Raw genomic sequence first — 57,671 nt, 5'->3', positions numbered from 1 at the left:
ACTTTAGTCAACCCCAAGCGCTTGAGCAGATTTTTACTGCTGATTCCAGCCATTTTGAGGTTGGGAGGGGGAACATAGGACTAAAATTTTTGCTTGGCGATCGCTCTTTTATGTTAGCGGATGGCGATCGCCACCAGCGCCAGCGGTAACTCTTAGCCCCTCCCTTTCATGGCGAAAGGATGCGGGCTTACGGCGAAGATATCTGTAAAATAACCCGACAGGTGAGTAGTGAATGGCAAATTGACAAGCCTTTCAAGATTCGTGAGTCGATGCAAGAAATTACTTTGCGTGTTATCCTACGAGTTGTATTTGGAATGGAAGAAGGAAAGCTCTTTGAAGAACTGAGGCGATCGCTAACTGACTTACTAGACTTCATCGGTTCACCTGTAATGTCCAGCGCCTTCTTTTTCCGGTTTATGCAAAAAGATTTCGGTGCGTGGAGTCCGTGGGGTTGGATTCTGCAACAACGGCAAAAAATTGATAGGGTGTAAATACACCAGCGCTAGTCTAACTGACTACCTTTAAAAAAGGAAGTTTGTAGTAAGCACTTTAGTCCTTATTTTCTAAGTATTGTAGGGTGTGTTAGAACGAAGTTCGTAACGCACCATTGTCGAGGTTTGGTGCGTTACGCTGTCGCTAACGCACCCTACGTATCTGTTCAGAAATCAAACCGGATTCCTGTAGCTTGACAAAATAATACTTAGCTACTGTCCGCACGGCATAATAATTACGAATTACGTTAGCATAGCGGGGCGTAGCCCATTACGAATTATCCTGACTCTCTTGTTTATTAGCGAGTTGTTCATAATGTTCTTTATCGCGGTATTTAATTGTTCTCATAGGTTGATTTCCAACAATTGCTAAAGGGTCAATATTGGCACTTACAACCGTACCAGCTGCCACAATCGCACCATCTCCAATGGAAACTCCGGGAATAATTAGGACATTTCCGCCAATCCAAACATTGCGGCCAATGACAACAGGTTTATGAATGTAGACATTATGCTCATAAGGCAAATCATTACTTTGGTAGTCGTGATTTGCAGAGAGAATAACAACATTAAATCCAAGCGTGGTGTTGTCGCCAATTGTGATTCCACCACGTCCATCTAATAAGACATCCGGGCCGATATAGACTTTATTACCCAAAGAGACATTTTGCGGATGGTCAATTCTAATATCTTGCTTAAATCGTAAACCAGAACCACAAAATTTTAATTTACTCTTCAGTTCTTGATGCTTGTAGCGCCTAATTTTGGTTTCTAGGTATTCTCCCCACCGCACCAAACGAGGGATTAACCATTGTTCCAATAGTCGCTCTAATTTATTTGTAATTTTATCTTTGATTTGTTTCATAAAACCTCATGGAAGTCTGGGAACTCTCTGGTTTTCAACCAAGGAGGGAAAATGACGCGGGTAGTTTAGCACCCTTCGCATTTATTAGGTTTCCCTGATTAGAGTATTTTCTCCCGTGTAAATACCGTTTTTGTAAAAGTTGGTTGTGCAATACACACAAGAACTTCGCAATTTGCTAATATTCTCTAGTATCCGACCAAAAAATATTCCCATGAAAAAATACCCTCCATTACAACAAATAGCCGCTATTAGGGATTGAAACAATCAGGAATCTGGCAAAATGACCCCTGGAATACCTATTACTCAAAGGTATATTGAATTACTCAAATCTTTTCCTCCTCGTCCCATCACTTATGAGGAAGAATTACTGGCTACGCAAAAAGTAATTGATTCCTTAATTGATAAAGGTGAATTAACACCAGATGAACAAGACTATCTCAATGTATTAGGTAGTTTAGTTCACGAGTATGAAGAAAAACACAATACCATACGAGATATTTATGGTGTAGACTTGCTTCAAGCGTTAATAGCCGAATTTGATTTGCGACAAAAAGACTTAATTCCTATCTTTAAAACCGAGTCTATTGTCTCGCAGGTATTGAGTGGACAGCGCAAGTTGACAGTTAGGCATATCGCTGACCTGGCGGAGTTTTTTCATATTTCGCCTGCTGCTTTTTTTGAGTCATAAGACGGAAAACTTTACAGATAGTCATTGCGTGTAGACTTGACAAAAAGCAAACTGATGTAGCAAGATCCATTTAAGTCCCTTTCGTCCCACATCTCGAAGTGGGTAGGAGGCAATGCATGATTGGCAGTATTTCTTTAACCACGATCGCAGCAATTTAAATCAAGCCACTTACCGCATCTTTGAGCCGGAGTGGAAAGCAGAGATTCTCCACTGGTTCAGCCAGGAAGATGTAGATAAGAGGCAGAAAGAAGATTTTATCCAAGCTTTAATCGGTTTTGATGACAGTTGCAGCGATTTTTATCGGTATCGCGCCTATTTTTTGGCGGCTGAGGCTTTATCTCAGTTCCCAGAATGTAGTTTGGGTGATGCAATTGTAGAACAACTGCTGAAATGGAGTTATGCCTATTTTCGGCAGGATAAGCGAGATTGGCAGATACTACCAAAACCATTGGTGAAGACAGCCAGAAAAATCCTGGAATTAACCGACAGGAAACGGGTTATCGCCGCTTTTGTGCATTTGGTTCATACTACTGAAAGTCGTTCAATTCTCCAAGTTGCAGCCGAGAAATTAGGAACACTCGATCCGGGTAATAAAAGTGCGATCGCAGCTTTAATGCTGCTAATTCAGCAAAATAACTCTCATCTTGGGACTGCAATTCGTAGCTTAGAGAAAATTGGCTATGGCAATGAAACTGTAATTACTACTTTAATCCAATTCATCAAAATAACGCCTTGGGCTGTAATTCATAGCTTAGGGCAAATTGGCTGCGGTAACGAAACTGCGATCGCTGCTTTAATCAAATTTATCAAAATGAAGCCTGATGAGATCACAAATGAGTGGTTGATGTTAGAAGACATATATGAGGGTGCGATTAAAGCTTTAGGAAACATAGCTTATGGCAATCAAATTGCGATCGCTACCCTGATTGATTTCATTCAAAGATACAAAGATGATCTGATTTGTTCAGATGCAGCTAAGGCTTTGTGGGATATCGATCCAGGTAATGCAATAGCGTTAAATATTTTAGTCCAGATTCTCGAAACTACCGAGAATACATCTTTGCTCGATATGTCCGTTAGATATCTGATGGTAATTGACCCAGGTAACAAAGCTGTAATTACTATTTTAACTGAGAGAATTAAAACCACTGAGAATGAATTTTTCCGTTGTAAGGCTGCTTTATGTCTAGGAAAATTCGATTCAGGTAATAGAGTAGCAATTACCACTTTATCCAAAATACTTGAAACTGCTGAGGAGGAATGGGTGTATTTTCATGCAGCAGATATACTAGCACCAACTAATGACTATCAGCAGCAAATAATTAAAGCCATGTGGAAAATGGTTAATTTAAAAGATGAGCGTACATCTCTAGATGCGCTCTTTATCTTGCTGGAAATAGACTCCAATAATCAACAGGCGTTTAATACTCTAATTCGGCTCTTGAACACTACAAAGCATGAATCAATTTTGACAAGTGCTGCTTATCATTTACAACAATTTAACCTAAGCATAAAATTAGAAACCAAAAAACTAAATGAATTAATCGCCGTCTTTATTAGATTAATTCAAACCTATCAGGATCTTGCGGTTAAAGAAAATGAAAATGGAGATTTATTTCCTTCAGAGTGGCTATCCTATGAATCCGGTCTTTTAGATATAGCTGATAATTTTACAAGCGTCATCCAAAAAGAACATTTACCACAAGTAGTCATAACCCTAAAAGACTATCTGAGTGAACAGTTCTACAAGAACAATTCATATCGCTACGAAGCTGTGTTTAAAATTATCTGGCATTGTGCCGAAAATCTAACTTACCCAGATTTCTACAAGGCTTGGCACAATTAATTGACTGAAGAATAAGCACAGAGTTGTTATCAAAAATTGTAGAGACGCGAATTGTAAAAGCATCTCTACAAAATTTTTTATTGGGCTACTAATCAAAATCCCTGTGCGAATGGCAGACGAGCTACGGTTCTGAGAAGGTCGCCAGCTAAGTTGAGTGCTAAGAAAGCTAAAATCGGAGAAAAATCCATACCGCCCAATGGGGGAATAATTGAGCGAAATAAATTCAGATAAGGGTCGGTTATCTGGGCTAAAGCGGCAAATGGCTGTTTATACCAGTCAATTGTCGGGAACCAAGTCAACAAAACCCGGATAATTAGCAAATAGCTATAAAAGGTGACAAAGGTAACTAGTGTTGTAATCAGTAAACTCATGGATGGCTTTGTTTCCTACTAAGTGTCAAACGCGGTCTTATCTTTACTAATTTTAATTTAGTCCAAGGTCAAAAGTGTTTGCAGATTTGGCACTTACCACACCAGACATTTTCACCACGCCTGAACAAAAATCAGGAGTCTTTAGTCAGAGAGCGGTCATTGCTGGCTTGGGGTGAACCGCTATTCACATTACCCAGTTGCTTCCGCACATCATCAATTGTGGCATTTAGCTGGGCAATTTTATCTTCTAGCGATCGCCGGGCCGTTTCTATACCAATGCTCTCACTTTCTGAAGCTTTCATCTGACGGCGCTTTGCCGCTATTTTTTTCGCTTCGACTTGGCTATCTGTCAGTTCTGTTTCCTCCTCTGGTAGCAATTGAGGATCGCGTCGAGAAGCAATCAGTGCCCCGATAACACCGCCAAATACACCACCAACAAAGGCCCCTGCTAAAAAACCACTGCCAAAACCATCTCGCTGACTCATATCTTTACCGCCTTCAACAAACCTTGCAACTTTTACAGTAGTTATGCTATTGTCTCCTGCCCTAGCTGCATACTAGCTTAAGTCCCAAATGTGCGATCGCCTGCATCTCCTAATCCCGGTACAATATACCCCTTATTGTTAAGTTTTTCATCAATAGTAGCGGTGTAAACTATTAAACCTGGATAAGCTTCACTCAGTTTTTGCAAAGCTGGTGGAGCCGCCACTACGCAAACAATCCGGGTTAGGGAAGGATCGGCACCCCGTTGTGTCAATTCTGCCATTGTAGCCATAATCGACCCCCCGGTTGCCAACATTGGATCGGTAATTAGCACTCGTGTTTGGGGGTCAAATTTTTCTGGCAACTTGTTTAGATAACAATGAGGTTGCAGTGTTTCTTCATCTCGCGCCAAGCCAAGATGGTAAATCGATGCCAAAGGTAATAAAGTCTGCGCTCCCTCAAGTAATCCTAGTCCAGCCCGCAGAATCGGTACTACTGCTACTGGTATCTGCGGATCGATCACCGTTGCTGGACAGGTATCCAAAGGAGTCTGTACGGCTGTTTCTTGGGTTGGCAACCAGTCTCGCGCAGCTTCATAAGTCAGCCATCTTCCCAACTCAGTCATAGCGCTGCGAAATAAAACTGAAGGTGTGCCTGCATCACGGGCGACTGCGAGCCAGTGTTTGATCAGGGGATGGGGTGGAACATAAACGCGCAATTGTAGCGTCATAGCCAGAAATAGGCGACTCTTTATTGTACAAGAACTGAAACACCATAATACTCTTTCCTGCATCCGGCTGACAGCTAAAATTAATCCTCTCAATTTTATTGATAAAGTTTTTCATTAATAGTTGACATCTATTCTCAATCAAGGCTATATTATTATCCAGTGTTCTCCTCTCTTTTAAGGATCGGCAGACGGGATTAGCCAGCAGTAGCAGGTTCGTCCCTCTTTTTTTTGATTAGTCATTGGTCATTTGTTCTTTGTCATTAGTCATTAGTCATTGGTCATTAGTTAAATTAAATATTGATTGACTCTAGACAAAGGACAAATACTTCTCTACAAGAGGCTAAACGTTAGCGGAGCTTTGGCTTTAGCGATACGCTCAGTACAAATGACAAAGGACAAATGACTAATGACAAATGATGCGATCGTGATTGGGTCTGGTATTGGTGGGTTGGTAACTGCGACTCAGTTAGCGGCGAAGGGAGCGAAAGTGCTGGTACTGGAACGTTATTTGATTCCAGGTGGTAGCGCTGGTTATTTTGAACGCCAAGGCTATCGATTCGATGTTGGTGCATCAATGATTTTTGGACTGGGACAGAACGGTACAACTAACTTACTCACCCGCGCTTTGTCAGCCGTGAATGTCAGCCAAGAAGCGATCGCAGATCCGGTACAGATTCACTATCATTTACCCCAAGGTTTAGACCTGAAGGTTGACCGGGTTTATGAAAAATTTTTGCAAAATCTTATTGCTCATTTTCGCCATGAAGAACCAGGGATTCGTCGCTTTTATGACGAATGCCAAAAAGTATTCAAGTGCCTTAACAGCATGGATTTGCTGTCGTTGGAAGAACCTCGGTATTTACTGCGGGTATTTTTCCAGCATCCTTTGGCGTGTCTCGGTTTAGTTAAGTATCTGCCCCAAAATGCCGGGGATTTTGCCAGACGCTACATTAAAGACCCACAATTATTGAAATTTATCGATATGGAATGTTATTGCTGGTCGGTGGTTCCAGCAGACATGACACCAATGATCAATGCTGGGATGGTCTTTTCTGACAGGCATTATGGCGGAGTTAACTATCCCAAAGGCGGGGTGGGACAAATTGCCCAAAAACTGGTAGAAGGTCTAGAAAAGGCTGGGGGTAAGATTCAGTACCAAGCTAGAGTCACGAAAATTCTTACAGAACAGGGAAAAGCGGTAGGTGTGCAACTGGCAAATGGTAAAGTATATCTGGGTAAACGCATAGTTTCTAATGCCACACGCTGGGATACTTTTGAGCAATTACTACCAGCAGAAGCAATGCCACATAATAAGAAAAATTGGCAACAGAATTATCAAAAATCTCCAAGCTTCTTGAGTTTACATATCGGGGTAAAAGAGTCAGTTTTACCTGCGGGGACAGAATGCCACCATATTTTGCTAGAAGATTGGGAAAATATGACAGCAGTGGAAGGAACAATTTTTGTTTCGATTCCTACATTGCTTGACCCAAATTTAGCACCAAGTGGATATCATATCATTCATGCCTTTACACCTCACTGGATTGATGATTGGCAAGAACTTTCTCCAAGTGAATACGAAGCGAAAAAAGAAGAGGCGGCTGGGCGAATTATTGACCGCCTAGAGAAGATTTTTCCAGGTTTAGATGCTGGATTGGATTATCTGGAGGTAGGCACACCCCGCACTCATCGCCGCTTTTTGGGTCGTCAAGATGGCACTTATGGGCCAATTCCTCGGCGCAAGTTGCGGGGGTTATTGAAGATGCCTTTTAATCGCACAGCTATTCCAGGACTTTATTGTGTCGGGGATAGTACCTTTCCTGGTCAGGGATTGAATGCAGTAGCTTTTTCTGGGTTTGCCTGCGCTCACCGCATCGCTGTAGATTTAGGATTTTAGTGTGTATTCTGTCGCCAATCAGGGACTTCCAAATAAAAAATATCCCAAAACTGACGCAAAAATCCTTTCTCTTTCTCCTCTCTCTGTGTTCTCTGCGCCTCTGTGGTAGCCTGCGGCAAGCCGCTCCGCGTCTACGTTTATTTGGATAATTTATTTCTTGGAAATCCCCAAAGTGAATCAATTAACCTATGAAGATATTTCCAACTGTCGCCGTGATTGGTTTTGGAAGTTAGCACACGACTCGATCGATTGTACAACCGCTAATAGTGAAACTGATGCTACAGACTAGCATACAAAATTTCCATAAATTTTATTTATTAATATTGTAAATTTTCATAGGTGTACTTAATTTCTACCACATACTATGAAACTTTATTTACCATCATTCGGCTAATCCAGTATGGAAATAATTCAAAATGTAGCTGGGTGTAAATTTACTCTTTTCCCCGAATTACTTGGAGTTTACCGAAATAACACTTAGTCAAGCTAGGTGTTGCATAATACTATGTGTCAAAAAGTACTAGTTAAATTAAACACTTGTAACCGATGTTTTTTCATATAAGTCAATAATTTACGAAGTTTTTGATATGTGTGCTTTAATGGTGGACGGCTTTTGTTCGTTCATGAATCTTCATCACACACAACGCTCACTCATGCTCCTCACACACAAAGAAAATATTTTAAAACTTAGCTGGCTTTTACCCAGCTTCTTCAGCTTGTTCCTATTTGGCTCCAGTGTCAAAGCTGCTGCGATCGCTAATTGGCATTTTGATAGCAATCGTAATCATCTGGATTTCACCACAGATGAGAATGTTCAACCCAAAGTACAATTACTTACCAATCCTACCCGTCTGGTAATTGATTTACCTGGAGTTAAACTAGGATATCCACAGACTAGTCAAAGAGTAGGGTTAGTAATTAAAGACATTAGCATCCGGCAGTTTAACGCAGATACTACCCGTATGGTAGTTACCTTAGCACCCAATTACACCTTCGATCTAGCACAGGTGAAACTGCAAGAGGAATCCCTGAATCATTGGTCTGTGCAGTTACCCAAGCCTATACAATTGACTGCAACCCAGCCAAACATTTTAGAAATAACACCGACTCAACCGAGTATTTCTCCAACAGTGAGTGATAATAGCACTCTGTTTGCTGGCGTGGTTCCCATGCATTCACCGATGAAAGCGCTGGAACCACAGATTAAAGCCTTGATGAATCGCTACAACTTCCTGAAAACAGGAATGTTTTTCTTGGATTTGGATACTGGGGATTATCTGGATGTTGGAGGCGATCGCGTTTTCCCCGCAGCTAGTACGATTAAATTGCCAATTCTCATTGCTTTTTTCCAAGATTTAGATGCTGGTAAAGTCACCCTTCAAGAAAACCTGACTATGCGGGGTGACTTAGTAACCAATGGTTCTGGAACTATGCAGTATGAGCGAGTTGGCAAGAAGTATACAGCTTTGGAAACCATCACTAAGATGATTACCATCAGTGACAATACCGCCACCAACATGATTATCGATCGCTTAGGTGGAGTGGCGAAACTAAATCAGCGCTTCCGTAACTGGGGACTGAAAGACACCGTAATTCGGCATCTTTTGGCTGACTTAAGAGGAACCAACACCACAAGTTCTCAAGATATGGCGCGGGTGCTGGCTTTGGTTGTGAATAACAAGCTAGTTTCTTCACAGAGTCGGGAGCAAGCTTTAGATATTCTGCGTCACACCACAATTCACACACTGCTACCCGCCGGTTTGGGGAAAGGTGCAGTCATCGCCAACAAAACCGGAGATATCGGCTTTCTCATTGGCGATGCGGGATTTGTGACTATGCCAAATGGCAAGCGTTACCTGGCGGCTATCTTCGTCACCCGTCCCTATAAGGACACTAGGGGAAGAGACTTTATCCGTCAAGTTTCCCAGCTTGTTTACAATTACCTGAACCAAGTGAACCCGGTTGCTGCGGTTGATTCGCCTAATAGTGCTACGAGATAACAGTTCAAAATAGATATTGGTAGGGACGCACAACTGTGTGCCCCTACGGTAACTAGATAATTTTAATTTTACTTGCGGCTCTAGTAGCTTTTTCCCTAGCTTCTTGGACATTCACACCCTTAGCCAAAGCTACACCCATTCGCCGATATGGATGAGCATTAGGTTTACCAAATAATCTAATATCTACATCTTTTTCTGACAAAGCATCAGCTACACCTGTAAAACCAATAGAATCAGATTTTTCTGAGGCTAAAATTACCGCACTAGCTGATGCTCCTAACTGTTCTATATGAGGAATTGGCAAATCTAAAATTGCTCTTAAATGTAGTTCAAATTCATTGAGATTTTGTGAGATTAATGTCACCATTCCCGTATCGTGGGGTCTGGGAGAAAGTTCGGAAAAAATCACTTCATCCTTGGTAATGAAAAATTCAACACCAAAAATTCCGGCTCCTCCTAAAGCATCAGTGACTTTTATAGCTATTTCTTGAGCTTTTAATATCTTTTCTTCAGAAATTAATGCGGGTTGCCATGATTCTTGATAATCTCCTCTTTCTTGGCGATGACCAATAGGAGGACAGAAAATTGTCGGCGCATTCCACTGTTTAATTGTCAATAAAGTTATTTCAATTTCAAAGTTAATAAATTCTTCTACGATTGCCTTTTGACTGTCACCTCTAGAATTAGCGATCGCATAATTCCAAGCTTTCTCAACCTCACTCTTATTCTGGACTACAGACTGACCTTTTCCAGAGGATGACATCACAGGTTTAACAACATTAGGAAAGCCAATTTCATCAGAAACTGCAATCAATTCTTCTAGAGTTGTTGCATAACCATAAGTAGCCGTTCTGATGCCCAATTGTTGATGCGCTAGTTCCCGAATTCTGTCGCGGTTCATTGTATAGTTAGTAGCAGCCGCAGTTGGTATAACTATAATCCCTCGCTGTTCAAATTCGATCAGTTTTTCTGTTCTGATTGCTTCAATTTCTGGTATAATTATATTTGGCTGATGTTTTGTCACTACGGCTTCTAAATCATCACCACTGAGCATAGAAATAACTTCATAAGCATCAGCAACCTGCATCGCTGGAGCATTGGCGTAGCGGTCAACGGCAATTACATAATTACCAAGACGTTGAGCCGCGATCGCAAATTCTTTGCCTAGTTCTCCTGAACCCAGCAGCATCAATTTTTGGGGCAACTTAATACTCATTAGCTTATCCAGTTCAATCTTAATCCAATAATCTTATAATTTTTTGTGTTTTAATTACTGTCTTCTCAAGAATTAAATCTAGCTCCGCGCAGTTGTAAATCTTGGCGTTGTAGCTGAGTTAAACCAGTACCTACGCCAAAGTGACACTTATCTACTAGAGTCTCCAACCAAATAGTCTCATTCAAAGTTGCACCTCGTAAATCTGCATTTCTCAAATCAGCTTTCATCAAATTTGCGAATAATAGGTCTGCATTAACTAAACTACTACCTTGGAGATTTGCTCCTGATAAATTTCCTCGAATAAAGTTTATTCCATCTAAAATTAAACCAGATAAATCTGCTCCTATTAGATTTGGAAATTTTAGCTGACTTGGATATTTAAAAAACCGCATCATACAGATTATATTTGCTTCATTTAGGCGGATTTTAGTTAAAAAATCATAACGAGCGATGCCCAGTTGCTTAAGAATTTGTAGACGCTGTGGGGAACCTTGTTCTAAAAACTCGATGGCTGTATGGCGTAGGTCTTGAGTTGGATTTAGCATGATTGTCAGATTGTTGCTATCATTATGCTAATTAAAAGTTTAACCTTAATACAAGAACCCCGACTTCTCAAAGAAATCGGGGTTCTAATGGATAATTTATTACCTAGCGTCCTGCTAACAATGCTTTCGTAGCAGATTCGCCTACTAATCTTACCTGCCTTGTTAACTTGAAATTCAACAACGCTAAAACACTCAACTGAGCGAGGAATGCCATAAAAATTGTTGTTGCACTAGCGTATTCTATAGCTACCCAAGGAAAAGTTGAAAATAACCAGACAGTAGGATATGCCGATGAGGAGATACCGAGAAGTCCTAGAATCAGCGATGGTAGAAACATCGCTGTACCTAAAGTTCCAATTGCCCAGAAAGAACGTTTAGGAGTTTTTAGCAAAAGTATCAATTGGGCGATGGTAGCATAAATCAACATTAAGCTAACAGATAAAGCCAGGGCTAAAAGTAATTTAAACTTGTCAAAATTGTCACCAGCCCAGTGACTATGGACTGTATCAAGAACAGATGTGAGTGAAATCCAGACTAGCCAAGGGATACTAACAATTGCCAGATTAATAGCGATCGCCACGATTGCAGGGCTTTTTTCAGCCAAAATTAGATCCTGCCAAACACTCTTGCGACTAGAAAATTCCTGATGTCGATATCTTGCCCAATCTTGTACGGCTTGACGGTGAGGGGAAAGAATCGCAATAAAACTAAAAAGCGATATGAAATTGTATACTCCCACCAAGGTCAAACCTTGCTCAATTTGTTGATCGACATTGGTAATTTGTTCCCAATTTTGCAACAGAAATCCCCACATCATCATCTGGGAAAAAGCTATAAATAAATAACTTTGTCCCTTGTTAATCATTGAGGCTTGAGGATTACGGAAGCAACGTTTAAGAGCTTGAAAAATCCCGTAACTACACAATCCAAAATTCAATAGATGGAAGCCAATAAGACTAACAAAACTTCTCCCTATTGGTAAATAGAAAAACTCCAAGTTTTTCAGGGGAGAACCATTAGTTATATGAAAAAAGTTAGGAAAGAGATAATTTGTTGTCTCCACAGGGTTAAACAGTGTAAACCAAGCAACTGAATTGTTTGAATTGTAGCTATAAGATGGTGCCATTAAGATTGGCATCATTAAAAAAATGAACACAGCACCACTACCTATCCAAGGCTGAAAACCGCTAAACTTATTACTAACCAAACCAAAAAGCAGTGCAGCACTGGAGAAGAAAACACAGCTTGCAGCAAGAATAGCGTAGTAACTCAAAATGGAAGTAAAAGCAATTTGGGCAGAATAACCAGCCCATAAATGTAAAGGAACTGAAACTAGGATTACGAGATAAATTAAACTCGGAACTCCTAGCAATTTGCCAGTCAATATATTTGTTTCTGATTGGGGACTGAGACGGATAAAATTCAGCGTGCCGCGAGTTTCTTCTTTGGCTAAATCATTGATTATTAAATAAGTTCCTGCAACTAATAGTGTAAATACAAAAATTACACTAAACGCCAGGAATATATATTCCCAGTGATCTCGCCACCACAACTGCCAATCGATTTCGTTTTGCGGACAAATATTATTTAAGATTAAATTATTGTACTCAGCAATTCTAGATTGGTTTGATTGCTGGAAAGCCTGGTTTTGTTGTTGATATGCTTGACTCAAACGACAGTATGTGTTTGTTAGCGAGTATTTATCGTCAGGAAACTCGCGGAACTGATATAAAAAAACTACCAGTTGTAGTAATAAGGATGCTGCAACTGCGATCGCAATATTAAAAAATTTCAGCCGTCCTTTGAGTTCGCGCAATAGTTGCGGATTCCAATCGCCGATTTTGTCTATTAAATTGGGCATCATAGAAAAAAATCTCCAAAAATGGGGAGTGATATTTATTGACGTATTAAGATGCTTGTTTGTGACCTAATTTTAAGAAAATAGTTTCTAAGTCTTCTTGAGTGCAGTGAAAATCAGTCAAGGGAATCCCTGCTTTGATGAGCGATCGCAACAACTCAGCACTATCTTCTTCTTTACCGGAAAAATTCACCCGCACGCTGTTTTTTCCTGATATCACCTCCCACTCTTCTACTAAATGATGATGTTTCAGTTCCCTTAAAAGTACCTCTAGGTTCCCCAGAGTTGATATCACAATTTGCTGGTGGGAAAGACGTTGATAAAGGTGTTGTAACGAGGTACTTTCTACCAAGAAGCCAAGTTCCATAATTCCTACAGATGTACATAGTTCAGCTAAATCGCTGAGAACATGGGAGGAAATAATTACAGTCATCCCAGCTTCTTGCAAAGCCTTGATGACTTCACGGAAGTGCATCCTAGCGATGGGGTCAAGCCCAGAAACCGGCTCATCTAGTAGTAGTAAAATTGGTTCGTGGATAATGGTTCGCGCTAAACTTAAGCGCTGTTTCATCCCCCGCGACAGAGTAGAAATCTGACTGTGGCGTTTATTGCCAAGTTGGATTAGTTCTAAAACCTCATGTAAGCGTTGAGTGCGGCGTGGTTCTCGTAAATGATACAGACGCGCAAAATAATCTAGGTAATCCCAGACTGTTAAATCCTCATATAGCGGGTAGTCATCAGGTAAGTAGCCTAGACGACCCTTAAGTTTGGGGTTACTCTTGTCACGGAGGAGGCGATCGCCATTAATATAAATCTCACCCGTAGTTGGTTCCTCAGCAGTTGCCAACATACGGATGAGAGTTGTTTTACCCGCGCCATTGGGCCCAATCAGTCCATATACTTCCCCCGCCTGAATTTCTAAATCAACATCATTGACAGCAACGTGCCGGTCAAATTGCTTAGTGAGTCCACGGGTGCAAATTGCTAATTCTTTTACCATCGCTGCTGGGGTGCGGCTAGTGATTAACACTTAACGTAACCTCTTTCTATAGCTTTTGTCAGGCTTGTTTCAGAAATTGAAACTGACTCTCAGGAAATTGGCTACATAAAAAAGTAGGTAAGACATACGCCCTATCTACTTATTAATTCTTATTCTGTTATTTAGGAAATCTTTGCAAATAAAGCCTTGACTTTTTGCTCTAGTGTCAAGTTATTTCTGATAGTGGTGGGATGACATTATTAATTGCATGAGCAGATGAACCGCTAACTGCATAACGGTATTCGGGAATTGGATATCCAGCTTCGTTAAAGGTTTCACGGATAGCTTTATTTGTGTCGAAGTAAACCTGCCAGTAATGGTCATTATTGCAATAAGGACGGACTGCTAGTACAGGCCCTGCAAAGTTGAAATCCTGAATTTCTACATCCGGTGCTGGATTTTGGAGGACATTAGGAATTTGACTAATTTTCGCTTTTAAAAGTGCGATCGCTTCGTTATGTTTCACTTCATGATGAAGTTGAGCTACCAGATCGACTCGACGGTAAGGATTGGCAGAATAATTCTGGATATTGTCAGCAAAGATTTTATTATTGGCAACAATCGTCAATACGTTATCAGGTGTATTAATACTAGTTGTGAACAGCCCAAGTTCTGTAACAGTGCCTGTGACACCTGCTGTCGTGATGAAATCACCAACTTTGAATGGTCGAAAAACGATTAAAAATGCTCCGGCTGCAAAGTTTGCCAATAGTCCCCCCCAGGCTGCACCAATTGCAATGCCTGCTCCTGCTAGCAATGCAGCAAAGGAAGTTGTTTCAACCCCAAAGAAGCCGAGAATTGCTACAACTAGAATAATTCTCAGCGTAACGCCAATGATATTCAGAAGATAGTTAATCAGTGTCGGATCGACGTGTTGGCTTCGGAAAGCACGTCGCACTAGCTTCAATGCAAAATCAATCAAGCGTTGAGCAATTAGCCACAGAGCGATCGCACCTAAAATTTTCAGCCCAAACAGAGTTAGAAGTTGACTAGCAACCAAACTAATTTGTTTTAAATCCATAATTTTTTATGTCTGTGAATTATTAAACACAATAAACATACAATAAATTAAATAAAAATTTCCTATAAATAGTTTTTTTTAATTTTTGGGGTGCTGTGCAGCAAGTAGCAAAGTGTTCTTGGAGGATGTCTCAACAATTTTGGGCGAATATAAATGTTTTATTGTGGCGTAGATATCTTGCCAGCCCTAGAACTTCAAGGAACACAAGACGAACAGAATCATGCTGCAAATATCCACTTTTCGCCTTGCTGCTGCTATTTTTTTCGCTCCTCAATTAGAGCAAATATTTCATTAGATACTGAGATTTACCAAAATTTGATCTTGTCTGGTGTAGAGTCTCCACTCCCGATCTCAAATCGCTGTATAAATCGCGCCATACCAGCAGTCCAAATTCTTTATTCAAGGCTTCTATAGACCTTCCTATGCTGGTGAAGTATAGCTAGACTTTATAATATAAACCCTTTCAACCTTGAGGATGTGCCTCATTTGATCGAGAACCGCTATATTCCCAACCGCTTAATCTCAGCTTGATTATATGCGTGCTGGTCAACGACTATAAGACTATCTATTCCTAAAGAGGTTACAGGTGTCAAGCAAAAAAATCGGTTTTTGGTCTGTGTGGGCGTTGGGTGTAGGAGGCATTGTCGGTGGACTTTTCCCAGCGCTGGGAGTTGTAATTCAAATAGCTCATACAGGCGCACCACTAGCATTTGCGATCGCAGGGACAATAGCTTTGATAACTACTTATGCTTATGCAAAACTTTCAGTAGCTCATCCATGTCGAGGCGGGACAGTAACCTTCTTAAACCAGGCTTTTGGTCTAGGGCTGTTTAGTGGAACACTGAATCTTCTACTATGGTTTAGCTATGTAGTCATGCTTTCCTTTTACTTGAATGCTTTTGGTAGTTATGGAGTTAGCCTGTTTACATCTACTCAACCGATGTGGAAGCATTTACTGATTAGCTTGGCAATTTTAGGGACAACTGGACTAAATCTACTAACTGCGAATTACATTGGTAAATCTCAAATTTGGATTGTTAGCTTCAAACTGGGGATTTTGATCCTGTTCGTTACTATGGGGAGCAGTCATATAGATATTTCCCGTATAGAACCAGTCTCAGTGTCGTCGCTACAGTCAATTTTCGCAGGAGCAATAATCATCTTCTTGTCTTATGAAGGCTTTGAGCTAATCGCCAATACAGCAGAGGATCTTGTCAATCCCAAATACACTTTGCCACGAGTTTATTACTCTGTAATTGGGTTCGTTATTTTGCTTTACGTTTTAATAGCACTGGTTACATTGGGAACAGAACCAATAGAAAAGATTTTGGCAGCAAGAGACTATGCTTTGGCTGAAGTTGCCAAACCAATTATGGGGCAATTGGGATCTGTTTTGATTACGATTGCTGCTCTTTTATCAACTATCTCGGCGAGTAACGCAACACTCTACGGTTCAGCTCGTTTTAGCTCTATTATTGCTAAATCTAGGGGGTTTGACTCTGACAGCCAAATAAATGGCATAGATCAATCTTCAATTGGCTTATTTATTACTAGTGGTATTACTCTAATAATTGCCAATTTTTTTGATATAAGTCGGATCTCTACAATGGGTAGTGCCGGGTTTCTCCTAATATTTGCGGCGGTTAATTTAGCTAATGCTCGTATGTATCGTTATACAAAAAGCAAGCAGTGGATTTCACTTTTAGGTGCTGGAATATGTTTAGTAGCACTAGGAATGTTAATTTGGTTTGCTTTGCAAACAGATCCACAAACCGTCTGGGTTTTAGTGCTTATGGTAGGAGTGGCTATAGGCATCGAAGTAATTTACTATCTGTCAAACAAGCGACAGCTACACCTTTGAAGAAACTTTGCTCAATAGAATGTATTTGTAATACGTTTGCATTAATTTAACTTGAATTGGCTAACAGTGCCTTATTTGGCGAGTCGCGACACATCTGTTAAAGGTGATTTAGGAATGGCTGATGAGCGGTAATTTTATCGAAACAGAATTCAGGAGTCAGGAGTCAGAATGGGCTAAACCTTAGCTATCCGCTAACAGAATGAATTTTGTCCGAGTGGTGGATAGCGACGCGAAAAGCGAGTCATCGAGCGTCTGAATTCTGACTTCTGAATTCTTCTTCAACTTGAACGTCGAGCCTTTACCCTCATTACTCATCACATGGATGTGACCGCCATGAGCCTGGACAATTTGTTGAGCGATCGCCAATCCTAACCCAAATCCGCCGCTTTCTCTTGCACGTTCTGTGTCAACCCGGTAAAAGCGATCGAAAATATAAGGTAAATCTGCCTCTGGAATTCCAATTCCAGTATCAATGACTTGAATTACAATAATGCATTGAAGTAATTTGATTTTTGAAAAAGATTACGAGATAATACTGATAAGATTAAAAGTATAAGAGCAGACAATTATAAAACAGCATCTACAAATGGTAACACGACCTAAAGGAGTGACAACTGCGATCGCTGAGTTACAGCTTCTTTAAAACTGCATTTGTTAATGTGCATTGTCAAGTAAGTTCTAAAGCTGTGAAAGATTCTCGCCAAAATGCGACAGTCTACACATGGAAGTGAATTTAGGAGAAATGTTTCTCCTACGCCCTTTTGGTTGTAAAACAATTTCCCATTTGCCGACAGCATCAGAAGATAAGCAATAATCGAGTAAAATTCAGATTCAGGAGTTGCGGCATGAGGCACAACACAGACGATACAGCCAACAAAAACTTCAGTTCAGGTGCTAACGAACTCAAAGAGAAAGCTTCTCGAAATCAAGTGATAACGGCTCCATTACCAGACCCGATTGCAAAAAGTATTGAAGCGATTATTTCACTTCATACCCAGGAAGTTCGAGATATTCCCGCCCATCAACGCATACTAGAAGCGATCGCTACATTCTTTGGGCGATCGATATTTCTGTATAGTTTGCTAGTCATACTGGCTATCTGGATTTTTAGCAGTTTTTTTGATCGCTTTTTGCCATTCAATCTACCCGCGTTTAGCTGGTCAAATCAAGGCTTAGACGCAGCTGCATTGGTGATCTCAACTGGAGTATTGGTGCGACAAACTCGCCAAGAAAACTTTGCCGAACAACGGGCGCAACTGATGCTACAGCTTAACCTGCTCTCCGAGCAAAAAATTGCCAAGATTATTGCTCTATTAGAAGAACTCCGTACCGATTTGCCTGATGTGATAAATCGGCATGATTCGGAAGCGAAATTGATGCAGGAACCGGCTGACCCAATCGCGGTATTAGAAGCACTCCAGAAAAACTTAGCTGAAGAACTGTCATCTACAGAAGAAAACAATATGAGTTGATCGCAGTTTTTTAGTAGATTTTTGTTTCTATTTAGAAAATAAAACAAAACTTCAAGTATAGTCTTTGTGTCAAAAATCAAAATTAATCGTATATTTAACCAGAGGGATAGATATGGCTCAACTGAATGGTGTAATGATGCAGTACTTCCATTGGTATATCCCTCCAGATGGAAATCTTTGGAATGAATTTAAAGATAAAGTCAAAGAGTTAGCTGATGCAGGTGTTACATCTGTTTGGCTACCCCCAGCATACAAAGGAACAGGGGGTGGCTACGATGTCGGCTATGGAGTCTACGATATGTACGATCTAGGCGAGTTTGACCAGAAAGGCTCGGTTCGGACAAAGTACGGCACAAAAGACGAGTATATCGCTGCTGTCAAGGCGGCAAAAGCTGCTGGCATTCGAGTATATGCTGATGTTGTCCTCAACCACAAGTTAGGTGCAGACCAAGAAGAAGAGGTGGAAGCAACGCCCTATAGTCCAGACGATCGCAACCACGCCATCGGTGAGATGCAAAAGATTAAAGTCTGGACTCACTTTACCTTCCCAGGTCGCCAAGGCAAATACTCTGATATGGAATGGCACTGGTGGCACTTCGACGCAGTTGATTACAACGTTTACAACGAAGGTGAGAACGCAGTTTATCTGTTTAAAGATAAAAAATTTGATGACAACGTTGACCTAGAAAAAGGCGCTTTCGACTATCTCATGGGATGCGATTTGGATATGGAGAGTCCAGAAGTTCGCGAGGAGTTGAATCGCTGGGGTGAGTGGTTTGTAGAAACCACTGATATAGATGGCTTTCGTTTTGATGCGGTTAAACACGTTAGAGCTAACTTTTTCCCAGAATGGCTGGATCACTGTCGCCAAAAGGCAGGTCGCGATCTTTTTGCTGTCGGTGAGTATTGGTCTTATGAAATTGAAGCGCTGCACCATTTCATTAGTGTCACCGGTGGCGATGTAATGTTGTTTGATGCGCCATTGCACTATAACTTTAGCGCTGCCAGCACACAAGGCAATGACTATGACATGCGGCAGATATTTGATAACACCTTGGTGCAACAGCAACCCGCTTTAGCCGTCACCTTAGTTGACAATCATGATTCTCAACCTTTGCAGTCATTGGAGTCTGTAGTAGAAAGCTGGTTTAAACCGTTGGCTTATGCGTTGATCCTACTGCGAAGTGATGGTTATCCCTGTATCTTCTATGCTGATTACTATGGTGCTCATTACAAAGATAAGGGCCCAGATGGCAATGAGTATGAGATTTGGCTCGATAGTCATCAATGGATAATTGATAAATTTTTGCACGCCCGTCAAACCTATGCCTATGGCGACCAATACGATTATTTCGATCACGCTAATACAATCGGCTGGACACGCTTAGGAGACGAAGAACATCCTGGCGGGATGGCGATTGTTTTGAGTAATGGGGAAGAGGGGACTAAGTGGATGGAAGTTGGGCAACCCAACAGCACTTACATTGACATCACTGAACATTTCAGCGAACCCGTCACAACAAATGATGAGGGCTGGGCTGATTTTCGATGCAATGCTGGTTCTGTTTCTGTGTGGGTTCCACAGTCATAGTCTGGGTTTTAGTAGCATTCATGCAGAAAGTTAGGCGCTTGACAAACTTTGCCTAAAAGAGAACTTAGGTAGTACCAAGCGCACTAGCTTTTATCGGGTGGGTTACTCCAGCGCATCTTAGCGATTTCCGTCTTCAATTGGCTAGTAATTTTTGGGGTATTTCAATGGATACTTCAAACTACAGGCAATCAAGCCTTAGCTCGCACGATGGCGATTAATGGGTTGGTGGCAGCAGAGGTCTTTTAACTGTTAAGCATTATCCAGCTTTTACCATCTCTAGTTGCCAGAATCCAAGGTAAACACACACCCATAGCCTATGCACCTGCGATCGTAATTGTGGCTGTAGGGATTTTACAATGTCTGTTCAGCCAGTGGAACATGATGAATCAAGTATTTAACACCACACCTTTGACATTTATCCAAGCTCTCATTTGTATGGGTGTAGGTTTGCCAGTAGTGTTCATCGCTCTCATCTTGCAGCGTTTCCATCCGCTTAACTAGGGATAGTACTAGAGAAGCTAGGAAGATTTAGATAAAGTCAAACAACCATCACTCTTTCTAGTGTGGTAGGACAACTAGCTTGAGTAACAATTTTCACCAAAGAAAAAGCAGTTTCAGACAACGCCAGATGATTCCGTTGAAGCCATACCCTAATAGATTAAAAATTCCATCGGTACATTTTGCTAGGTATGATATTTAATCTGTAAGCATTTACCCAGTAAAACTAGCTATGACCCAGAACTACCGCATTACTCTACTCCCCGGCGATGGCATTGGCCCTGAAATTATGGCAGTGGCGGTAGATGTGCTGAAAGTCGTAGGGAAGCAATTCGATCTGAAGTTTGAATTTCAAGAAGCCCTTATCGGTGGTGCAGCAATTGACGCTACAGGGGAACCCTTACCATCTGCCACTCTAGAGGCTTGCCGTAACAGTGATGCTGTGTTGCTTGCTGCGATTGGTGGTTACAAGTGGGATTCCCTGCCATCTAATTTACGCCCAGAAGCAGGTTTGTTAGGGCTACGCGCAGGTTTGGGATTATTTGCCAATTTGCGTCCAGCGAAAATTTTGCCCCAGTTAATTGATGCCTCGACTTTGAAACGCGAAGTTGTCGAAGGCGTAGATATTATGGTAGTGCGCGAACTCACTGGTGGGATTTACTTCGGTAAACCTAAAGGGATTTTTGCTACAGAAACCGGTGAAAAACGCGGTGTAAATACAATGGTTTACACCGAATCGGAAATTGAACGCATTGGGCGGGTGGCTTTTGAAGCGGCAAAAAAACGCGGTGGTAAACTTTGTTCGGTGGATAAAGCGAACGTATTAGAAGTATCTCAGTTGTGGCGCGATCGCATCACCCAACTTAGTACGGAATATCCAGATATCGAACTCTCTCATTTATATGTAGATAATGCTGCTATGCAGTTAGTACGCGCTCCCAAGCAGTTCGATACTATTGTTACAGGCAATTTGTTTGGCGATATTCTCTCTGATGCTGCTGCCATGCTCACAGGTAGTATTGGGATGTTACCCTCAGCTAGTTTGGGCGCTTCTGGGCCTGGTGTGTTTGAACCAGTTCACGGTTCCGCCCCAGATATCGCTGGACAGGATAAGGCAAATCCTTTAGCGGAGGTTTTGAGTGCGGCGATGATGCTACGCTACGGTTTAGACCAGCCAAAAGCGGCAGATCGCATCGAACAAGCCGTATTGCAAGTTTTAGAACAAGGCGATCGCACAGGGGATATAATTTCTCCAGGAAAAAACCTCTTGGGTTGCCGCGCTATGGGAGACTCACTCATTAAAGCTATTGAACAAAAATAATTTTTTAGAGCAAACTGGGCAATTTGGCAACCTTTGCTATAAGTTTCGGGTAGACTAAAGTGAAATCTAGCAATCAAATAACAGTCGATAGTGTACGCATTACGACAAGGACAAGTAAATTTTACCGCCCCAAAGAACCAATCGCCTTTGATTGATCCTGCTGTAATCAGAGCTGCTGGGCAGATATACTATACTCACTGTGAAGTCCACCCCGAAATCGCGGGACAACCTTCCGGTGTAGCAATTAATCGTGTGACTCATCGAGGTAAGGTTATTTTTACTAACCAACCAGTTCTTTTACCTCAAGAGTGTTTTGTACCCTTAAATCAAATTGAATCGCACATGTATTAGTCATTGGTCATTAGTCATTAGTCATTAGTCATTGGTCATTGGTCATTAGTCATTAGTCATTGGTTATTGGTTATTAGTTCTCGACAAAGGACAAAGGACAAATGACTAATGACAAAAGACAAAAGATAAACGACAAATGACACAGGACTAATGACAAAGGACAAATGACTGTATGGACATTTTGTTCGCTATTCCAGCGAGTGTAATGGTCTTTGCTTTGGGTGCATCTATTGGTAGTTTTCTCAACGTTATTGTTTATCGGCTACCTGCTGGGTTGTCAATTCTTTGGCCACCTTCTCGTTGTCCTAAATGCTTAAACCAGCTAAAAGCTTACGACAATGTACCAGTATTCGGCTGGATTTCATTAAGAGGGCGGTGTCGATATTGCAAAAGCAAAATTTCTGTCCGTTATCCCGTGGTAGAAGGGGTGACGGGCATAATTTTTTTGCTGGTTTTTTTAGTATTTCAAGTTTCTACTTTAACAATAGGCTATTGGGCTTTTTGTAGTTGGTTATTAGCACTATCGCTTATCGACCTAGATACAATGACCTTACCTAATCCACTTACTCAGTCGGGTTTAATGGTAGGAATTTTATTCCAAATGGTGGTTGGTTATCTACCAGAGGGTAGTTTTGTGGCATTGGTAAATCATCTTATGATGGGGATACTGGGTGCAGTCTTAGGTTTATGGTTATTTGATGCGATCGCCCTATTGGGTTCAGTTGCCTTTGGTAAAACTGCAATGGGTGCGGGTGATGCCAAGTTAGCAGCCATGATGGGAGCGTGGTTAGGCTGGAAATATTTGCTCTTAGCTAGTTTTATTGCCTGTGCGCTGGGGGCCTTAATTGGGAGTGGTGTTATTATGCATAAACACAAAGCCGTGAGTCAAGAGACATCGAGACAAAGGTTAGGAAAAAAAATACCTTTTGGCCCTTTTCTGGCTTTAGGATCTGCGATCGCCATATTTAGCGGTGAAGCTATTTTGTCTAGCTACCTGCGGTTATTTTTTCCAGCATCTTGAATTGGAGTTGGGGATGATGGAGATGGGGGTGTAAGCAATGCCCCATACCCAATAACCTTTCATAAGAAATATTTATAATTCGTGACTGTAACCAACATTACCCCATCTGCCCTTCATATTTTGATAATATTCTGCTTGTGACTTGTATTACCCTCTTAACAACGATTAACCGTTGGCAAGCACAACTAGTACAACAAATGCTGCTTATTCAGAACACTAGCGATGCGAATCATTGATTTGAGTGGGAGAGGGAGAGCATCTTATTTGGAGGTTGGTATTCTCATAGCTTTGTCAGTACGTCCATATAATTAAGTCTGCTGAAAAAAAGAGCAAGAGACTTGTATTGGCATAAGTATTTTCGTTAAGCTGGCAACCAAAGATGATAATTAAGGTCTGAATTGCTTAAAAGCGTAGTTTGACGATGTAGTAATTAGTCATTAGTAAAGACAAATGACTTATGACTAAGGACAACCCAATACGGTTTGACATGTTTTCAACCTCATACCCACTTAAAATAAAATAAAAAATGGCTAACAACGAAGAATCACGTGGTTTAAAGTCTCTATTTGATTGGTTTGCAAATCGACGGAAATCAGGATCTACCAGCCTCGAACGCCAAGAACGTGAAATTGCTGATGGTTTGTGGCATAAATGTTCTAAGTGTGGTGTTTTGGCATACACAAAAGACCTGAAAGCCAATCAGATGGTTTGTATCGAATGTGGTCATCACAATCGGGTAGATAGCGATGAACGCATTCGTCAATTGATAGATAACAATACCTGGAAACCCCTAGACGAGCATTTGCGTCCAACCGATCCGCTAGAATTTCGCGATCGCAAACTCTACAGCGATCGCCTGCGGGAAACACAAGATAAAATTGGCTTAATAGACGCAGTTCACACTGGTTTAGGTCAAATCAATGGTTTACCCATTGCCCTTGGGGTTATGGACTTCCGCTTCATGGGTGGTAGTATGGGTTCAGTTGTGGGAGAAAAACTCACCCGGATGATTGAGCAAGCCACTCAACGGCGATATCCTGTTGTTATCGTCTGCACCTCCGGGGGCGCAAGAATGCAAGAAGGAATGCTCTCTTTGATGCAGATGGCGAAAATTTCCGCAGCCCTACAGCGCCATAAAGACGCGCGACTATTATATATTCCCGTTTTGACCAATCCCACAACGGGCGGCGTTACCGCTAGTTTTGCGATGTTGGGCGATATCATTTTGGCAGAACCCAAAGCAACCATTGGTTTTGCCGGTCGGCGAGTGATTGAGCAAACCCTGCGGGAAAAACTCCCCGAAAATTTTCAGACTGCTGAAGATTTGCTCCTGCATGGTTTTGTTGATGATATCGTACCCCGTACCCAATTAAAGAATACTTTAGCCCAGCTGATTGCTCTACACCAGCCTGTACTAACACCACCTCACATGGTGTTGTGGGAAACAATGTCTTTAACTTCTACCGCCGCCGAATAGAACGTGGGATGTGGGAAATGGGGAATGGGGCATTGGGGAAGAAACTTGTTAAAGAATTCCCCCTACTCTCTGCTCCCTGCTCCCTGCTCCCTCACCTCCCCGGCTCTTTGACAAAAACTAGTGGAACAATTGCTGCTAGTCGGAATAGACCAGAGAGGGCGAACAACCCTAGCAAGCCTCCAAACTGAGCAAATTGGACGATGAAACTGCCTATAGTTGTGCCTAAAGCACCACTTGCTCCAGCAACAGCAGCTGCTGTCGCAAAATAGATAGACTGATTTTGAGTTGGTGCGATCGCCAATTGTATATTGTTACTGCACAAGTCAATCGCCGCCCAAGTACCTCCAGCCAAAATGTGTAACAGAGGTAGCCACAACCAAATATCAAGGTGATTAGCACCAATCCCCAGCCATAGCGGTGGTGTAGCTGCAACCAAAACCCCAATAGAGATGAGGATGGGACGATTGCCTATCTTATCTGCTAATTTTCCCCATAGAATCAGCATTAGCAAAGTGGCCCCCGCCTGAAGGCTGTTGTAGATAGTCACATAGCTTACATCCAAATCCAGCCTGTCCAGCATGTAGAGGTTGAAAAAAGGACTGCTGAGGTTAACAGCAAGATTCCAGAAGCTGAAATACAGCAGAAATCTTAAAAAGTTAGAGTTTTTCCAAATACTGTTAGCTAATTGGTTTTGTGGTGGGTGAATTGAACTTGAAGGTAAGAGACAGGAGGTAGAAGGGGTTGAATCCCCTGCTGAACTGGAGCTACTTGAAAGTTGTGGGGACTCAAACCCTTGCTCACTCTGGTCGTAGCAGGAGCCAGAAAGGATTATTCCTTCTGCCTCTGTTATTGATTGAGCGACTTCAGAAGACTCATCTTTTGCAACCTCTGATTGAATCTCACTTGTTTGAGTTAACTTGCCATAATAAGTGTTTTGCGATCGCGGATTCATATCTACTTGAAAATACTGACATCCCAATCCCGCAATTCCCAACACAATGCTTATTAACAAAACCACCCCATAGCCTTGTAGAGTTCCACCATCCCAATGTGATACAGCTAAACCAGCCATTGGTACGCAAACCAAATTGGTAAGGTTAGCAGCACTATTGCGTGTCCCAAAATACCTGCCTCGCAATTGTCGGGGAACTATCATTGCTACCCAACTTAGCCATGATGCAGTTCCTAATCCTCCCAAAAGATTGCTGAATAGGACAATCAAGAGTGTCAATATCACTAACTGGTGAGTATTAATCACTCCCAAACTTACAGCTACAATACCGATTACTAGAACTAGCCATAGCAGCCGACCAATTCCGTGTGTGCGAAGAGAATATTGAAAGCGGCTGCTGCTACGTTCAGACAAATAAGCACCCAAGGGCTGAATCAGATTGACCAACATGGGGATAGAGCAAAGCATCCCAAATACTACTGGACTAGCACCCAATTCCACTAAGAAATTGCTGAGTAAAATGCCGCCAGTTCCAAGAGAGTAAACCGATGCTAAGACAGAATCCGCAGTGGAGGCTTTTAAACTTGTGCGAATCGCATCCTTAGGAATTCGAGAGGTTGGAGAAAGTGCTGTTGCTGGTGAGGCAATCTGGGAAATTTCCAGAGTCTGTGGCGCAGTTGTTTCAACCTGAACAGAATCCATAATGTATGTTTATGAGTAAAGCATCCTGACATAAACCCGGTTGTCGAAGAACTCACTATGCTTTTATTCGCATTCTTAAGAAGTTTTCGTTATTCTAGCTTGCAATTTTCAACAAAAATTTTAGATAAGTAAATATACGATTACTATTTGATTTTGAACTAAATTAGGTATTGTAGAGTGTGTTAGAACGGAGTTCGTAACGCACTCTTATCAAGGGTTAGCCATCCTCACTACCAATTTAAGAAACTCCATCATTTGGAAATTTTTAGGATTTCAATCCATAATCCAAAATTCAGGGATTGAATACCGTTAATATTGCCTATAAATTTGCCTTCGATACTTTTTCAATTTGCCCAGTAAAGTATGCTTCTTCATGTTTGAGTTGTTGCGCTAGTTCCAACCCTTGTTTAAAAGCTGTTAATGCTTGAGGAAAATCTTTGCGTTCTATATACAATTGCCCAATTTGGTCATAAGCTTGCATCATCCCGTAAAAGTTGGCGGCTTGCGCCTCTGTCTGCACAAGAATTTGGCTAGCCTGCAAAGCCTCGTCTATTTGTCCTTGAGAACGGTACAGCGCAATTAACTTTTGCAAAGCGTCACCAGCTGGAACGTACTCCTTTAATTGCCAAGCAGTGGTATAAGCCTCTTGATAATTTTTAAAGGCTTCTAGTAGTAAGTTAGGATCTTTCTTTGCTAGAGATTCGTAATCTGAAGCGATCGCTAGCTTTAATTCTGGTATTTTTGTAAGATTATTTTCACTAACGTAAATTTCTAGTAGTTTATTAAGTACATTCAATGACTGCTGCGGTTGTTGTGTCTGCTCATAAATGTAAGCTAGCCGTTGCAGATATGTTATTTCGTTTACACGTTCGCCTTGGGAAGTAGCGAAACCCAACAGTTCTTCGTAGACTGGGGCGGCTTTAGGATAATCAAACCAACTTAAATGTAGTTCTCCAATTGTCTTAAGCATTTCTACTATCGCTGTTGTATCTTTTTGCTGCCGCACCACTAACAAAACTTGGTCGTAAGCTTCTACAGCTAGTTTAATCGATCGCACATTTTGGTAAGCTTGGGCTAGCGATCGCCACAATTCTAGATCGACTTGGGCAGTTTTTTTCTGAGATTCTGCCTGCTTTTGAATTGCTTGCAATCGCTGCGTAATATATTGTACTTCTTCTCCATCATTTTGCTTCCAAGCGATCGCCCCAACTCGCGATAGTGCTTGCACCTCTGCTAATGAACCTAAAAAGCGCCGCAAACGAAGTTCCCGGTTCCAAATTTCAAACGCCGCCACCTGCTCCCCTGCTTGCAGTTTCGCTGCTGCTTCTTGGTTTAAGGCATCTAGCGCTGGTTCTAAGTTTTGCTGTTCTTGGAGAGTTAACGGCTGTTTATCCTTGGGCAAACGGGGTAGCAGTGGGTCGGGTGTGGTAATTTCTAGGGGACTGGGAGGAAATTTATCCGGTACTTTCGGCTTTTTACTCTCTGCCAGCGTCAAGGAACTACTAAAGAGTATAGTGGCAGTCACAATCACAATTAAACGCTTGAGCATGGGAACTTTACCTGGACTTGAGTTAGTTACATGAGGTAATCATCCTCATGCCCTATTATTTACTAACTATTTCCCAGGTTTACAAGGTTGAGATAAACTTCTCCTGTATTCTACAGCAGGAGTCAAGTTGCTTTATGTCTCTATCTAATCTATGTATTTTGGAAGTCAATTTAATATCAAGCTAATATAATTAAAGCATCCTAAGTGTGATTACTTAGGATGTTTATCATGTTTACAGAATTTATGCAAGCGAAAAATCTTGAATATGTCTGCGAAAATATACTGAATAATTTAACAAAGTTAATTATTTACCTTCTCACGACTCAGAAAATATACGCTCACAATAATTAAGTAATATAGATATCCTTTATTAGAGCTAATTTGCTCTCGAAGTTAAGAACCTTAATATCAGTTCTCAGGACTATGACCAGTAGTACCGCGAAAAATTTTTGGCATTGCTAATTTAGAGGATGAATCCAGATGTAGAGACGCGATATATCACGTCTCTACATGGGTTTTGACATCAAAAAAATCATTTTCATAATTCTTATTCAGCAAGCCAGTTTTTTCATGGGTGCTGTTTGGTGGAACAAAAATATAGCCGCTTGTGAGGCTGCTAGTCACCCGAATGGTGATGCTCCTAACGTCGCTATGCGATCGCGGAGCGTGGTATAGCCTCTCGTAGAGAAGACAGCCAATAGAGAGCAACTGTTACCAGTCTACAGCACTGGCTCACAAGTTTTTACCACTTTAGACAGGGGCTACTTTTTCAACTAGGAAGGTAAAAAATGGAATGGGCTATTTACAAAAAGAATACGGGCAGTTTTGTAATAGCAGTGGCAATTATGACTGGTGTTGGCGTAATCTCGTATCTTAGTTTGCTTCAGTATAGAGAAAACGCTCAATGGGTCACACATACCCGCGAGGTGCTGGAAAAGACAAAAGAAGTCATGTCACAGATCAAAGATACAGAGACTGGACAACGGGGTTATCTTCTCACGGGCAAAGAAAGGTATCTGGAACCCTATCGGACTGCAAGTGGCGAGATTGTTCAGAAACTTAAGGCTCTGCGCCAATTAACTGCCGATAACCCCAATCAACAGCGACGGCTCGATCGCCTTGAACCCCTGATTGCCAAAAAACTAATTTTGATTGAACAGACGATTAACGCCAGAAGCAAAAATTTAGAATCCGCGCTGCAAATAGTTCAAACAGATCGGGGTCAGCAGCTCATGGAGGATATCCGAATACTGACTACAGCAATGGAGAACGAAGAGAATGAGTTGTTGAAACGGCGGTCAGCAGATGCGAACGCTAGCGCTCATCAAACAACTTTGCTAACTATTTTTGGTAGCACTATCGCTTCTGTAATCGTCGGTTTAGCAGCCACGATCACCAATCAGGAACTTGTCAAACGCAAGCAGATGGAAAATTCTCTGCAAAAGGCTCGTGATGAGTTAGAAATAGAGGTTAACAAACGGACTGCCGAACTTAGAAACACTAACGAAGAATTACAAACTGAAATTAATGAGCGCAAAAAGGCGGAGTCAGAGATTCTGCGCCTGAATGTCCAGCTTGAGCAGCGAGTTGCAGAACGCACAGCACAACTCGAAGCTACTAACAAAGAGATGGAAGCATTTAGTTATTCTGTATCTCACGATCTGCGGGCCCCTTTACGCAGCATTGATGGCTTTAGCCAAGCGCTACTAGAAGATTATGCTGACAAGCTGGACGCACTAGGTCAAAACTACCTCCAACGAGTGCGTGCAGCCACCCAGCGAATGGCACAACTGATCGACGATTTACTCAATCTGTCACGACTGACGCGTAGTGAGATGCGTTGCGAAAAGGTCGATCTAAGCGCACTAGTGGAGGCGATCGCTACAGAGTTGCACAAAACACAACCAGAACGCCAAGTAGAGTTTGCGATCGCGCCGGGATTAGTTACTAATGGCGATGCTCATTTGTTACGGGTCGTGCTAGAAAACCTACTGGGTAATGCGTGGAAGTTTACAGGAAAACATCAAAAAGCACGCATAGAATTTGGGCTTTTGCAGCAAGATGACACCAATGTATATTTTGTCCGTGATGATGGTACAGGCTTCGATATGGCCTATATTGAGAAACTTTTCGGTGCTTTTCAACGCCTGCACGCCATGACCGAGTTTGAAGGCACTGGCATTGGACTAGCTACTGTGCAACGGATTATTCACCGTCATGGTGGCCGTGTCTGGGCCGAAAGCGCAGTCGAGCAAGGCGCAACATTTTACTTCACCCTTTAACTATAGGAAAATACACAACATGATTTTACTTGTAGAAGATAATCCTGATGATGAAGCGCTAACCCTACGCGCACTCAAGAAAAACAATATTATGAACGAGGTAGTGGTAGCACGCGATGGGGTGGAAGCCCTAGATTTTCTTTTTGGTAAAGGTGTGTACGCCGATCGCGACATGAGCGTTATGCCAAATCTCATCCTCCTAGATTTGAAGTTGCCTAAAATGGATGGCTTGGAAGTTTTGCGACAGTTGCGAACTGAAGACAAGACAAAAATCCTTCCCGTTGTGATTCTTACTTCGTCCAAGGAGGAACAAGACTTAATCAATGGTTACAGCTTGGGTGCCAACAGCTATGTTCGCAAACCAGTAGACTTTTCCCAATTCAGTGAAGCAGTACGACAACTAGGGTTGTACTGGTTTGTCTTAAACGAGTCACCGCCAAGGCTATAGTTTATACCAATCTTCCAAAATCAGACTAGAGATGCAAAGCTAACTTTCTTAATTACGAATTACGTAGCTTGCTTCTCGTCTTCTCTACGAGACGCTACGCGAATGGCAAGAATTACGAATTACGAATTACATGGGTACACCTCTGCGCGTATTACTTGTTGAGGATTCAGAAGACGATGCTTTATTGTTGCTGCGTGAACTGCAACGCGGTAACTATGAAGTAATCTTTGAACGGATTGATACACCTACAGCCATGAAAACTGCGATCGCAGGGCAAACATGGGATATCGTTATCTGCGATTATTCCATGCCCACCTTTAGCGCCCCTGCTGCATTGAAGCAGGTCAAGGAAAGTGGACTTGACCTGCCATTTATTATTGTCTCAGGCACTATTGGCGAAGATACCGCAGTCGCCGCCATGAAAGCTGGTGCCCATGACTACATTATCAAAGGTAATCTAGCACGACTTATTCCTGCTGTTGCCCGCGAGTTGCGTGAGGCACAGGTGAGACGGGAGCGTAAACAAGCAGAGGAGCAGATTAAAGCATCGCTTCAAGAAAAAGAAGTGCTATTGAAAGAAATTCATCACCGGGTAAAAAATAATTTGCAGATTATTTCTAGTCTGCTCAATCTACAAGCAGAGTATCTTAAAGACAATCAAGCCCTTGAGATATTCAAAGATAGCCAGAACCGGATAGAATCAATGGCTCTGATCCACGAGAAACTATATCAATCTCAAGACTTGGCAAGGATTAATTTTGCTGACTATATCCAAGATTTAGTAACTAATTTATTTTATTCATACAACGTTAATTCCAGCGCTATTACCTTGAAAATGAACGTTGAGGAGGTTTTTCTAGTCATTGATGCAGCTATTCCTTGCGGCTTAATGATCAATGAACTTATTTCAAATTCCTTAAAATATGCCTTTCCCCAAAGAGAACCGGGAGAAATCTCTATTGACTTTTGCTCTATAGAAGCAAATTTATTTCTACTTACTATCAGTGATAATGGTGTCGGTTTTGCCCACGATTTTGACTTTCAAGCTACAGAATCATTAGGACTGCGATTAGTAAAAGGTCTGACACATCAGCTACAAGGCAATATCGATTTTATCAACGATAATGGAGTGAAGTATAAAATTATATTTCCGGCGAAAATAATTTTATAAAATTATCAGTTAAACAAAATCATGAACCCAGTAAATATATTAGTTGTTGAAGATGAATTCATCGTGGCAATGGATATACAAAATCGGCTAAGAAAATTTGGATACACTGTTCTGGGGCTTGCCGATTCTGGAGAAGAAGCAATTAAGAGAGCAGCAGATGATTCTTTAGATTTAGTTCTCATGGATATTCACCTCAAAGGAAAGATGGACGGTGTGGAGGCCGCTCAGATAATTCATAATATTTTTAATATCCCAGTCATATATCTTACTGCTAATGCAGACGAATCAACATTGAATCGAGCAAAGGGAACAGAGCCGTTTGGCTATATTCTCAAACCTTTCAAAGAAAAAGAATTAAAGTTCACTATTGAAATTACCCTTTCTAAACATCGGACAGAAAAAAAATTAAAACAAAATGAACAATGGCTGACTACTGTACTTAAAAGTATTGGAGATGCTGTCATTACTAGCGACGCATCTGGAACTGTGACTTTTATGAATCCGATTGCAGAGGTGCTGACGGGTTGGAATTATTCAGATGCGTTTGGTAAAGAAGCCACAGAAGTATTCAATATTGCTCCTGAAAAAACTCGTACAATAATTGAAAATTCTTCTGTAACACAAGTCTTGGAGTTGGGCGTTACTATTAATCTCCCAGAACAGACGATACTGATTGCTAAAAACGGTACAGAAATACCAATTGATGATAGCATTGCACCGATTAAAGATGAAAATGGTAACATTACGGGTGCAGTTTTTGTCTTTCAGGATATTACCGAGCGCAAGCAGATATTAGAGGCACTAGCACGTCGCCAGCAAGAATTCAAAGCGTTAGTTGAAAATGCACCTGATATTATTTCCAGATTTAACACTCAATTGCGCTACGTTTACGTTAATCCAGTTATTGAAAATATTACAGGAATATCATCTGAAACATTTATTGGCAAAACAAACGCAGAGTTAAATCTGCCAGAAGAATTTTGCCGGATATGCGATCGCAAGCTCCAGCAAGTTTTCCAAACTAAGCAAGAAACCGAGTTTGAATGCACTTTAGCGATCGCTTCCCAAACAAGACATTACCATACCCGCCTTGTCCCGGAATTAACTAGCGATGGTTCAGTATCTTTTGTTTTGAGTATCTCTCGGAACATTACTGCTCTAAAACTTGCAGAGGCGCAATTAATTCATGATGCCTTTCACGATATACTAACCGGTCTGCCAAACCGCGCCTTATTTATGGAGCGGTTAGAACGGGCGCTGATGCTGGCAAAACGACGTGCGGATTATACATTTGCTGTTCTCTTTCTAGACCTAGATCGCTTCAAAGTTGTCAACGACAGTCTCGGCCACATGATTGGCGATCAACTCTTAACTGCCCTTGCTAGCAGATTGGAGAGTTGCCTGCGTGTTGGAGACACAGTTGCCCGTATAGGGGGAGATGAATTTACAATTTTGCTTGATAATCTCAAAACTATCAATGATGTAACAAGCGTAGTGGAGAGGATACACCAAGCTCTGACCTCTGCGTTCCAACTCAGTGGATATGAGGTATTTACCACTGTCAGCATTGGCATTGCCCTGAGTAAAGGTAGTTACAACCTACCAGAGGAACTTCTACGCGATGCTGATATAGCAATGTATCGCGCTAAGGCATTGGGTAAGGCACGCCATGAAATATTTGACTCAACTATGTACGCCCAAGTAACGAAGCTATTAGAGTTAGAGATGGATCTACGGCGGGCTGTTGAACGCCAGGAGTTTCAGGTTTACTACCAACCAATTGTTTTGTTAGAAACTTGCAAAATTATTGGCTTCGAGGCTCTCGTTCGGTGGCAACATCCGCAACACGGATTAGTTCCTCCAGACAACTTTATTCCACTAGCGGAAGAAACTGGACTGATTATTCCTATTGGTTATTGGGTGCTGGGCGAGGCTTGCCGGCAGATGCGTGCTTGGCAAATCCAATTTCCGACCGATCCACCCTTGACAATCAGTGTAAATCTTTCCACTAAACAGTTTTTACAACCCGATCTGATTGAACAGATTAACCGAACTATACAGGAAACTGGACTCGAAGCCAGAAATTTAAAGCTGGAGATTACCGAAAGCGTACTGATGGAAAATATTCAATCAGCAACTCTTATGCTCTTGCAACTGCAAGAGATGAATATCCAATTACACTTAGATGATTTTGGCATAGGTTATTCATCCTTAAGTTACCTGCACCGCTTTCCAAGTAAAGCCTTGAAAATCGATCGTTCTTTTATTACCAAGATTGGTGCTAATGGAGAAAACTTAGAGATTGTTCAAGCGATCGTTACCCTAGCCCAAGGTCTAAATATAGATGTAATCGCAGAGGGCGTAGAAACCTTACAGCAACTGGCACAACTTAGAGCCATGAAATGCAAATACGCACAGGGATATTTTTTCTCTAAACCCGTGGATAGCAAATCGATAGAGACATTAATTGCATCTGGCATTCAGCCGCGATAAGGATAGCGTCAACCCCTTCTCTGCGGGACGCTACGCGAACGGGGAATTAAAAATTATTATTCTTCTCAATTTTTAATTTTTAACTTTTAATTTTTAATAAAAAAAAGGTAACAGAGAACGCTGAGAAAAAGCAAGAGATTTTACGAGTTACCTTAAAAGGGCTAGTCCTAGAAAGCCTGAAGGTTTAGCGGCAGATCATTTACTCTCTTTTTCTGCTCTGGCTCTTTCCTGTGTCAAACTATCAATAGCATCACCCAAAGCAGTAGTTAGGCTATTCCGGGTTTGGGCGTGGCTATCCTGCTCAGTTTTCAAAGCTTGCAAGAGGCGATCGCGTTCTTTGATCGCGGCGATGAGTTTAGCTTGCAAATCCTCCACAGATTTTAGTTGTTCTATCTCTTGTTGGATCGCTGTTACTGGTGTCTCAGCAGCCAGTGTCTCGACCTCAAAACCTCGGAGTTTATGTAAGTCTGCCTTGAGGGATGCGATCGCCTGTTGCGATAGCTGGGCATCTGTGCGGCGTTGTTCTGCTTCTGTGTTGTAAAGCTGTCGCCATTTTTGGGCACTTTCCCAAGCCGCATCGCGATCGCCCTGAAGTCCCGCCATCTGCTCTCTGAGTACCTGGATTTCTGTCAACCACTGTTGTGTTAAGTCTTGATTCATAAATAAATAGTCATTTGTTATTTGTCATTTGTCATTTGTCAATGGACAGAATGCTGCTTAAAGCGGAGAATGAAAAATTATCTCTTTTTCCCCTGTCCCCTGCTCCCGACTCGGTATTCTTGCGGTAAAAAGATAAATGCGATCGCTACACAAAATTTGGCACAGTAGTTAAGAAACCTAACCAGTTTTAACTCTAAATTATGCCAAAGCTTCGTTTTTTTCGCTTCTTTCGCCACCTCAATTGGCGCACGCTCAAAAAAACTTTTGCCAGGACAATGGAAAGACGGCTTTTGGGACTTGCCTCGGAAATCGCCTTCAATGCCATGTTATCGCTGTTTCCAGCAATTCTTGCTCTGATTACAGCCATTGGCTTATTGGCAGAATCTTTGCAAGCCACCTTTAAACAACTAGCGCTTCAACTCAGTCAAATCTTACCTGACGAAGCCTTAATTCTGATCCGTGATTTTGCTACCACAGAAATTACCAACTCCAAAAATAGCGGTTTATTTTCTCTGAGCTTTGTCTTAGCAATTTGGACTGCCTCTGGGGCGGTGAGTACTGCGATGACAGCCCTCGACCAAATCCATCAAATTCCTTCAGAAAAGATGCGCCCCTTTTGGAAAGCCAAGCTTGTCTCTCTCGGATTAACAGTCGGTACTATGTTACTTTTAGTGCTGGCTTCTTTCTTAGTGTTCACCAGCGACTGGATTTTGGGAATGGTAGTACGGGAAAATGGTTCCTTGATCTTCTTATTGCATCTTTGGAAGCTGTTACGCTGGCCATTAGCCTTAAGTATTGTTGCTGTTGCCTTTGGCTTTGTCTATCGTTATGGGCCAAGCGCGTGGAACTCAGGTACGCCAATGATGCCTGGAGCAATTTTAGCAGCTGTTTTTTGGGCAATATTATCTGCCCTATTTCGGCTTTATGTGGCAAATTTTGGGAATTATAATAAAGTGTATGGTGCTGTAGGAGCCGTGATAGTTTTAATGCTCTGGCTGTCAATGAGCGCTGCTGTTCTGTTAATCGGCGATCAGTTGAACGTGACAGTCGGTGAAGATATGCGCTCAAAAGCGCAGTCACAATTTAATGAAAATATTAGTTTGTAAATCCCTGAGAAAACTTTTGACAAACCTCAGTAGGGGAGTAAAATGTCTAACGATTCATTCAATATAAATAAGCGATCGCCTTCATGCCGGATTCTTCTCCTCGGTTTTCGATGATTGAGCCTGATGCCAAAGCACCCACCCTGAAGCGCCTGCGTCAGTTAAGTCGGCTGCTAGATAACATTGTTACTATTCCTGGTACTAAGATTGGTTTTGGTCTAGATCCAATCTTAGGACTTATACCTATTGGTGGTGATTTTTTGGGAGTCATGTTTTCTAGCTACATCATCCTAGAAGCCGCGCGTCTGGGTGTATCTAGAGCCACTTTAGGCAAAATGGTTTTCAATGTGATTGTTGATGGCTTGGTGGGTACTGTTCCCGTTTTGGGAGATTTTTTTGATTTTGCCTGGAGAGCTAACACTAATAATATCAAGCTATTGGAAGAATACTTAAAGTTTCCGAGCGAGCAAAAGAGTGCAGATAGGTTATTTATCGTTGCCCTTTTTGTTGGATTGTTACTGATCTCCATAGTTTTAGTAGCATTACCAGTGATTCTAATTAGAATGCTGTGGAACGCCTTAACAGGTGGTTAAATTATTTATTGATAATGGAATGAAAGATTGGTGGCAAGCTACTTTTCCTAAAGGGCGGCAAAGTCTAATTATTACTGATGCTCAAGGTTATCCTGTACAAATTTCCTATGGCGAAAAAGGTAGAGGTAAACCGCTAATCTTATTACATGGCATGGGTAGTTGGAGCTATAATTGGCGACACAGTGTAGCCGCATTATCTAAACATTTCCGGGTAATTTGCTTTGATGCCAAAGGTTTTGGTTTTTCTGAAAAACCATCGTCTCGTAGAGAACACAACAGTCATCAAATTCTTGAGTTTAAAAGAATTATTCAGGCATTATGTGATGAACCCGTAGTGATTGTGGCTGAATCTCTGGGGGGATTAGTTGCCCTTGCCCTTGCTCAAGAAAATCCGCAGTTAATTGGACAGCTTGTAGTCGTAAACGTACCTGTTTTTACCAAACATTTACCCCATTGGGCTATGTCGTTACTTGCCCAAACTCCTCTAGAAATAATCCAAACAATTGACACCTTACGTCTGGCATATTTGTTTGCACCTCTATTGAGAGAAATTATGGCAAGAGAAAGACGTGGGGTATTATTTGATCCGTCCATTTTGACACAGGAAGATGTCTATTGGATTACTTACCCGTTTATTGAATTTCCTGGTGCGATCGCTAAAGTTGCTGAAGAGTTACAAATAGCAGCGCGAGAAATTGAGAATTGGCAAGCAAATAAACCAAATATGCTTACCCAAATCCAAAATAATTTGAGTGCAATTCAGTGTCCTACACTAATTTTGTGGGGCGATCGAGATAGTTGGTTTCCTGTTAGTCATGGTGAAAAATTACATCAGCATCTCCCCAATTCCAAATTAAAAATTTTGTCTAACTGCTATCATGATGCATCAACAGGTGCTTTTGAGCAGGTGAATGCAGCGATTCTCGAATTTTTACGGGATACGGAATGCTCCTAAGAGTGAGAGGTGGGGCTTCTTTTATTTCACAGCTAACTGAATTCTGTTTCGATAAAAAGAGAGTGGGAGGAAGCATATCAGTCAGCTTTCAAACTCCCACTCTGCCATTTGCTACTGAAGTGAACAGGAATGTATACAGACGTTGCCCGTTATTTGGGGGCTAATGCGTACTTCAACAACAACGCCCATACGCATTTTATATTCCTGTTGCAGCAAATGCCAAACTTGATTATTAATATTTATTTGCTGAGAAAAATCCTCTACAAATAATTAGTAGAGATAGGTTTTTTGTAAATCACTTAGTTAGTATTAGTTCAAATGAATTTGCTTGCGTGGTAGACCCTGATAAAAAAACCCTTTAAGTCGTTTATCTTCGTTCAATTTAACTTGGTTAATCAGAGTCTGGTTGCCATTTTGGCAGCTTTTTAAATTTTCTAACGGGACTCGCTTGACATCCTCCCCCGTTTATAAAACGGGGGATTCTAAGCTCAAATAGCAATTGCAGTCTCGGACTGTCTAATATCACCTAACTTAATAGTCGATGCCCCGACTATGTAACAGCCCTCTGTCGGAGACCCTGTTCGCGTTCGCCAGTTAGCTTTAATTACGCCGACCTACTTAGTCAACAACTCTCAATAAATAGTTAATTATGCTAGAAACAACAGCTAGCACAATTGAACCTAACAAAGCAGGTAAAAAGCCCTGAATCTCAAAACCATAACCAGGAGTTAAAGCACTTGCCAACCAAAGGGTTAAAGCGTTGATTACCAATGTAAATAAACCAAAGGTGAGCAAGGTAATCGGAAAAGTTAAAATCTGCAAAATTGGTCTAATAAATGCATTAACCAGACCAATAACAAGGGTAGCGACTAAGGCAACCACAAAATTCTTGATAAAGAATCCCGGAACAATATTAGCAGTCAGAAATAACGCTACCGCAGTACCGAGCCAAGTTAATAAAAAGTGTTGCATAAGTTTTTTTAGAGGAATTAGCAGTAAGTTTAATTAATTTCACTGTTGACAGTTGCGATCTGTGACACTATCAGGTGTTCTTGTGCTTGACTCATAAAGTTCCCATCATCTTTTGTTAGTCCAAAAGCAATGTAATTTTTCTGTCTTGGCATAGAGATACTTTTAATCGGTCTATCTTTCTGACTTTTCACATCATTTACAATAAACCCACGAAAAACCTAATCCCCTAACCTCCTTCCCTTGTCGGGAAGGGGGAAAATTTAAAGTCTCTCTCCTCTTAGAAGAGAGATTTAGAGAAAGGTTTTTCAGATACCGTGAAAAGTCAGGTGTATCTTTATCGTATTGCAGGATGTACCGGATTAAATTCCTGAAGCGCAAAACCCCTATAGAAGTTCCTCAAAGTTGAAAAACCTCTATACCTTTGGGATTTGCAAAAAATAAGTTATTAGAACTTCAAAGCATCTTGCTCGCGTCTTTGGTTACAGGCAAAGGAGACCCTGGCGATACTAACGCCGCAAAAGAACCTCCCAGGTAGAGCCACCAACTACACCGTCAGCTTCTAAACCATAGCGCTTTTGTGCAGCTTTCACAGCTGTCTCGGTTGTCTCGCCAAAGTCTCCATCGGCATCGCCTTTCAAGAAACCAAGCTTTTTCAATTGTTGTTGCAACTTCACAACTTCAGAACCACGTAATCCTATACGCAAAATTGGCATTCCTTCGGAGGTGTATTGAATACCAGGGGTTCGCTTAGTACTTGTGTTTGATGTGTTTGACTGACTTCGAGTATTTGATGTAGTGCGATTCGGTTTTTTCTGTGTGCTTGAAGTTGTAGTTTTTCTTGGGGTAGCAGGTCTTGGTTCAGGGTTGCTTGCAACTTGTGTTGCAGCTTTCTTTGGACTAGTAGGTTTTGGCTCAGGGCGAGTCGCAACTTGTGTTACGGCTTGTCTGGGGGGGTTGGGGCTGGGATTTGCAACGTTGGTGAGGTTGCTAGCCTGGGTTGGAACAGGAAAATTCGTAGCTGAGTTAAATCTTGGCTGGGATGAAGGAACAGTTGATGCTGCTACTGGTTGATTAGGGAAAAGTCTTTGCCAAGTGCTGGCATCAACAACGCCATCTGGGTTTAAGCCAGCTGCTTGTTTAAACCGGGAAACAGCACTAGCTGTATTTTCACTATATATACCATCTACTGCACCAGAATAAAAACCCAAAAGTTTTAGAGCTGCCTGAAGTTCAGATACGCGTTCGCCTTGGCTACCAACTTTGAGGTTAGGGCGGTTGATGCTATCTCCAGGATTTACTTGGGCAATTTGTGGTGCTGCTATTGATACTACAGATGTTGAGGCAATAAGCAGAGGCGTAGCAGAGTACAAGAGTATTCCAATGGCTGATAAAGATTTAGACTTCTTTGGGCACCAACCCTTTTGCCGTTTTTCCACTTTACAGCGATTTACAGTTGGATCTAGTAATTTTAAGTAACTCAAAATACTTGCTGTCAGGCTGCTTTGCATGGAATTTACTCCCAGAATATTCTCATGCTAATGGTACAGCCGCTTGGTCTAAAAAACAGCTGCTCCATTTACGATCGCACATAATCAATTACGATCGCGCCTTCGAGAGCAAGACTATGCTATCGCTCGATTAATTGCTTCTTCTTGACCAACTAAAGATAGGTAAGGCTCTTTTAAATATTTACGAGCAGCAGCGATCGCATCTTTGGCACTTACCGCCGCAATCAATTCTTGAAATTTGGTGTCAAAATCAATTCCTAAGCCCAAAATTTCATACCAGCCGTATATCTGAGCAATTTGCCCATTCGTTTGTTTACCCAAGGCGTACTGCCCCAGAATTTTATTTTTAGCAGCTTGGAGGGCGCTTTCAGATACTTCGGCGGTAGACAATAAATCTACTTCTGTATGCAGTCCCTCTAGGGCGATGCTGGTATTTTCTGGTGCTGTACCCATGTAAACCACAAATGAAGCTGGAAATAGCCTTGTTGAGTAAAAGGCAGATACTTCGTAAGCTAAACCGCGCTTTTCCCGTAATTCGACAAACAAGCGACTAGAAAGCCCATTTCCCAAGTAGGTACACAGCAATTTCAGTGGGGCGTAGTCAACAGAACTCACCGATGTTCCTAAATAACCGAGCATCACGATTGATTGTTGTGTCTGTACTGGCTTAATTCTTACCTGCGGTTCCACCCTAATTTCAGGTAAATTTAGTATTGGCAGTGCTTGGGCTGGCGCTTGCCAATCAGCAAAAACTTCTTCTACCAACGCGACTGCATCCGTGGGTGTGATTCTACCAGCAATACTAATTACTACATTATCTGGACGGAAATAGGTTTGGTGATACTCCACTAAATCGGCACGAGTCAAGCGGCTCATGGTGCTTTCATCTCCCAGCACTGACATGGAGTATGGGTGATTTTGGTACATTACCTGCCGCATTTGCTCAAAAGCAACATTGAATGGTTGCTCTTTTTGGGAACGAATATCTTGGAGTGCTAACCGCCGTTCTAGTTCCACTTGAGTTTCAGGAAAAGTAGGCGATCGCAAAATCCGCCCTGCCAATGCTAAAATTTCCGCAAAATCAGATGTTACCGTCTTGAAAGATAGCAAAAAATAATCAGTGCCAGCATCCGCACTTAAACTCGCTCCTACAGACTCGACAATTTCTGCAATTTCCAAACTAGAAAGTCCATCACATCCCTTTGTCATCACTGCCGATAGCAAATGTGCCAACCCTGCTTGCTCGCGGTTTTCGTTACAACTACCAGCCCGCACAAAGATTCGCGCTGCAATAATGTCCGCAGCAGGATTTTCTGCCACCAGCACGACAATGCCATTGTTCAATACGGTGCGATGAATAGGCGATTTTTGCAGCAAGGTTGTCATTTATCATTTGTCCTTTGTCATTTGTCCTTTGTCCTTTGTCCTTTGTCTTTTGTCATTTGTCATTTGTCATTTGTCTTTTGCTAATGACTAATGACTAATGACTAATAACTAATGACTAATGACTAACACGGTTTAAGTACAGTAACCGCGTAATTCTCCGGCGAGAGATACTGTTTAGCTAATTTTTGCAGTTCTTGGGCATCAAAAGACAGAATCTGCTGGGGATATGTCACAGCTAATTCAGCTTGGGCGATGGTACTGTAATACCCATAAAGCCCCGTCAACTGATTTGGCGTTTCGGTAGAAAAGGCATACTCGTTACACAGCAGTCTACGGGCACGGGCAAGTTCTTGTTCGCTAATTCCTCTAGTTTGCAAATCATCCAAATGAGCGCAAATCAAGGATTCAACTTCCTCCAGATTTTCTGGTTCTAACCAGGCAGTAATTGTAAATAAACTTGATTCTCTTTGGAGAGAAAAACTACTGCAAATTCCTTGTACCAATTGCAAATCTTCTCGCAAATCACGCACTAAACGCGAAGTCCGCCCTTCTGCCAATAACACCGACAACAAATCTAAACCATAGCCAGTGCGGATTTCCTCTACTCCTGGTACAAGCCACGCCATTAACAATCGCGCTTGCTCTATGCGTGGTAAACACAGTTCTTGACGATGAATACCTGTTATTACTGGCTTTGCTACTTTCTCAAACTGCGGACAATTTGAGCGTTCGGCAAAATCAGCAAATGAATCATTTACCATTTCCCAAGCTGGTTGCTGGGCTATACCTCCTGCAATCACCACCGTCATGTTTTCCGGCTGATAGTGAGTGCGGTGAAAACAACGCATTGCTTCTGGCGATTGCTGCATCAGTTCTTGCTCAGTACCCAGCACCGAACGTCCGTAAGGGTGATGCGGGTAGATGCTTTGAATCAGGGTTTGAAATCCTATCCAGTCGGAATCGTCTTGACAAGAGTGAATTTCCTCTAGCACCACGTCCCGTTCGCGGCTAAATTCATCTTCTGGAATTGCCGCATTGAGCAGTAGTTCTCCCAAGTAGGGCAGAGTATCTTTTAAATAAGGGGCAGCGGTGGTGAGTGAATAATGAGCATAATCATAGCTTGTCGCCGCATTACTTACACCACCACGGTTTTCAACTTTGTAATCGAACATTCCAGGGGGTAGTGTCGCCGTACCTTTAAAAATCATGTGTTCTAAAAAGTGCGCCATACCGAACCACGGTTCTGGCTCTAGGCTGGCTCCAGCACGCACCCAAACATCCGCTACAACTACAGGGGTAGTGGGAATTTCTTGATGAATAAAAGTTAAACCACTCTCTAGTCGGAAGACCGAGGCTGGAAATACGGTATTAGTCAGTTGTTTTAACAATTTTTTGTAGCTTTAACCACAATTTAACGCAATTTTGTCATCTTAACTCTGAACGATACCTCATTTAGAATCAAGGTATACAGATTTTGCTTTTAGTCAGAGGTTATATTGCAATGTCTCTAAAATGAAGCTCAAATTTGTTTGATTAATACGGCTAAAATGCTTAATCTGCGTAGTTTCAGATTTTTAGTTTTGAATTTCTGATTGGTCTTATAAGTAATACTGATTTTAACAACTAAAGCTCCCAAGTTATAACTAACTTTGGGAGCTAATAATTTTAAGTTCACCGCGACGCCGTTTTACCTAAGTTTATGACCTGGGTTTATCCAGGTGGGAACCTAAATTCCTCGTTTAAAGTTTCCGGGTACATGCCCGGTATACTGCCACGAGAACAGTTGACTCCCTTGTCATTAAAGGCATAGATCAAAAAACTTGATGGCAGTCACCAACGTCGTAGTGCAACTCACTCATTATAGCTTTTCAAAAGATGTTGTGTGTTCAATATCGAAACTTTCCGATCTATTTACCTGGGATACCAGATAGATTCTATGGTGTGGGCGATATCGTTGGCGTATGCACTTGCCGATTCTTGATTCTGATTATCCAGCAAAACGGTAACATGCCCCAACTTCCGCCCAGGACGTGATTCTGTCTTCCCATACCAGTGAACGTGCGCTTGGGGAATTTCTGCTATTTTTTGACGCTGGCTGTGGTAGTCGCTGTGAGAATTTTCATACCCCAGTAGGTTAACCATTACAGCGCCAGCGCACTGCAAAGCCGGATTCCCTAAAGGTAAACCACAAACTGCTCTGAGGTGTTGCTCAAACTGAGAAGTTTCACAAGCATCAATCGAAAAATGCCCAGAATTGTGGGTACGGGGAGCAATTTCATTTACCAGCACTTTGCCATCATGCCTGAGAAATAGCTCAATTCCAAAAATTCCCACTACTTCTAGGCTATTTAATAGAGTATGTGCGATCGCTTGGATTTCTGCTACTTGCTTGGGCGTAATATCAGCAGGCGCAATTACCCGCCGACAGACTTGTTGTTCTTGTTGAGTTTCTACTACTGAGTAAGTGACAATTTCTCCCTCCACAGAACGCGCTGCAATTATTGCTAGTTCTCTTTCAAAAGGGACAAATTCTTCTAACAAAAAAAGTGATTTATTTAAAGGTTTGTTTGTGGTTTCAGAACTTAGCTTTTGCTCTAAAGTAGCAAAATCCTGAATTATGAAAGTACCCTGACCGTCATAGCCGTGGCGGCGGGCTTTGAGAACTGCTGGAAAACCGAGATATTCTATTTTTGATTGGAGATTTTCTCCCTCCTCAATGGCGAAAAATTGAGGAACTGGTAATCCCAAATCGCGTAAATAGCAGCGTTGATGATATTTATCTAAAAGGGGAGCTAAAGCTTCTAATCTGGGACGGAAACAAACGCCTTTTTCTGATAAAAGAGATAAAGCTTGCAGGTTAACAAATTCGTTTTCAAAGGTGATGACATCGCATTTTTGAGCTAATGTTTCCGTAGCACTTGCGTCATCAACTGGTGCGAAAACAGTTTCCTGAGCGATTAACACGGCCGGATCGTGAACGCTTGGAGTTTGTATTACTAATTCTACTCCTAGCTTCTGTGCTGCATCCGCCATCATCCAGGCAAGTTGTCCGCCACCAATTACACCAACACGTTTCATTGACATCCTAGAGAATCACGAGTTTGCACGCCTGTTTTGGAATTCACACCACTGGCTTTTGTACACAGTTCTTTGATTTGCGCTCTATCCAAAATTGCATCTGTAAAATCTGCACCGTCTATATTCACATCATTAAAGATGGCACGGAGCAAAAGAGCTTCTTTGAAAACTGCATCGCTCAAATCGGCCTTAGTCAAGTTTACCTGATCGACCATTGCATTAGTTAAATCCGCTCCGTGGAGATTTGCTTTTGTCATTACCGAAGCACTCATAACTGCTCCCCGCAAATCAGCATTTGAAAAATTAGCCAGTTCCATGTTGGCGTTAGAAAACTCCGCAGCTTGCAAACTGTCACCAGAAAAATCACGTCTTGACAACTCTGCATTACTAAATGACAGTGGATGAGTCCAGCTTACTGCCAGTGCAGGATTAGCCACGCACCATATAATAATTCCTAGTAGGAACGCCAACCATTGCCGCCAAAATATGCTGAGAGTCAATTTGGTGTTTAATTGCTGCATTTAATTACCGTATTTGAATATTAACAGGGCTGACTGATTCTAATTGAGACTCGCAGCCTTGCTACTGGACTTGAGGGATGTGTATTTCCCTTGCTTAATATTTTGTAACGCAAAAAGGGCAGATGCGACTCTTAAAATCTCTGCGTTCTCTGTGCCTCTGCGGTTTAAAAGTATTTTATTGAACCAAGCGCTGTAGGCGACTGGCGTTAGCGAGTCTTGCCTACGGCACGCCAAGGGCGAACGAGCGTCACCCGGAGGGGGATTCCCTCCGTTGTAACACCTGGCGCAACACAGAGAAAAGAGGAATTATTGTCCAAGAATTTTACCCATCTTGAAAGGGCTAGTTATGAGTTGAAATTTCTGATTGGAGAATTATGACTGAATTATTGTATTAGAAGAATTACGAGTTAAAAGACCATCTTCCATTTCTACGATGCGATCCGCTATATCTAAAATGCGGTTATCGTGTGTGACTAACAAGATAGTGGTTCCCTGATTTTTGGCCAGACTCTGCATTATTTCTACAACATCGCGTCCTGATTGTTTGTCTAATGCGGCTGTTGGTTCGTCTGCTAGTACTAGTGGAGGGCGATTCACTAAGGCGCGTGCGATCGCAATTCTTTGTTTTTGTCCACCAGAAAGATTGTCTGGGTAGTAATCAACTCGTTCTTCTAGACCAACTGACCCCAGCATGGCTTTTGATTTAGCCACTGCTTCTGTTTGAGAAATATTATTGTTCAACTCGACTGCCATTTGCACATTTTGCTTTGCAGTCAAGAACCCTAGCAAATTGTGAGCTTGGAAAATATAACCAATGTTGCGTCGCATTTGCACCAGTTTGTTTTGGCTGACACCAACGAGTTCTTCACCTAAAAATTTCAAACTTCCCTCTTGTACAGACCGCAAACCACCAATTAAGCTCAGTAATGTGGTTTTACCTGAACCGGATGGCCCGGTCATAATTACAATTTCGCCTGAAAAAATTTCTAGGTTGATGTCAAATAATATCTGTTTTCTCAGTGAGCCTTTACCATAGTAGTGATTGAGATTTTTAATGGCAATTACAGGTTCTTTTTCCATCATATTTTTGTAAGTTATAAGTTAGGATTTCCAAAATTGAACTGGAAGTTGAATCAGAAATTAGGTTTTCTTAACCATCAATCATAAGTTGTGTTTATTAATAGCAAATTTTAATTAATATTAAATTAATTAAAAGATATCTGCTGGATCGGCGGAACGTAATTTGCGGACTGCGATCGCGCCGGAAATAATACACATTAGCATAGTCAAAATCAACACCATTACGGCACGATCAAAACTCATAAAAACTGGTAGTAGGGTTGCATCTCTCGCGCTACTATACATAAATAATGAAAAAACAATTCCAGGGAAATATCCTAAAACTGCTAATAGCAAAGCTTCTTGAAGAATAACCATTAACAAATAATTTTGTGTATAACCTATTGCCTTAAGAGTAGCGTACTCAGCTAAATGATCTGCAACTTCTGTATAAAGAATTTGATAAACAATCACAGTTCCTACAATGAAACCCATGACAGTCCCTAATGTAAAAATAAAGCCAATAGCTGTACTATTTGCCCAATAATTCCGCTCAAATTCAATAAACTCTTGTTTCGTTAAAACATTTACCTCTTTAGGTAAATATTTTCGTAACTCTTGGGCAACAACTTCAGCATCTGCTCCTGGTTTTAATCTAATCAGTCCAATATCAATTAATCCTGGTTGACGATTACTGAATATTCGCAGAAAGTTAACATCACTTGTAATTAAATTTCCATCTGCGCCAAATGATGCACCTAATGTAAATAGTCCCCCTACTTTAATTTGCCGCCTTCGTACTTCTGCTGTTACGGTCTTTCCTTGGTCATAATTAGCAGCAATGGGCCCATATTCTACCCTAGAAGAACGGTCAAATAGAACTACATCAGGCAGTTTAAGTTTATCTAAATTTTCCTGAACGCCAGGTAAGTTAACTATATTAGTTTCTGGGTTCATTCCAAATATCAGGATACTACGAGGACGACCTGTTATAGGATTCTTCCAGATTGTAAAGTCCAAATATATAGGATGTACTGATTGGACTGCGCGTAAATCTAAAGCTTTATATAACCGTCTTTGAGAAAAGCTCCTCATTGCCAGAACAGCACTAGATTGACTGTTAATTAAAACAATATCGCCCTGCAAGCTGTTATGAAATCGAACGTTACTATAATACAAAGCATCTCGGAAGCCGAGTTGCATAAACATCAAGATATCAGCAAAGGCAATTCCTGCCAAAGCTACAGCTAGTCGAGTTTTTTCTCTTGTTAGTTGTAGCCACGACAGAGGTATTTTTTGATTCATTTTATATGCATCCAAGCACAGTTAGAATAATTCGTAATTTGGTTTTGTAGCAGAGATTTAGAAAGAGCCGCAAGAATTGACGCTTCTATCAAATTTATAGAATGTTGAAAATGGATGAAACAGCCTAATTAAGAAGATTACCAATCCAAAATATCAAATCACAAATTGGTAATACTGTTCATCTATAACTTGGTTAATTATTAATTTCGACAACAACTTTAGCGTAAGTTAAACCAGAAACTTTCTGGCTATCTTCTGAAGGCAGAGCAATTTTCACTTCTACTACTCTGGCATCCACATCTGCTGCTGGATCTGTATTCAGCACGTCTTTTTTACCAATTTTTCTGCCAATTTCAGTGACAGTTCCCTTTAATTCGCCGCTAAATGCTCCATTATCGCTGCTGATAGTGGCGTTTTGACCAATACGCACTTTACCAATACTGTCTTCAGGGACTTCAGCAATCACATACATTTGGCTGGTTTGTCCAATTTCAGCAATACCATTTGCACCTATGGCTTCGCCTGACTTGGTGTAAACCTTTAAAATCTCTCCAGCGATTGGTGCTTGAACGTAGCTTAACTTCAGTTCTGCTTCGGCTTTTCTGACATTTGCGATCGCATTACTAACTTGAGCTTGTGCTACTTGCACATCGGTAGGACTCACATCCATTATTCTGCTCAGTTTGGCCTTTTCTTCATCGATTTGTCTTTGCAAAGTTGCTAAAGTTTTGTCACGGTTAACTTTAGCTTCAATTAGCTGCTGTTGCAAAGTTGCTAAATTTTGTATTTGGTTAGCTCTAGCCTCAGCAAGTTGCTGTCGTACAGTTGCTAATGTCTGCTTGAGGGTAGCTTGGCTTTCAGCCACCTGCTGATTAGCAGTTACTGCACTCAAACGTCTAGTATCCCGCTCTTGCTGAGAAATCGCACCTTCTTTGTATAAAAAATCATAGCGCCCAGCATCAACTTGGGCATTGCGCTGTTGAGCTTTAATCCGTGTAAGCGTTGCTCTGAGAGTTTCTCTTTGCCCACTGAGTTCAGCTTCCAGGCGATTTACTGTTGCTTGTTGGACAAGTTTATCTCCACTTAACTGGGCTGCAATCCGGGCGATCGTTGCTTGTTGACCATCCCTTTCGCCAATAAACTGCGCTTGTAAGCGAGCAACAACTGCTCTTTGAGCTTGAATATCTCTTGGAGATCCAGCCCTGACTTGCGCTAAATTCGCACGGGATTCTTGCACTTTGGCTTTTGCCTCTTCTAGTCCGGCTATTTGGGTATCGCGGTTATCCAAAATTGCCACAATTTGGCCTTGCTTTACCTGTTCACCCTCTCTCACCAGAAGTTGCTGAATTCGTGATGATGGCGCTAATCCCGATGATGGGGCGGATAATTTAACAACTTCGCCTCGCGGTTCCAAACGCCCTACAGCACTAATGCTATTGGTAGATGGCATTACGGGTGCGGGTGTAGTGAGTTTTTTCAGCTGCTCAATTTTCGCTGTACCTAGTATCCCAGCAGCGATTACTACTGGCACAGCTACAGCGATACCCCACCAAATCTTAGGTTGTTCTTGATTAAGTGCCTGCTCAGTTGGCTTTGGCTTTTCAGTCACCCTTGACATAGTATGTTGCCCGTTTACCTGAATTGTGCTGATGGAAGTAAAATAAAAGGGTTTTTAATCAACAGCCAGCTGCTTTAGGACAAACAACAGTGGTTTAAAGCTGGGTATGGCTTAAAATCCATTGCCTAATGGAACGCTCAACACTATGGCTTTACAAAATGGTGTTTTCTATAGCGATATCTTCTTTTGTATGCAACACACTTACCTCTCTGCTTTTAGGAGAGAGGCTTTAAGGCTTACTCCCCAACGCTAGCAGGGAAAGGGCTGGAGGGTTAGGTATGTATTGAAACCAAGAAGCGCTATATATAGTAGCTGGCTATTCAATAACTCTGAGTATTATTGAGACATGAGTGCAATGGGAATTAGCAGAATTCACAAGCAGGATGAATCTAAATGTAGAGAGGGTATATATCACATTTCTACACAAAATTCCAAATTGGTATGATGCGGTACTGTACTGCTACATTCACTACGACTACAGTTAGTCACAAAATTGAAAAGAAACATCAAAAATAGACTGTTGCCTTTTTTGGATACAATCTTGCTACAAAAACTAGTCTTCCTTAAGTGAATGAATGATTAACTAACTAAAAAATGTCTGTCAACTTGAGCATTCCTAACATCAGAGTTTCCTTAACTTTCTGGTCAATGAATTAGCAGAGCTAGTTGCTTGCACCTACCAAGACAACAAACCATTTTGTGATATTTGCTTCAAAGACCTGACTATTTTCCCTGTTGCTGTTTTGGGACTCCATTAAACTCTCGTTGAATGAATTCTACATTTATCTGTTATGCGAAAACGTAACAGAACCTACAGATAGGTGAGATGGGAAGATGATTAAGTTGGGAGATCGAATAAAACTGTGGTCATATAATTTTCTGCCCAAGCTGGGCCAAAGGCTTTTTCTAGTACGCGACGGGTTTTATCGTTTTGCTGCTGTTTGGTACAGTAGTTGTGTTGTCCGGCGAGATTTTGTGTAACTTGTTCAACTGAAACAGGATGTGAAGCGATCGCTTGGGTGCAATGAATGTCTAAAAAGTCTCGCACCCGCGACAGAAACATTGCTTCTTCTTCTGGGGAACTGGGACGCACAAAGATACAAAAATCTGAAAAAATATTTCCCCATTCAGGCAATTCACGGGGTTGGGAAAAGTTAAGCACTTTTAGCTGTGTCAGTGCTGTAGTATAAGATTCTGGTAAGGTGCGCTCTACTTGGATAGGAGAAAGGTCTGCGATCGCTGCACTAATTTGACCTCTACCCCCAACTAAATCGCAACCAAACATCGGTAGGTTGTATTCTGGACGCGGAAACATGACGCAGTGCAAAATATCCAGCATATTTCCGATTTTCGCCAGTTCCAAGTGCATTTTCCGAAACTGGGGCGTTTGATAGCAGCGATTTTCAATCGTCAGTTTTTCGCCTTCAAGTCTACCTTCTACATACCCCAATTCATCAGGCAAATGGTAGGGCGATAGATCCAGGTGCTGATGCCAAGCTGCCTCAATACAATCAGCTAGCTGACGAATTAGGGGATGTTGTTGCTCACGCAGCGAGGGCATAGAAGTAAATGACATAAGCTAGTTGGGAATGCGATCTAATGCTCAGTCTACAACTTGTTGCGTCTCACCGTTCTAGGTTGCAATATTAAGCAAAGTGGGTATTGGGGATTGGGGATTGGGGATTGGGCAAATGACAAATGACAAATGACAAATGACAAATGACAAATGACAAATGACTATTGCCAGAAATCTGTGGCATCGTATCCCAGTTCCGCAAGCATCTGCCGGAGCAGGGGTAAACTGAGTCCGATTACATTGGTGTGACAGCCTTCAATTTTTTCGACAAAGAAACTACCAAAACCTTCAATTGCAAAGGCTCCAGCACATTTGAGGGGTTCACCTGTGGCAACATAAGCAAGAATTGCGCGATCGCTCATTTGAGCAAAGTAAACTCTTGTAACTTGCGACTTGACTATTGTGCGGTTTTGGTCAGGGTCAATTAAGGCGTGACCTGTGTACAAGTCACCAAAGCTACCTTGCATTATCTGCCAACGAGCGATCGCTTCAGAAGTGTCTGCTGGTTTGCCGTAAATTTCACCATTCATCGACAAAACTGAATCACAACCCATAATCAAAGCCGATTCAAACTGTGGGGCTACAGTTTCCGCCTTATATTGGGCAAGAGTTTTGACTAATTCTGCTGGTTCACTTAATTGGATTTGCGACTCATCAAAGTCACTAGCTCGAACTATCGGTTCAATACCAACAGTTTGCAGCAAGCGGCGACGGGCTGGGGAAGCTGAAGCAAGTACAAAAGGTGGAATTTTCATGAGATTTCCGAAAAACTTGTTAATTAGTCATAAGACATAGGGTATGAGATATCGAGCATTGGTGATTACAGCACTTACCGAAGTTATGAGGTACACTGATTGCTCGAATTATCGTTGATCTGTGCTAATAGTCAGGTAAGAAAGTTCGTAGTAAGGACTTCAGTCCTTATTTTCTAAGCACGCTTTGTGCTTAAGTAGGTGGGTGAGAAAATTTATAACTATGTCATTGCGAACGCAACGAAGTGGAGTGAAGCAATCACAAGCTTTTCACCGCTTTTACTTTTCGTTACATAGTTATATTTATTTGTGTCTGCCTACTTACTACAAACTTTTCATTACTAGCTTGACAGACTACTAATAGCATCCCAAGTATCTGTACCTCATAGCAGCAGGAAGTGCTGTAAATTTCTTTTCTATCCCATTCCCAATTCCCAATTCCCAATTCCCCATTAATAAACAGAAAAAGAATTTATAACCTCATCAATCATTCCTTTAACTCTTGGCCAGCGTTTTTCAGGAATTGAGGCGTTGAGGGTAAAAACTTTACCACGACTAACAGCGACGCTAGCGATATTGTGCCGTTCCTGTTTATTGGGGAGTTTAACCTCATACTCTAAAAGGTAATATGTTTTACCGTCTACTTCTCGCTCTGCGGCATTGACTAATTCAGCCGAACGACCAGAGTCAGGAGGCGCAAGGGCAGCTTTTCCCAACTTATATCCTACTTCTGTTGGCGTTCCCAATTCTGACAAAGTTTTACCTTCTGGAACTGGGCTAATCACAACAGAAACATTTTCAGACACCTCAATCAAATCGTGGAAAACCACATCTGGCCCGTTAGCAACTTTAACTTGCAGCCAGCCGTTAGGATATAAAAACTGATAGCCATCACTAGAGTCTATAAAGCTTTTGAGTCCAGCCGCCGCCGCTACATCAGAATTACTTAGGCTAAAACTCAACACCAATAGCAAAATTAATACAATTCGTTTCCACATTTATACAGATTCCTTTGGGCTGGAGACAACACCAGGCTTGGATCATTTCTCGTTATTATTCTCCCACCAAGCGGGACGCTTCGGATGAGCCATTAGATGTTGACTAGATGTTGACAAATTCTCCCTGGTGTATGAACTTACTGATGACGCGGTGTGAAATTATCTCCCTTGCCTCTTCTTCAATCCATCTTTCTTGGCTAGAAACTCACTCAGAGTTGCTTCTGTATACACGATAGGATTTAGCGACTTTTGCAAGAGGTCTATTTTTGAGAAAATAGATTTTTTATTGACTTTACTATCATCTTATTTGGGCGAGAAAAGAGAGATAACCACTGATTGTCCCCAAATACGAAACTCAATTTTACGGTTATATTCTTGGCAAAATTTTCTATGTTTAAACTACTTAGACACATTAGTATTTTTCTCATTACCACCTGTTTGCTATTTGCTTGTCACGCTTGGGCACCAACCGAATTCAAACGTCCTCCCTTGAAAGTAGAATTTGGATCTTTTGTTGGGGAGTATCCAGGTATCATTGCTCAAGAAAAAGGATTTTTCAAAGCCCAAGGTGTAGATGTGGAAATAATTTATAAACTATACACCAAATTGGAACAAGCAAACTTCAGTGCAGGTAAGTATGACGGTATTTCATTATCTTTAGGAAGTTTTATCATCTTGAGTGCCACAAATCCAGATATACAAGGCGTGCTAGTTATAGATGAATCAACAGGAGCAGATGTGGTAGTCGCCCAATCACAAATTAAAACCGTCGCTGACTTGAAAGGGAAAAAATTAGGCGCAAATCTAGGCGGTTTTAGCGAAGTTTTCGTGACTGAGATGTTTAAAAGTGCCAACTTAACGAGCGATGATGTGAAGTTGGTTAAATTAGAAGCTTTAGAAATTCCTCAAGGACTGAAAAATAATGTTATTCAAGCCGGACACACTTGGGAACCTCATCTTTCTAAAGTTATTAAATTAGGAGGACATATCATATTTACCAGCAAACAAACCCCTGGCTTGATTGTAGATATGATTATTTTTCGCGGTGATACAGTCCGCCATCGCTCCGAAGACATTCGTGCATTTGTGCGAGGATGGCTGCAAGCCTCGGCCTACTGGAAGGCAAATGTTCAAGAAGGAAATGCGATCGTCAGCAAAGCGTTAAAAATTCCTACCAGTACACTTTCTTTAGATGGAGTAAACTTAACTAATTTAGGTGAAAATCAAAAATTATTTCAATCTAGTAACCCTAATTCCATTTACAAAACTGCCAAGATATATGCAGATTTTTTTATTCGTGCTGGAAACGTGACGCGCATTCCTGAGCTAAAAAGTTTGTTTAATTCTTCCTTCTTGAACCCTACTTCCTAATTTAATGCCATGCAGCACTCTCTTTTGGGCGGCATCCGGACAAAGTTGATCGCTTCATTTCTCATTGTTGCTTTGATTCCGTTGCTGTTATTGGCATTTATCAACAAACAGACAACTGAAAAAGCACTAACTGAGAACGCTCAACAAGCCCTATCTGCGGCGGCTAACGAAACCAGTAACAGAATAGATGCTTTTATTGATGCAAATCTCAATGCCGTGCGTGTAGAGGCGCTTTTACCAGGTTTGGCACGCTACCTCAGCCTCACTCCAAAACAGCGATATGACAGCCCCGAAATGCAATTGGCGATGGAAACATTAATCCGTCTCAGTCGCAAAGATATGCTGAATATTATCTCTTATGCTTTGCTCGACTTAAAGGGGAAAAATGTATTGGATACACGTACACTTGACATTAGCAAAGATGAATCAGTTCAAGATTATTTTAAGAAACCACTGCAAACTGAGTTATCTTTTGTTTCTAGCATGAAGCGATTGCCGAGAATTAGTGACCTTGTTACTCTCTGTTTTAGCAGTCCGGTTCGCAATGCCAAAGGAGATATATTAGGTGTATTGCGTGTATCATACAATGCTACTGTTGTTCAACAGTTAGTAAATCGAGAAACTGAACGGGCTGGAAAAAAATCTTTTGCTATTCTTTTAGATGAAAATAATATTTATCTAGCTCATAGTATTGCGCCAAAACTGCTTTTTAAATCCATTATACCTCTGCCTTTACATCTGGTAACTCAATTACAAAGGGAAGGGCGTTTGCCTAATTCTCCTATCAAGGAATTGGCAACTAATGAGCCAAAACTTAAGCAAGCATTGGATAATCAACAGCCATATTTAATTGCACATTTATCAGCAACAGGTAATCAGGTTAATCTGATTGCGATCGCTCGTTTAAAATATCAACCTTGGTCTGTGTTGTTTGCACAGCCTCTTGCTATTGCTTTATCACCTGTAGAAAAGCAAATTCGTGACGCAATGTTTCTATTTGCATTTATCGCTTCAGTAGTGACAATCATCGCTTTTGCTATTGGGCAACTGCTAACAAAGCCAATAATTTATCTTACCAATATAGTTTTCCAGTTTACCGCAGGTAACTTAGATATCCGCGCCAAAATTAGCTCACAAGACGAAATAGGCCAACTGGCGAAATCGTTTAACAACATGGCACTTCAGTTACAAACATCTTTGGAAACTTTGGAACAACGGGTACAAGAGAGAACAGCAGAGTTAGTAATTGCGAAAGAAAAAGTAGAAGATGCAAATCACAAACTAGAACAACTGGTAAATCTAGATGGTTTGACTCAGGTGGCTAACCGTCGCTGCTTCAATGGACGACTACAAGCAGAATGGAAATGCCTTGCACGAGAACAACAACCCCTATCACTGATTTTATGTGATGTTGATAAATTCAAACTTTACAACGACTACTATGGTCATCTTGGAGGCGATGATTGTCTAATTACGATCGCGCAAACAATGCAACAGATAGTTCATCGTCCTGCTGATTTAGTAGCGCGTTACGGCGGAGAAGAATTTTCAGTCCTCCTCCCCAATACTGACTTACTAGGAGCGATCAAAGTAGCAGAAAGTATTCAACAAGCAATTCACGAGCGAGCCATTCCCCATGCACAGTCTGATATTAAGGATATTGTCACACTTAGTTTAGGTATTACTTCTATCATCCCCAATTGCAACATCAAGCCAGATACGCTCATCGCTTCAGCCGATAAAGCACTATACAATGCCAAAGAAAAAGGGCGCGATCGCTATTGTACTGATTAGATGTATCAAAAATCGTCTGTTTGATTTGGAACCATTACAGTTCAATGGTCTTATGACGGCATAGTTGCACATCACATTAATTACTATCGAGGACACAAAAAACCCCGACTTAATAGCCGAGGTAGATGGGAGAAGTCCAAATGTCGATGAGATATAGCGATACCGAAATCTGTTTTTCTTAGCTAACACCAGTTAGATAGTTAAGCTTGGGCTTTGCTAAGTTATGTAAATAAATATAACAACTATATTACAAGTAGTCAAGTAGACTTGACAAAAAAAGACTGATAACATTCATAAGAACTACTTATCAGGGACGGTGTGGGATTATTTTTGGAGATGTAGTAAGTAAAATAGGGAAAATAAAATGGGTTACTGGCTAAGATAGTGGGATGAAAATGAGAACTGCTCTGCTTTAGAGGTAGAAAAACTGAGTGATTAGCTGCATAAATCAAGGTAGTCGGAATTAACCCAGAGATTTGAGAAGCTAGCTACTAGATCGCTAAAGTCTTTACAATTCCTTTGTTAGCTCAAAAAGTATTTCTCGACCTATGACGAATCAAGCTCCTATCCCGGTTATTGTCAACGGTGCTGCTGGTAAAATGGGCCGTGAGGTGATTAAGGCGGTGGCACAAGCGCCTGACTTAAACCTAGTGGGTGCAATTGACCACAGTTTGGAACATCAAGATAAAGACGCTGGAGAGTTGGCGGGTTTAAGCGAACCCCTAGAAGTGCCAATTACCAATCAATTAGAACCAATGTTAGGGTATGTGGCTGGTGACAGACACTCTCCTCCAGGGGTGATTGTAGACTTTACTCACCCAGATTCAGTTTATGACAATATTCGTAGTGCGATCGCTTACGGTATTCGTCCAGTTGTCGGCACTACTGGGTTAAGTCCAGAACAAATTCAAGATTTGGCAGACTTTGCCGACAAAGCTAGCACAGGTTGTCTAATTATTCCGAACTTCTCCATTGGCATGGTACTGTTGCAACAAGCTGCGATCGCAGCCTCAAAATATTTTGACCACGTAGAAATTATCGAACTGCATCACAACCAAAAAGCTGATGCTCCCAGTGGTACTGCCATTCAAACGGCGCAGTTACTAGGAGAATTGGGTAAAACTTTTAACCCTGCTCTTGTAGAAGAAACGGAGAAATTAGCAGGAGCGAGGGGAAGTGTAGCAGATGAAGGGATTAGAATCCATAGCGTGCGCTTGCCAGGATTGATTGCCCATCAGGAAGTTATTTTTGGCGCAGCCGGACAGATTTATACTTTACGACATGATACGAGCGATCGCGCTTGCTATATGCCAGGAGTGCTACTAGCGATTCGTAAAGTCTTAGCGCTAAAGTCGTTAGTATATGGATTAGAAAAGATACTTTAAACATCACTATTCAGCATTCATCACTCAGCACTCATGTTAGTACCACTGACTCGCCAGAAGTTTGAACAAGTTATCCCCCTGATTGCCACTGGTTTGCAGTACAAGTACTACTGGGGGAAATTCTCAAATTTTTTGCAACGGCTGTTAATTTCGGTAGTTGCCGTAGTTGCCATCTTGCTTTTAACAGTCGTTTTTAGGCTTCCTTTTGCTTCAATAGTATTTGTGCTGGGCATAGTTAGCGCTTTTTTTTGGTTGTGGTATCCAGTGTTTCAAGCAAGTATGCGGAATTTGCAATGCCGCCGTTATAAGTATGGCGGCTTTTTCCGTGGTCGAGTTCTAGATTGGTGGATTACAGACCAATTGATGGGTAAAACCGAAACAGTCAACAACAAAGGCGAATTGGTGATTGTGGAAAACCGAGAAAAACAGATTAACTTAGAGGTGGGTGATGAAACAGGGTTTAGCATTGAATTTGTAGCACCATTACGTCCTGCCCACAAAGTTATTACTCGCGGTCAAATTGCCGAAATGGTAGTGCTGTCAAATCGCGCAGATTTGAGCAGCATTGAACAATTCAGCGATATATACATTCCCAGTCGTGATTTGTGGATTAGCGATTATCCTTATCTGCGGCGGGATTTCTTTAATGAAGTCGGTCGCCGCTTGCGTGAAGACCAACAACAAAAGCCGCGTCGCCGGCGGCGGAGAGTAGAGGAGTAAAGCCCGGATTTCTCACCAATGCTCAAAGCCTGTGCTTGTGCAGGGGAGCAGGGGAGCAGGGGAGCAGGGGAGCAGGGG

At 41.6% G+C, this 57,671-nt stretch carries 49 protein-coding genes, 1 other RNA gene and 2 pseudogenes (1 of these 52 running past the window's edge); 25 read left to right on the top strand and 27 right to left on the bottom strand.

What is annotated here, in order from left to right; genetic code table 11:
- A pseudogene (locus CDG79_RS43760) lies at window positions 1-488 on the top strand (cytochrome P450) (its annotated part extends 160 nt beyond the left edge of the window); the annotation flags it as partial.
- 274 nt (window positions 489-762) lie between these two features.
- Here CDG79_RS43760 and CDG79_RS14985 read toward each other — a convergent pair.
- Window positions 763-1,356 carry an acyltransferase gene (locus CDG79_RS14985; RefSeq protein ID WP_094342828.1) on the bottom strand — a complete coding sequence of 198 codons (594 nt, stop codon included), beginning with the start codon at window positions 1,354-1,356 and terminating at the stop codon, window positions 763-765.
- Between the two features lie 280 nt (window positions 1,357-1,636).
- Between CDG79_RS14985 and CDG79_RS14980 the strand changes: the two genes are divergently transcribed.
- Complete coding sequence (locus tag CDG79_RS14980) at window positions 1,637-2,044, top strand: helix-turn-helix domain-containing protein (protein ID WP_094342827.1); 408 nt, start codon at window positions 1,637-1,639, stop codon at window positions 2,042-2,044.
- A gap of 112 nt (window positions 2,045-2,156) precedes the next feature.
- Entirely contained in the window at window positions 2,157-3,890 is a 1,734-nt protein-coding gene (locus tag CDG79_RS14975; RefSeq protein ID WP_094342826.1) for a hypothetical protein, read from the top strand.
- A 92-nt stretch (window positions 3,891-3,982) separates the two neighbouring features.
- On the opposite strand, the gene CDG79_RS14970 is transcribed toward CDG79_RS14975, so the two are convergent.
- The 3 genes from CDG79_RS14970 to upp all read right to left on the bottom strand — a co-directional run bounded on the left by CDG79_RS14970 (window position 3,983) and on the right by upp (window position 5,474).
- Window positions 3,983-4,261, bottom strand: a complete 279-nt coding sequence (locus CDG79_RS14970) for a YggT family protein (RefSeq protein ID WP_094342825.1) — start codon at window positions 4,259-4,261, stop codon at window positions 3,983-3,985.
- A gap of 131 nt (window positions 4,262-4,392) precedes the next feature.
- The gene (locus CDG79_RS14965; RefSeq protein ID WP_094342824.1) at window positions 4,393-4,746 is read right to left on the bottom strand and encodes a hypothetical protein; all 354 of its coding nucleotides are present in this window, start codon (window positions 4,744-4,746) and stop codon (window positions 4,393-4,395) included.
- Between the two features lie 77 nt (window positions 4,747-4,823).
- Window positions 4,824-5,474, bottom strand: a complete 651-nt coding sequence (gene upp, locus CDG79_RS14960) for a uracil phosphoribosyltransferase (RefSeq protein ID WP_094342823.1) — start codon at window positions 5,472-5,474, stop codon at window positions 4,824-4,826.
- Between the two features lie 406 nt (window positions 5,475-5,880).
- On the opposite strand from upp, the gene crtH reads away from it, so the two are divergent.
- Together crtH and CDG79_RS14950 are read left to right on the top strand one after the other, a co-directional pair.
- Window positions 5,881-7,371 carry a carotenoid isomerase gene (crtH, locus tag CDG79_RS14955; RefSeq protein WP_094342822.1) on the top strand — a complete coding sequence of 497 codons (1,491 nt, stop codon included), beginning with the start codon at window positions 5,881-5,883 and terminating at the stop codon, window positions 7,369-7,371.
- 653 nt (window positions 7,372-8,024) lie between these two features.
- Entirely contained in the window at window positions 8,025-9,371 is a 1,347-nt protein-coding gene (locus CDG79_RS14950) for a serine hydrolase (RefSeq protein ID WP_189525006.1), read from the top strand.
- A 52-nt stretch (window positions 9,372-9,423) separates the two neighbouring features.
- Here the strand turns inward: CDG79_RS14950 and purT are convergent, their stop codons facing one another.
- The 5 genes from purT to CDG79_RS14925 form a co-directional block, all read right to left on the bottom strand.
- Window positions 9,424-10,587, bottom strand: a complete 1,164-nt coding sequence (purT, locus tag CDG79_RS14945) for a formate-dependent phosphoribosylglycinamide formyltransferase (protein ID WP_189525001.1) — start codon at window positions 10,585-10,587, stop codon at window positions 9,424-9,426.
- A 65-nt stretch (window positions 10,588-10,652) separates the two neighbouring features.
- Entirely contained in the window at window positions 10,653-11,132 is a 480-nt protein-coding gene (locus tag CDG79_RS14940; protein WP_094342819.1) for a pentapeptide repeat-containing protein, read from the bottom strand.
- A 103-nt stretch (window positions 11,133-11,235) separates the two neighbouring features.
- On the bottom strand, window positions 11,236-12,996 hold the full coding sequence (locus CDG79_RS14935; RefSeq protein WP_094342818.1) for an ABC transporter permease subunit: 1,761 nt from the start codon (window positions 12,994-12,996) through the stop codon (window positions 11,236-11,238).
- A 43-nt stretch (window positions 12,997-13,039) separates the two neighbouring features.
- The gene (locus CDG79_RS14930; RefSeq protein ID WP_094342841.1) at window positions 13,040-13,990 is read right to left on the bottom strand and encodes an ABC transporter ATP-binding protein; all 951 of its coding nucleotides are present in this window, start codon (window positions 13,988-13,990) and stop codon (window positions 13,040-13,042) included.
- 205 nt (window positions 13,991-14,195) lie between these two features.
- A complete protein-coding gene (locus tag CDG79_RS14925; protein ID WP_094342817.1) occupies window positions 14,196-15,050 on the bottom strand; it encodes a mechanosensitive ion channel family protein in 855 nt (284 codons plus the stop codon).
- A 586-nt stretch (window positions 15,051-15,636) separates the two neighbouring features.
- Here CDG79_RS14925 and CDG79_RS14915 point away from each other — a divergent pair.
- Window positions 15,637-16,911 carry an APC family permease gene (locus CDG79_RS14915; protein WP_094342815.1) on the top strand — a complete coding sequence of 425 codons (1,275 nt, stop codon included), beginning with the start codon at window positions 15,637-15,639 and terminating at the stop codon, window positions 16,909-16,911.
- Window positions 16,912-17,190: 279 nt separating this feature from the next.
- On the opposite strand, the pseudogene CDG79_RS14910 reads toward CDG79_RS14915, so the two are convergent.
- A pseudogene (locus tag CDG79_RS14910) lies at window positions 17,191-17,397 on the bottom strand (sensor histidine kinase); the annotation flags it as partial.
- Between the two features lie 359 nt (window positions 17,398-17,756).
- Between CDG79_RS14910 and CDG79_RS14905 the strand changes: the two are divergent.
- The 7 genes from CDG79_RS14905 to accD all read left to right on the top strand — a co-directional run bounded on the left by CDG79_RS14905 (window position 17,757) and on the right by accD (window position 24,642).
- Window positions 17,757-18,383, top strand: coding sequence for a DUF1003 domain-containing protein (locus tag CDG79_RS14905; protein WP_094342814.1), 627 nt, complete (start codon window positions 17,757-17,759; stop codon window positions 18,381-18,383).
- 112 nt (window positions 18,384-18,495) lie between these two features.
- Window positions 18,496-19,974 (top strand): alpha-amylase, encoded by a 1,479-nt coding sequence (locus tag CDG79_RS14900; RefSeq protein ID WP_094342813.1) that lies wholly within the window; start codon window positions 18,496-18,498, stop codon window positions 19,972-19,974.
- A 378-nt stretch (window positions 19,975-20,352) separates the two neighbouring features.
- Window positions 20,353-20,475 carry a hypothetical protein gene (locus CDG79_RS45295; RefSeq protein ID WP_333782996.1) on the top strand — a complete coding sequence of 41 codons (123 nt, stop codon included), beginning with the start codon at window positions 20,353-20,355 and terminating at the stop codon, window positions 20,473-20,475.
- Window positions 20,476-20,704: 229 nt separating this feature from the next.
- Window positions 20,705-21,793: a 3-isopropylmalate dehydrogenase gene (leuB, locus tag CDG79_RS14895; RefSeq protein WP_094342812.1), complete on the top strand. Its 1,089-nt coding sequence runs from the start codon at window positions 20,705-20,707 to the stop codon at window positions 21,791-21,793.
- A gap of 90 nt (window positions 21,794-21,883) precedes the next feature.
- A complete protein-coding gene (locus CDG79_RS43755) occupies window positions 21,884-22,144 on the top strand; it encodes a hypothetical protein (RefSeq protein WP_094342811.1) in 261 nt (86 codons plus the stop codon).
- A gap of 172 nt (window positions 22,145-22,316) precedes the next feature.
- Window positions 22,317-23,165, top strand: a complete 849-nt coding sequence (locus CDG79_RS14885; RefSeq protein WP_094342810.1) for a prepilin peptidase — start codon at window positions 22,317-22,319, stop codon at window positions 23,163-23,165.
- Window positions 23,166-23,691: 526 nt separating this feature from the next.
- Window positions 23,692-24,642 carry an acetyl-CoA carboxylase, carboxyltransferase subunit beta gene (accD, locus tag CDG79_RS14880; protein WP_094342809.1) on the top strand — a complete coding sequence of 317 codons (951 nt, stop codon included), beginning with the start codon at window positions 23,692-23,694 and terminating at the stop codon, window positions 24,640-24,642.
- 91 nt (window positions 24,643-24,733) lie between these two features.
- Here the strand turns inward: accD and CDG79_RS14875 are convergent, their stop codons facing one another.
- Both CDG79_RS14875 and CDG79_RS14870 read right to left on the bottom strand, forming a co-directional pair.
- Entirely contained in the window at window positions 24,734-26,296 is a 1,563-nt protein-coding gene (locus CDG79_RS14875; protein ID WP_094342808.1) for an MFS transporter, read from the bottom strand.
- Between the two features lie 319 nt (window positions 26,297-26,615).
- Entirely contained in the window at window positions 26,616-27,845 is a 1,230-nt protein-coding gene (locus CDG79_RS14870; protein ID WP_094342807.1) for a tetratricopeptide repeat protein, read from the bottom strand.
- A gap of 510 nt (window positions 27,846-28,355) precedes the next feature.
- On the opposite strand from CDG79_RS14870, the gene CDG79_RS42370 reads away from it, so the two are divergent.
- The 5 genes from CDG79_RS42370 (at window position 28,356) to CDG79_RS14850 (ending at window position 34,239) form a co-directional block, all read left to right on the top strand.
- Window positions 28,356-28,520, top strand: coding sequence for a hypothetical protein (locus CDG79_RS42370; RefSeq protein WP_189524999.1), 165 nt, complete (start codon window positions 28,356-28,358; stop codon window positions 28,518-28,520).
- Between the two features lie 113 nt (window positions 28,521-28,633).
- Entirely contained in the window at window positions 28,634-30,127 is a 1,494-nt protein-coding gene (locus tag CDG79_RS14865; RefSeq protein ID WP_223278154.1) for a sensor histidine kinase, read from the top strand.
- 19 nt (window positions 30,128-30,146) lie between these two features.
- Window positions 30,147-30,575, top strand: coding sequence for a response regulator (locus tag CDG79_RS14860; RefSeq protein WP_094342806.1), 429 nt, complete (start codon window positions 30,147-30,149; stop codon window positions 30,573-30,575).
- A 130-nt stretch (window positions 30,576-30,705) separates the two neighbouring features.
- On the top strand, window positions 30,706-31,746 hold the full coding sequence (locus tag CDG79_RS14855) for a sensor histidine kinase (RefSeq protein ID WP_223278153.1): 1,041 nt from the start codon (window positions 30,706-30,708) through the stop codon (window positions 31,744-31,746).
- A gap of 21 nt (window positions 31,747-31,767) precedes the next feature.
- Window positions 31,768-34,239 carry a GGDEF domain-containing response regulator gene (locus tag CDG79_RS14850; RefSeq protein WP_094342805.1) on the top strand — a complete coding sequence of 824 codons (2,472 nt, stop codon included), beginning with the start codon at window positions 31,768-31,770 and terminating at the stop codon, window positions 34,237-34,239.
- A 195-nt stretch (window positions 34,240-34,434) separates the two neighbouring features.
- Here CDG79_RS14850 and CDG79_RS14845 read toward each other — a convergent pair whose 3' ends face one another.
- The gene (locus CDG79_RS14845; protein WP_094342804.1) at window positions 34,435-34,899 is read right to left on the bottom strand and encodes a hypothetical protein; all 465 of its coding nucleotides are present in this window, start codon (window positions 34,897-34,899) and stop codon (window positions 34,435-34,437) included.
- Between the two features lie 200 nt (window positions 34,900-35,099).
- Here CDG79_RS14845 and CDG79_RS14840 point away from each other — a divergent pair, with 200 nt between their 5' ends.
- The 3 genes from CDG79_RS14840 (at window position 35,100) to CDG79_RS14830 (ending at window position 37,550) form a co-directional block, all read left to right on the top strand.
- Window positions 35,100-36,005, top strand: coding sequence for a YihY/virulence factor BrkB family protein (locus tag CDG79_RS14840; RefSeq protein WP_094342803.1), 906 nt, complete (start codon window positions 35,100-35,102; stop codon window positions 36,003-36,005).
- An 83-nt stretch (window positions 36,006-36,088) separates the two neighbouring features.
- The gene (locus CDG79_RS14835; protein ID WP_094342802.1) at window positions 36,089-36,595 is read left to right on the top strand and encodes a DUF4112 domain-containing protein; all 507 of its coding nucleotides are present in this window, start codon (window positions 36,089-36,091) and stop codon (window positions 36,593-36,595) included.
- Window positions 36,596-36,614: 19 nt separating this feature from the next.
- Window positions 36,615-37,550 carry an alpha/beta fold hydrolase gene (locus CDG79_RS14830; RefSeq protein WP_094342838.1) on the top strand — a complete coding sequence of 312 codons (936 nt, stop codon included), beginning with the start codon at window positions 36,615-36,617 and terminating at the stop codon, window positions 37,548-37,550.
- Between the two features lie 618 nt (window positions 37,551-38,168).
- Here CDG79_RS14830 and CDG79_RS14825 read toward each other — a convergent pair.
- From CDG79_RS14825 to psbP, 14 genes are all read right to left on the bottom strand, one after another.
- Window positions 38,169-38,522: a phage holin family protein gene (locus CDG79_RS14825; protein WP_094329939.1), complete on the bottom strand. Its 354-nt coding sequence runs from the start codon at window positions 38,520-38,522 to the stop codon at window positions 38,169-38,171.
- 29 nt (window positions 38,523-38,551) lie between these two features.
- Window positions 38,552-38,674, bottom strand: coding sequence for a hypothetical protein (locus CDG79_RS44835; RefSeq protein WP_262985800.1), 123 nt, complete (start codon window positions 38,672-38,674; stop codon window positions 38,552-38,554).
- A gap of 354 nt (window positions 38,675-39,028) precedes the next feature.
- Entirely contained in the window at window positions 39,029-40,030 is a 1,002-nt protein-coding gene (locus CDG79_RS14820; RefSeq protein ID WP_094342801.1) for a peptidoglycan-binding domain-containing protein, read from the bottom strand.
- 114 nt (window positions 40,031-40,144) lie between these two features.
- Window positions 40,145-41,416, bottom strand: coding sequence for a M16 family metallopeptidase (locus tag CDG79_RS14815; RefSeq protein ID WP_094342800.1), 1,272 nt, complete (start codon window positions 41,414-41,416; stop codon window positions 40,145-40,147).
- Between the two features lie 122 nt (window positions 41,417-41,538).
- Window positions 41,539-42,804 (bottom strand): M16 family metallopeptidase, encoded by a 1,266-nt coding sequence (locus CDG79_RS14810; RefSeq protein WP_143855484.1) that lies wholly within the window; start codon window positions 42,802-42,804, stop codon window positions 41,539-41,541.
- Window positions 42,805-43,083: 279 nt separating this feature from the next.
- Window positions 43,084-43,267, bottom strand: a non-coding RNA gene (gene ssrS, locus CDG79_RS14805) — 6S RNA.
- Window positions 43,268-43,327: 60 nt separating this feature from the next.
- Window positions 43,328-44,494, bottom strand: a complete 1,167-nt coding sequence (locus CDG79_RS14800) for a 5-(carboxyamino)imidazole ribonucleotide synthase (RefSeq protein ID WP_094342799.1) — start codon at window positions 44,492-44,494, stop codon at window positions 43,328-43,330.
- Entirely contained in the window at window positions 44,491-45,015 is a 525-nt protein-coding gene (locus CDG79_RS14795) for a pentapeptide repeat-containing protein (RefSeq protein ID WP_094342798.1), read from the bottom strand. The genes CDG79_RS14800 and CDG79_RS14795 overlap by 4 nt, the downstream gene beginning before the upstream one ends.
- A gap of 372 nt (window positions 45,016-45,387) precedes the next feature.
- On the bottom strand, window positions 45,388-46,098 hold the full coding sequence (locus CDG79_RS14790) for a DevA family ABC transporter ATP-binding protein (RefSeq protein WP_189524998.1): 711 nt from the start codon (window positions 46,096-46,098) through the stop codon (window positions 45,388-45,390).
- A gap of 126 nt (window positions 46,099-46,224) precedes the next feature.
- A complete protein-coding gene (gene devC / locus CDG79_RS14785) occupies window positions 46,225-47,379 on the bottom strand; it encodes an ABC transporter permease DevC (protein ID WP_094342796.1) in 1,155 nt (384 codons plus the stop codon).
- Window positions 47,380-47,572: 193 nt separating this feature from the next.
- On the bottom strand, window positions 47,573-48,997 hold the full coding sequence (locus CDG79_RS14780; RefSeq protein WP_094342795.1) for an HlyD family efflux transporter periplasmic adaptor subunit: 1,425 nt from the start codon (window positions 48,995-48,997) through the stop codon (window positions 47,573-47,575).
- Between the two features lie 838 nt (window positions 48,998-49,835).
- Window positions 49,836-50,573: a phycocyanobilin:ferredoxin oxidoreductase gene (locus tag CDG79_RS14775; protein WP_094342794.1), complete on the bottom strand. Its 738-nt coding sequence runs from the start codon at window positions 50,571-50,573 to the stop codon at window positions 49,836-49,838.
- Window positions 50,574-50,734: 161 nt separating this feature from the next.
- Complete coding sequence (locus tag CDG79_RS14770) at window positions 50,735-51,328, bottom strand: Maf family protein (protein ID WP_094342793.1); 594 nt, start codon at window positions 51,326-51,328, stop codon at window positions 50,735-50,737.
- Between the two features lie 449 nt (window positions 51,329-51,777).
- On the bottom strand, window positions 51,778-52,323 hold the full coding sequence (gene psbP, locus CDG79_RS14765; RefSeq protein WP_094342792.1) for a photosystem II reaction center PsbP: 546 nt from the start codon (window positions 52,321-52,323) through the stop codon (window positions 51,778-51,780).
- Between the two features lie 390 nt (window positions 52,324-52,713).
- Between psbP and CDG79_RS14760 the strand changes: the two genes are divergently transcribed.
- From CDG79_RS14760 to CDG79_RS14745, 4 genes are all read left to right on the top strand, one after another.
- A complete protein-coding gene (locus CDG79_RS14760; RefSeq protein WP_189524997.1) occupies window positions 52,714-53,694 on the top strand; it encodes an ABC transporter substrate-binding protein in 981 nt (326 codons plus the stop codon).
- Window positions 53,695-53,703: 9 nt separating this feature from the next.
- Window positions 53,704-55,488, top strand: coding sequence for a diguanylate cyclase domain-containing protein (locus CDG79_RS14755; protein ID WP_094342791.1), 1,785 nt, complete (start codon window positions 53,704-53,706; stop codon window positions 55,486-55,488).
- A gap of 548 nt (window positions 55,489-56,036) precedes the next feature.
- The gene (gene dapB, locus CDG79_RS14750; protein WP_094342790.1) at window positions 56,037-56,873 is read left to right on the top strand and encodes a 4-hydroxy-tetrahydrodipicolinate reductase; all 837 of its coding nucleotides are present in this window, start codon (window positions 56,037-56,039) and stop codon (window positions 56,871-56,873) included.
- Between the two features lie 33 nt (window positions 56,874-56,906).
- On the top strand, window positions 56,907-57,593 hold the full coding sequence (locus CDG79_RS14745) for a phosphate ABC transporter permease (protein WP_094342789.1): 687 nt from the start codon (window positions 56,907-56,909) through the stop codon (window positions 57,591-57,593).
- The last annotated feature ends 78 nt before the right edge of the window (window positions 57,594-57,671 follow it).

Source organism: Nostoc sp. 'Peltigera membranacea cyanobiont' 232 (assembly GCF_002245985.1).
In the GTDB taxonomy this organism is placed as follows: Bacteria; Cyanobacteriota; Cyanobacteriia; order Cyanobacteriales; family Nostocaceae; genus Nostoc.
Note: the sequence above shows the minus strand (reverse complement) of the source record. Positions and strands in the feature narration are given on the sequence as shown.

Excerpts from the sequence above, each read along its gene's own strand:
- CDG79_RS14985 (WP_094342828.1), bottom strand. The coding sequence starts at position 1,356 with ATGAAACAAATCAAAGATAAAATTACAAATAAATTAGAGCGACTATTG.
- CDG79_RS14980 (WP_094342827.1), top strand. The coding sequence starts at position 1,637 with ATGACCCCTGGAATACCTATTACTCAAAGGTATATTGAATTACTCAAA.
- CDG79_RS14975 (WP_094342826.1), top strand. The coding sequence starts at position 2,157 with ATGCATGATTGGCAGTATTTCTTTAACCACGATCGCAGCAATTTAAAT.
- CDG79_RS14970 (WP_094342825.1), bottom strand. The coding sequence starts at position 4,261 with ATGAGTTTACTGATTACAACACTAGTTACCTTTGTCACCTTTTATAGC.
- CDG79_RS14965 (WP_094342824.1), bottom strand. The coding sequence starts at position 4,746 with ATGAGTCAGCGAGATGGTTTTGGCAGTGGTTTTTTAGCAGGGGCCTTT.
- upp (WP_094342823.1), bottom strand. The coding sequence starts at position 5,474 with ATGACGCTACAATTGCGCGTTTATGTTCCACCCCATCCCCTGATCAAA.
- crtH (WP_094342822.1), top strand. The coding sequence starts at position 5,881 with ATGACAAATGATGCGATCGTGATTGGGTCTGGTATTGGTGGGTTGGTA.
- CDG79_RS14950 (WP_189525006.1), top strand. The coding sequence starts at position 8,025 with ATGCTCCTCACACACAAAGAAAATATTTTAAAACTTAGCTGGCTTTTA.
- purT (WP_189525001.1), bottom strand. The coding sequence starts at position 10,587 with ATGAGTATTAAGTTGCCCCAAAAATTGATGCTGCTGGGTTCAGGAGAA.
- CDG79_RS14940 (WP_094342819.1), bottom strand. The coding sequence starts at position 11,132 with ATGCTAAATCCAACTCAAGACCTACGCCATACAGCCATCGAGTTTTTA.
- CDG79_RS14935 (WP_094342818.1), bottom strand. The coding sequence starts at position 12,996 with ATGATGCCCAATTTAATAGACAAAATCGGCGATTGGAATCCGCAACTA.
- CDG79_RS14930 (WP_094342841.1), bottom strand. The coding sequence starts at position 13,990 with ATGGTAAAAGAATTAGCAATTTGCACCCGTGGACTCACTAAGCAATTT.
- CDG79_RS14925 (WP_094342817.1), bottom strand. The coding sequence starts at position 15,050 with ATGGATTTAAAACAAATTAGTTTGGTTGCTAGTCAACTTCTAACTCTG.
- CDG79_RS14905 (WP_094342814.1), top strand. The coding sequence starts at position 17,757 with ATGAGGCACAACACAGACGATACAGCCAACAAAAACTTCAGTTCAGGT.
- CDG79_RS14900 (WP_094342813.1), top strand. The coding sequence starts at position 18,496 with ATGGCTCAACTGAATGGTGTAATGATGCAGTACTTCCATTGGTATATC.
- CDG79_RS45295 (WP_333782996.1), top strand. The coding sequence starts at position 20,353 with ATGATGAATCAAGTATTTAACACCACACCTTTGACATTTATCCAAGCT.
- leuB (WP_094342812.1), top strand. The coding sequence starts at position 20,705 with ATGACCCAGAACTACCGCATTACTCTACTCCCCGGCGATGGCATTGGC.
- CDG79_RS14885 (WP_094342810.1), top strand. The coding sequence starts at position 22,317 with ATGGACATTTTGTTCGCTATTCCAGCGAGTGTAATGGTCTTTGCTTTG.
- accD (WP_094342809.1), top strand. The coding sequence starts at position 23,692 with ATGGCTAACAACGAAGAATCACGTGGTTTAAAGTCTCTATTTGATTGG.
- CDG79_RS14875 (WP_094342808.1), bottom strand. The coding sequence starts at position 26,296 with ATGGATTCTGTTCAGGTTGAAACAACTGCGCCACAGACTCTGGAAATT.
- CDG79_RS14870 (WP_094342807.1), bottom strand. The coding sequence starts at position 27,845 with ATGCTCAAGCGTTTAATTGTGATTGTGACTGCCACTATACTCTTTAGT.
- CDG79_RS42370 (WP_189524999.1), top strand. The coding sequence starts at position 28,356 with ATGGGTTTTGACATCAAAAAAATCATTTTCATAATTCTTATTCAGCAA.
- CDG79_RS14865 (WP_223278154.1), top strand. The coding sequence starts at position 28,634 with ATGGAATGGGCTATTTACAAAAAGAATACGGGCAGTTTTGTAATAGCA.
- CDG79_RS14860 (WP_094342806.1), top strand. The coding sequence starts at position 30,147 with ATGATTTTACTTGTAGAAGATAATCCTGATGATGAAGCGCTAACCCTA.
- CDG79_RS14855 (WP_223278153.1), top strand. The coding sequence starts at position 30,706 with ATGGGTACACCTCTGCGCGTATTACTTGTTGAGGATTCAGAAGACGAT.
- CDG79_RS14850 (WP_094342805.1), top strand. The coding sequence starts at position 31,768 with ATGAACCCAGTAAATATATTAGTTGTTGAAGATGAATTCATCGTGGCA.
- CDG79_RS14845 (WP_094342804.1), bottom strand. The coding sequence starts at position 34,899 with ATGAATCAAGACTTAACACAACAGTGGTTGACAGAAATCCAGGTACTC.
- CDG79_RS14840 (WP_094342803.1), top strand. The coding sequence starts at position 35,100 with ATGCCAAAGCTTCGTTTTTTTCGCTTCTTTCGCCACCTCAATTGGCGC.
- CDG79_RS14835 (WP_094342802.1), top strand. The coding sequence starts at position 36,089 with ATGCCGGATTCTTCTCCTCGGTTTTCGATGATTGAGCCTGATGCCAAA.
- CDG79_RS14830 (WP_094342838.1), top strand. The coding sequence starts at position 36,615 with ATGAAAGATTGGTGGCAAGCTACTTTTCCTAAAGGGCGGCAAAGTCTA.
- CDG79_RS14825 (WP_094329939.1), bottom strand. The coding sequence starts at position 38,522 with ATGCAACACTTTTTATTAACTTGGCTCGGTACTGCGGTAGCGTTATTT.
- CDG79_RS44835 (WP_262985800.1), bottom strand. The coding sequence starts at position 38,674 with ATGCCAAGACAGAAAAATTACATTGCTTTTGGACTAACAAAAGATGAT.
- CDG79_RS14820 (WP_094342801.1), bottom strand. The coding sequence starts at position 40,030 with ATGCAAAGCAGCCTGACAGCAAGTATTTTGAGTTACTTAAAATTACTA.
- CDG79_RS14815 (WP_094342800.1), bottom strand. The coding sequence starts at position 41,416 with ATGACAACCTTGCTGCAAAAATCGCCTATTCATCGCACCGTATTGAAC.
- CDG79_RS14800 (WP_094342799.1), bottom strand. The coding sequence starts at position 44,494 with ATGAAACGTGTTGGTGTAATTGGTGGCGGACAACTTGCCTGGATGATG.
- CDG79_RS14795 (WP_094342798.1), bottom strand. The coding sequence starts at position 45,015 with ATGCAGCAATTAAACACCAAATTGACTCTCAGCATATTTTGGCGGCAA.
- CDG79_RS14790 (WP_189524998.1), bottom strand. The coding sequence starts at position 46,098 with ATGATGGAAAAAGAACCTGTAATTGCCATTAAAAATCTCAATCACTAC.
- devC (WP_094342796.1), bottom strand. The coding sequence starts at position 47,379 with ATGAATCAAAAAATACCTCTGTCGTGGCTACAACTAACAAGAGAAAAA.
- CDG79_RS14780 (WP_094342795.1), bottom strand. The coding sequence starts at position 48,997 with ATGTCAAGGGTGACTGAAAAGCCAAAGCCAACTGAGCAGGCACTTAAT.
- CDG79_RS14775 (WP_094342794.1), bottom strand. The coding sequence starts at position 50,573 with ATGTCATTTACTTCTATGCCCTCGCTGCGTGAGCAACAACATCCCCTA.
- CDG79_RS14770 (WP_094342793.1), bottom strand. The coding sequence starts at position 51,328 with ATGAAAATTCCACCTTTTGTACTTGCTTCAGCTTCCCCAGCCCGTCGC.
- psbP (WP_094342792.1), bottom strand. The coding sequence starts at position 52,323 with ATGTGGAAACGAATTGTATTAATTTTGCTATTGGTGTTGAGTTTTAGC.
- CDG79_RS14760 (WP_189524997.1), top strand. The coding sequence starts at position 52,714 with ATGTTTAAACTACTTAGACACATTAGTATTTTTCTCATTACCACCTGT.
- CDG79_RS14755 (WP_094342791.1), top strand. The coding sequence starts at position 53,704 with ATGCAGCACTCTCTTTTGGGCGGCATCCGGACAAAGTTGATCGCTTCA.
- dapB (WP_094342790.1), top strand. The coding sequence starts at position 56,037 with ATGACGAATCAAGCTCCTATCCCGGTTATTGTCAACGGTGCTGCTGGT.
- CDG79_RS14745 (WP_094342789.1), top strand. The coding sequence starts at position 56,907 with ATGTTAGTACCACTGACTCGCCAGAAGTTTGAACAAGTTATCCCCCTG.